This window comes from Nostoc sp. DedQUE04 (assembly GCF_034530995.1).
GTDB lineage: Bacteria > Cyanobacteriota > Cyanobacteriia > Cyanobacteriales > Nostocaceae > Nostoc.
In genome coordinates this window covers 154,480-212,150 of the sequence record NZ_JAVRCA010000007.1, presented here as the reverse complement: position 1 = coordinate 212,150, position 57,671 = coordinate 154,480, and the positions used below count along the sequence as shown (strand labels likewise).

The 57,671-nt window shown below is 40.8% G+C and carries 44 protein-coding genes and 2 pseudogenes (1 of these 46 running past the window's edge); 22 read left to right on the top strand and 24 right to left on the bottom strand.

Annotated elements, in window-relative coordinates; translation table 11 throughout:
- Positions 1-804 precede the first annotated feature (804 nt).
- The 7 genes and pseudogenes from RM049_RS07355 to RM049_RS07325 all read left to right on the top strand — a co-directional run bounded on the left by RM049_RS07355 (position 805) and on the right by RM049_RS07325 (position 18,771).
- A pseudogene (locus RM049_RS07355) lies at positions 805-1,083 on the top strand (hypothetical protein).
- A 224-nt stretch (positions 1,084-1,307) separates the two neighbouring features.
- Entirely contained in the window at positions 1,308-6,731 is a 5,424-nt protein-coding gene (locus tag RM049_RS07350) for a polyketide synthase (protein ID WP_322703689.1), read from the top strand.
- Positions 6,732-7,054: 323 nt separating this feature from the next.
- Positions 7,055-8,782, top strand: a complete 1,728-nt coding sequence (locus RM049_RS07345; RefSeq protein ID WP_322703688.1) for an SDR family NAD(P)-dependent oxidoreductase — start codon at positions 7,055-7,057, stop codon at positions 8,780-8,782.
- A 306-nt stretch (positions 8,783-9,088) separates the two neighbouring features.
- Positions 9,089-13,864 (top strand): PfaB family protein, encoded by a 4,776-nt coding sequence (locus RM049_RS07340; RefSeq protein ID WP_322703687.1) that lies wholly within the window; start codon positions 9,089-9,091, stop codon positions 13,862-13,864.
- A gap of 135 nt (positions 13,865-13,999) precedes the next feature.
- Positions 14,000-15,676, top strand: a complete 1,677-nt coding sequence (locus tag RM049_RS07335) for a PfaD family polyunsaturated fatty acid/polyketide biosynthesis protein (protein ID WP_322703686.1) — start codon at positions 14,000-14,002, stop codon at positions 15,674-15,676.
- A 2-nt stretch (positions 15,677-15,678) separates the two neighbouring features.
- A complete protein-coding gene (locus RM049_RS07330) occupies positions 15,679-17,193 on the top strand; it encodes a thioester reductase domain-containing protein (RefSeq protein WP_322703685.1) in 1,515 nt (504 codons plus the stop codon).
- A gap of 774 nt (positions 17,194-17,967) precedes the next feature.
- Positions 17,968-18,771 carry an SDR family oxidoreductase gene (locus RM049_RS07325; protein WP_322670406.1) on the top strand — a complete coding sequence of 268 codons (804 nt, stop codon included), beginning with the start codon at positions 17,968-17,970 and terminating at the stop codon, positions 18,769-18,771.
- A gap of 58 nt (positions 18,772-18,829) precedes the next feature.
- On the opposite strand, the gene hetI is transcribed toward RM049_RS07325, so the two are convergent.
- Positions 18,830-19,549 (bottom strand): 4'-phosphopantetheinyl transferase HetI, encoded by a 720-nt coding sequence (hetI, locus tag RM049_RS07320; protein ID WP_322690781.1) that lies wholly within the window; start codon positions 19,547-19,549, stop codon positions 18,830-18,832.
- 300 nt (positions 19,550-19,849) lie between these two features.
- Between hetI and RM049_RS07315 the strand changes: the two genes are divergently transcribed.
- Positions 19,850-19,999 (top strand): hypothetical protein, encoded by a 150-nt coding sequence (locus RM049_RS07315; protein ID WP_322690782.1) that lies wholly within the window; start codon positions 19,850-19,852, stop codon positions 19,997-19,999.
- A gap of 43 nt (positions 20,000-20,042) precedes the next feature.
- Positions 20,043-20,210: a hypothetical protein gene (locus RM049_RS07310; protein ID WP_190893192.1), complete on the top strand. Its 168-nt coding sequence runs from the start codon at positions 20,043-20,045 to the stop codon at positions 20,208-20,210.
- 65 nt (positions 20,211-20,275) lie between these two features.
- On the opposite strand, the gene RM049_RS07305 is transcribed toward RM049_RS07310, so the two are convergent.
- Complete coding sequence (locus tag RM049_RS07305; RefSeq protein ID WP_322684579.1) at positions 20,276-21,349, bottom strand: YheT family hydrolase; 1,074 nt, start codon at positions 21,347-21,349, stop codon at positions 20,276-20,278.
- Between the two features lie 157 nt (positions 21,350-21,506).
- Between RM049_RS07305 and RM049_RS07300 the strand changes: the two genes are divergently transcribed.
- Positions 21,507-22,250 carry a response regulator transcription factor gene (locus RM049_RS07300; RefSeq protein ID WP_322670411.1) on the top strand — a complete coding sequence of 248 codons (744 nt, stop codon included), beginning with the start codon at positions 21,507-21,509 and terminating at the stop codon, positions 22,248-22,250.
- Between the two features lie 274 nt (positions 22,251-22,524).
- Here the strand turns inward: RM049_RS07300 and RM049_RS07295 are convergent, their stop codons facing one another.
- A complete protein-coding gene (locus RM049_RS07295; RefSeq protein WP_322703684.1) occupies positions 22,525-23,367 on the bottom strand; it encodes a methyltransferase domain-containing protein in 843 nt (280 codons plus the stop codon).
- A gap of 322 nt (positions 23,368-23,689) precedes the next feature.
- Here RM049_RS07295 and RM049_RS07290 point away from each other — a divergent pair, with 322 nt between their 5' ends.
- Positions 23,690-25,024, top strand: coding sequence for a TrkH family potassium uptake protein (locus RM049_RS07290; protein ID WP_322703683.1), 1,335 nt, complete (start codon positions 23,690-23,692; stop codon positions 25,022-25,024).
- Between the two features lie 192 nt (positions 25,025-25,216).
- On the top strand, positions 25,217-25,912 hold the full coding sequence (locus RM049_RS07285; protein ID WP_289797626.1) for a potassium channel family protein: 696 nt from the start codon (positions 25,217-25,219) through the stop codon (positions 25,910-25,912).
- Between the two features lie 181 nt (positions 25,913-26,093).
- Here RM049_RS07285 and RM049_RS07280 read toward each other — a convergent pair whose 3' ends face one another.
- Together RM049_RS07280 and queA are read right to left on the bottom strand one after the other, a co-directional pair.
- Positions 26,094-27,194 (bottom strand): tetratricopeptide repeat protein, encoded by a 1,101-nt coding sequence (locus RM049_RS07280; RefSeq protein WP_322703682.1) that lies wholly within the window; start codon positions 27,192-27,194, stop codon positions 26,094-26,096.
- A gap of 141 nt (positions 27,195-27,335) precedes the next feature.
- Entirely contained in the window at positions 27,336-28,532 is a 1,197-nt protein-coding gene (queA, locus tag RM049_RS07275; protein WP_416212619.1) for a tRNA preQ1(34) S-adenosylmethionine ribosyltransferase-isomerase QueA, read from the bottom strand.
- 272 nt (positions 28,533-28,804) lie between these two features.
- Here queA and RM049_RS07270 point away from each other — a divergent pair, with 272 nt between their 5' ends.
- Positions 28,805-29,194, top strand: coding sequence for a hypothetical protein (locus tag RM049_RS07270; RefSeq protein ID WP_012412259.1), 390 nt, complete (start codon positions 28,805-28,807; stop codon positions 29,192-29,194).
- Between the two features lie 70 nt (positions 29,195-29,264).
- On the opposite strand, the pseudogene RM049_RS39230 reads toward RM049_RS07270, so the two are convergent.
- Together RM049_RS39230 and RM049_RS07255 are read right to left on the bottom strand one after the other, a co-directional pair.
- Positions 29,265-29,806, bottom strand: a pseudogene (locus RM049_RS39230) (YraN family protein).
- 86 nt (positions 29,807-29,892) lie between these two features.
- Positions 29,893-30,408, bottom strand: a complete 516-nt coding sequence (locus RM049_RS07255; protein WP_322703679.1) for a hypothetical protein — start codon at positions 30,406-30,408, stop codon at positions 29,893-29,895.
- 87 nt (positions 30,409-30,495) lie between these two features.
- Between RM049_RS07255 and RM049_RS07250 the strand changes: the two genes are divergently transcribed.
- On the top strand, positions 30,496-31,005 hold the full coding sequence (locus tag RM049_RS07250; protein ID WP_322703678.1) for a pentapeptide repeat-containing protein: 510 nt from the start codon (positions 30,496-30,498) through the stop codon (positions 31,003-31,005).
- A gap of 78 nt (positions 31,006-31,083) precedes the next feature.
- Here the strand turns inward: RM049_RS07250 and RM049_RS07245 are convergent, their stop codons facing one another.
- Positions 31,084-31,485: a hypothetical protein gene (locus RM049_RS07245; RefSeq protein ID WP_322701820.1), complete on the bottom strand. Its 402-nt coding sequence runs from the start codon at positions 31,483-31,485 to the stop codon at positions 31,084-31,086.
- Between the two features lie 473 nt (positions 31,486-31,958).
- On the opposite strand from RM049_RS07245, the gene RM049_RS07240 reads away from it, so the two are divergent.
- On the top strand, positions 31,959-32,201 hold the full coding sequence (locus RM049_RS07240) for a DUF1902 domain-containing protein (RefSeq protein ID WP_322670417.1): 243 nt from the start codon (positions 31,959-31,961) through the stop codon (positions 32,199-32,201).
- Complete coding sequence (locus RM049_RS07235) at positions 32,201-32,398, top strand: type II toxin-antitoxin system HicA family toxin (protein WP_229456128.1); 198 nt, start codon at positions 32,201-32,203, stop codon at positions 32,396-32,398. The genes RM049_RS07240 and RM049_RS07235 overlap by 1 nt, the downstream gene beginning before the upstream one ends.
- Positions 32,399-32,446: 48 nt before the next feature.
- Here the strand turns inward: RM049_RS07235 and RM049_RS07230 are convergent, their stop codons facing one another.
- The 3 genes from RM049_RS07230 to RM049_RS07220 all read right to left on the bottom strand — a co-directional run bounded on the left by RM049_RS07230 (position 32,447) and on the right by RM049_RS07220 (position 35,105).
- Positions 32,447-32,764 carry a DNA-binding transcriptional regulator gene (locus RM049_RS07230; protein WP_322703677.1) on the bottom strand — a complete coding sequence of 106 codons (318 nt, stop codon included), beginning with the start codon at positions 32,762-32,764 and terminating at the stop codon, positions 32,447-32,449.
- On the bottom strand, positions 32,736-33,131 hold the full coding sequence (locus RM049_RS07225; RefSeq protein WP_300423961.1) for a type II toxin-antitoxin system RelE/ParE family toxin: 396 nt from the start codon (positions 33,129-33,131) through the stop codon (positions 32,736-32,738). Before RM049_RS07225 ends, RM049_RS07230 begins: the two co-directional genes overlap by 29 nt.
- 198 nt (positions 33,132-33,329) lie before the next feature.
- On the bottom strand, positions 33,330-35,105 hold the full coding sequence (locus RM049_RS07220; RefSeq protein ID WP_322703676.1) for an N-acetylmuramoyl-L-alanine amidase: 1,776 nt from the start codon (positions 35,103-35,105) through the stop codon (positions 33,330-33,332).
- Positions 35,106-35,189: 84 nt separating this feature from the next.
- Here RM049_RS07220 and RM049_RS07215 point away from each other — a divergent pair, with 84 nt between their 5' ends.
- A complete protein-coding gene (locus tag RM049_RS07215; RefSeq protein ID WP_322703675.1) occupies positions 35,190-36,827 on the top strand; it encodes a CTP synthase in 1,638 nt (545 codons plus the stop codon).
- A 115-nt stretch (positions 36,828-36,942) separates the two neighbouring features.
- Positions 36,943-37,365 (top strand): hypothetical protein, encoded by a 423-nt coding sequence (locus RM049_RS07210; RefSeq protein WP_322670423.1) that lies wholly within the window; start codon positions 36,943-36,945, stop codon positions 37,363-37,365.
- Positions 37,366-37,486: 121 nt separating this feature from the next.
- Here RM049_RS07210 and RM049_RS07205 read toward each other — a convergent pair whose 3' ends face one another.
- The 4 genes from RM049_RS07205 to RM049_RS07190 all read right to left on the bottom strand — a co-directional run bounded on the left by RM049_RS07205 (position 37,487) and on the right by RM049_RS07190 (position 41,430).
- A complete protein-coding gene (locus tag RM049_RS07205; RefSeq protein WP_322703674.1) occupies positions 37,487-38,962 on the bottom strand; it encodes an ABC transporter substrate-binding protein in 1,476 nt (491 codons plus the stop codon).
- Between the two features lie 247 nt (positions 38,963-39,209).
- Complete coding sequence (locus RM049_RS07200) at positions 39,210-40,112, bottom strand: ROK family protein (RefSeq protein WP_322703673.1); 903 nt, start codon at positions 40,110-40,112, stop codon at positions 39,210-39,212.
- Between the two features lie 117 nt (positions 40,113-40,229).
- Positions 40,230-40,424, bottom strand: a complete 195-nt coding sequence (locus RM049_RS07195) for a hypothetical protein (RefSeq protein WP_322670426.1) — start codon at positions 40,422-40,424, stop codon at positions 40,230-40,232.
- A gap of 109 nt (positions 40,425-40,533) precedes the next feature.
- Positions 40,534-41,430, bottom strand: coding sequence for an ABC transporter permease (locus tag RM049_RS07190; protein WP_322703703.1), 897 nt, complete (start codon positions 41,428-41,430; stop codon positions 40,534-40,536).
- 330 nt (positions 41,431-41,760) lie between these two features.
- On the opposite strand from RM049_RS07190, the gene RM049_RS07185 reads away from it, so the two are divergent.
- The gene (locus RM049_RS07185; protein ID WP_322670427.1) at positions 41,761-42,048 is read left to right on the top strand and encodes a hypothetical protein; all 288 of its coding nucleotides are present in this window, start codon (positions 41,761-41,763) and stop codon (positions 42,046-42,048) included.
- Positions 42,049-42,299: 251 nt separating this feature from the next.
- Here the strand turns inward: RM049_RS07185 and trxB are convergent, their stop codons facing one another.
- A complete protein-coding gene (gene trxB / locus RM049_RS07180) occupies positions 42,300-43,670 on the bottom strand; it encodes a thioredoxin-disulfide reductase (RefSeq protein WP_322703672.1) in 1,371 nt (456 codons plus the stop codon).
- Between the two features lie 180 nt (positions 43,671-43,850).
- Here trxB and RM049_RS07175 point away from each other — a divergent pair, with 180 nt between their 5' ends.
- The 3 genes from RM049_RS07175 (at position 43,851) to RM049_RS07165 (ending at position 47,586) form a co-directional block, all read left to right on the top strand.
- Positions 43,851-44,417, top strand: a complete 567-nt coding sequence (locus RM049_RS07175; RefSeq protein WP_322670429.1) for a Uma2 family endonuclease — start codon at positions 43,851-43,853, stop codon at positions 44,415-44,417.
- Positions 44,418-44,621: 204 nt separating this feature from the next.
- Positions 44,622-45,179, top strand: a complete 558-nt coding sequence (locus tag RM049_RS07170) for a type IV pilin-like G/H family protein (RefSeq protein ID WP_322670430.1) — start codon at positions 44,622-44,624, stop codon at positions 45,177-45,179.
- 187 nt (positions 45,180-45,366) lie between these two features.
- The gene (locus tag RM049_RS07165) at positions 45,367-47,586 is read left to right on the top strand and encodes a tetratricopeptide repeat protein (protein ID WP_322703671.1); all 2,220 of its coding nucleotides are present in this window, start codon (positions 45,367-45,369) and stop codon (positions 47,584-47,586) included.
- 109 nt (positions 47,587-47,695) lie between these two features.
- Here the strand turns inward: RM049_RS07165 and RM049_RS07160 are convergent, their stop codons facing one another.
- The 8 genes from RM049_RS07160 to pseI all read right to left on the bottom strand — a co-directional run.
- Positions 47,696-51,148, bottom strand: coding sequence for a hypothetical protein (locus tag RM049_RS07160; RefSeq protein WP_322703670.1), 3,453 nt, complete (start codon positions 51,146-51,148; stop codon positions 47,696-47,698).
- Between the two features lie 69 nt (positions 51,149-51,217).
- Positions 51,218-52,198 (bottom strand): hypothetical protein, encoded by a 981-nt coding sequence (locus tag RM049_RS07155; RefSeq protein ID WP_322703669.1) that lies wholly within the window; start codon positions 52,196-52,198, stop codon positions 51,218-51,220.
- Positions 52,195-53,463, bottom strand: coding sequence for a DegT/DnrJ/EryC1/StrS family aminotransferase (locus RM049_RS07150; RefSeq protein ID WP_322703668.1), 1,269 nt, complete (start codon positions 53,461-53,463; stop codon positions 52,195-52,197). Before RM049_RS07150 ends, RM049_RS07155 begins: the two co-directional genes overlap by 4 nt.
- Before the next feature lie 102 nt (positions 53,464-53,565).
- Positions 53,566-54,564 carry a Gfo/Idh/MocA family oxidoreductase gene (locus RM049_RS07145; protein ID WP_322703667.1) on the bottom strand — a complete coding sequence of 333 codons (999 nt, stop codon included), beginning with the start codon at positions 54,562-54,564 and terminating at the stop codon, positions 53,566-53,568.
- A 14-nt stretch (positions 54,565-54,578) separates the two neighbouring features.
- Positions 54,579-55,289, bottom strand: a complete 711-nt coding sequence (locus RM049_RS07140) for a glycosyltransferase family protein (protein ID WP_322670436.1) — start codon at positions 55,287-55,289, stop codon at positions 54,579-54,581.
- Between the two features lie 33 nt (positions 55,290-55,322).
- Positions 55,323-56,309: a GNAT family N-acetyltransferase gene (locus tag RM049_RS07135; RefSeq protein ID WP_322703666.1), complete on the bottom strand. Its 987-nt coding sequence runs from the start codon at positions 56,307-56,309 to the stop codon at positions 55,323-55,325.
- The gene (locus RM049_RS07130; protein WP_322670438.1) at positions 56,310-56,918 is read right to left on the bottom strand and encodes a class I SAM-dependent methyltransferase; all 609 of its coding nucleotides are present in this window, start codon (positions 56,916-56,918) and stop codon (positions 56,310-56,312) included. It abuts the gene before it with no gap.
- 80 nt (positions 56,919-56,998) lie between these two features.
- Positions 56,999-57,671, bottom strand: the 3' portion of a protein-coding gene (gene pseI / locus RM049_RS07125) for a pseudaminic acid synthase (protein ID WP_322703665.1). The gene runs 404 nt beyond the window's last position; 673 of the gene's 1,077 nt are visible here — the last part of the coding sequence; its start codon lies beyond the right edge, outside the window — the gene reads right to left on this strand; its stop codon occupies positions 56,999-57,001.

Genomic DNA, 57,671 nt, shown 5'->3' with positions numbered 1-57,671 from the left:
AACAGATTATTATTATCGAGGTTGTGTAATATAAGACATTCTTATAGCGATTTGTAGCAGGGGTAATTGATGAATTGCCCTTACTTAAGCTATTAGCTCTGTTATTGATTGCAGATCATGTCAGTAGTAGATAAGATGCAAAACCTGAGCTTTGTTTAAGTTTACTGTTTACTAAAAATTCATTTAACTCATATTATGTTTATCTAGCAACATACTTAAAATTAATATTTGCTTTATAAATAACCACTTTGCTTCTTAACTTGACTTATATTAAAAAATAACCAAAAACTTTGACTCAATTATGATGCTTTTCTGAGAAACAATACTTGTAGTTATTGCATTTATATATGTATTCATTGAATTGTTACTTACTAGACAACAGATTTGTAGTGTTAACTTAACCAAGAGAATATTTATGTTTAACCCGTAGGTAACAAAATTTTTCACATATTTATTTAGTTATAAATTATACTTTTAGGCTAAATTTATTCAAAAATTCTATCAGTAAGAGTATATGGTTATTTATAAAATAAGTTTAAAGGAATGATTTAGTTTTTGTAAAGTATGCTAGTATTTTTATTAATTCAATGCTTTAAAGTGGTTAAACAAACTAGTTATTTAATTAATATTTTGAAATTAAAAAATAACTAAAAATAACTGCGTTGTCATTATCTAGCGATCGTTTAATTACTTTTCCAACTTGCATAAACTCGGATTAAAGGCGGTGTCTTTTCTGTAACGAAATTGTCAACTTTACTAGGTCATATACCATAAAATATATTATCCTGGACGTTAAAACTAGCTATGACCTTGATTGAGATACAGAACGTTTTTATTAACACCAGCTATATTGCTGTGTTTAGGCTAGATAATCAAACGGTTTCGAGTGAAAAAAACGTTTCTGTTTCCTTAGCTACTCCTCAGTTTTTCTCGCTCCAGTAGGATACCATTGCTCCAAATCTCTACTATTACAAATGGATTGAATTCACTGGTCAAGCAGCTATTACACTCCAAGACTATTTTACCAGTTTTAACAACGTCATCGACCGATTGCCACAATATCAAGAGTCTAGCGTTGGATAACATTTTTTCGCGATGTCTACGACGGGCTACGCCTATGCAGTGTGCCAAAATCGCCTATAAATCTAAGGCTTTGTCAGGGCAGTATGTGTCGTGTGGTGTCGATTTGGAGAAAAGCATTTAGCACAGATAGGATAGCTAGCTGCTTACAAGACGAGAGATTTTCATTATTTAGTAGGCAACAGAAATTACTGTAACTACACAATCCACAGTACTAACTATGTCCTATGTCTGCTTATTCAATTAATACTGCCTTAGCGGAGTTAGAGAGCCTTATCAATAATTGTGAAAAGGCTGTGATGAGGTCTATAGAGGAAAAAAACATGAAGTCAGATAAATCAGATAAATCAGTGTCAATCAACAGAATTAACAGACAATTACAACATAATCCTATTGCCATCGTTGGGATGGCTTCTCTATTGCCTCAAGCTAGAAATTTACGGGAGTACTGGCAAAATATAGTAAACAAAATTGACTGTATTACTGATGTTCCTTCGACTCACTGGAGCGTCGAAGATTATTACGATCCGAATCCTAGAACTACTGAAGATAAAACCTATTGTAAAAGAGGTGGATTTCTTCCAGAAGTAGATTTTAACCCGATGGAATTCGGCATACCACCTAGCATTTTAGAAGTCACAGATGTATCGCAACTATTAAGTTTATTGGTTGCGAAAGAGGCGATGGAAGATGCAGGTTATGGCGAAAAACGCGAATTTAACCGCGAGATGGTTGGTGTCATCTTAGGCGTGGCTATGGCCAAGCAATTAGGAATGCCACTTTCTGCCAGGTTGGAATATCCGATTTGGGAAAAAGCGCTTAAAAGCAGTGGTTTATCTGACGAAGATACCCAAAAAATTGTTGATAAAATCAAAAGCGCTTATGTGAAATGGGATGAGAACGCTTTCCCTGGAATGTTAGCTAACGTAGTCGCGGGTAGAATTGCCAATCGCCTAAATTTTGGCGGGATGAATTGTGTTGTTGATGCGGCTTGCGCTAGTTCCTTTGGTGCTTTGAAAATGGCAATCAGCGAACTAGTTGAGCATCGTTCTGACATGATGCTGACTGGTGGTGTTGATACCGACAACACTATCATGGCTTACATCTCATTCAGCAAAACACCGGCGGTTTCTCCTAGTGAAAATGTCAAACCATTTGATGCTAAATCTGATGGGATGATGCTGGGTGAAGGTATCGGGATGATTGTCCTGAAACGTTTGGAAGATGCTGAACGGGACAACGATAAAATCTATGCCGTAATTAAAGGTATTGGTACTTCCAGCGATGGGCGTTACAAGAGCATTTATGCTCCTCGCAAAGAAGGTCAAGTTAAAGCTTTAGAACGCGCTTATGAAGATGCCGGCTTCTCTCCCGCTACTGTTGGTTTGATGGAAGCACATGGTACTGGTACAATGGCTGGAGATCCGACAGAATTCGGTTCTTTAAAAGACTTCTTTGATGTCCATGATGATAAAAAGCAGCACATCGCTTTGGGTAGTGTGAAATCGCAAATCGGACACACAAAAGCGGCTGCGGGTGCGGCAAGTTTGATTAAAACTGCTTTGGCTTTACATCACAAAGTATTACCGCCCACAATTAACATCACTGAGCCGAATCCCAAACTCAACATTAAAAATTCATCCTTTTATTTGAATACTGAAACCAGACCTTGGATTCGTCCAGAAGGGGAAGCACCAAGACGCGCAGGTGTAAGTTCCTTTGGCTTTGGCGGAACCAACTATCACGTTGTTTTGGAAGAATATGAAGCTGACCAAAACGCCGCTTACCGCTTACATAGTGATGCTAGTGAAGTGCTGTTGTTTGCTCCTACAGTAGACCAATTGTTGAGCAAATCGGAAGAGATTTTAGGTAAGTTGCGATCGCCTGAAGCACCTACACATTACGCACAATTAGTCAATGAGTGCAAATCACAACAAATTCCCCTTTCTGCTGCCAGATTTGGGTTTGTAGCTGAGAATCTGGAAGAAGCTTGTAAGTTGCTGCAAACTAGCATTGACTGGCTGAAACTCAAAGGGTCAGCAGCATCTTGGGAGCATCCCCAAGGGATTTATTACCGTTCCTCTGGTATGGAATTGGGCGGAAAAGTTGTCTCTCTATTTTCTGGTCAAGGTTCGCAATACTTGGAGATGGGACGCGAACTGGTGATGAATTTTCCTTTGATGCGCCGTCTTCATGGTTATATGGATAGCCTGTTGCTCAAAGATAATTTGCAACCGTTGTCAGAAATCGTTTTTCCTCATCCTGTGTTTGGAGAGGCAGAAAAAAATGTCCAAATTGCTGCCTTACAACGCACAGAATATGCTCAACCAGCTATCGGGGTGTTGAGTGCAGGGATGTACAGCATCCTGCAACAAGCTGGGTTTAAATCAGATTTTGTGGCGGGACATAGCTTTGGTGAATTAACCGCACTATGGGCTGCGGGGGTTTTGAGTACAGAAGATTACTTGTTCTTAGTGAAAGCTAGGGGTCAAGCAATGGCTGCACCGGAAGATCCAGATCATGATGCGGGTAGTATGCTGGCTGTCAAGGAAGACATCAGCAAAGTAGAAGCAGTGCTGAGACATTTTCCGCAAGTTGCGATCGCTAATCAAAATTCTCCGACTCAATTTGTCTTGGCTGGGCCTACCGCAGAAATAGCGAGAATCAAAGAGGCTTTACACGAGAAAGGATATACAGCTGTATTGCTACCTGTTTCAGCAGCATTCCATACACCCCTAATCGCCTTTGCTCAGAAATCATTTGCGATCGCCACCAAGTCTGTCAAATTCCAAAGTCCCAAAATCCCTGTTTACAGCAACGTTACCAGTAAGCAGTATCCTAAAGAAGCCCAAGGTATTCAAAAAATCCTCGAAAGCCATCTTTCCAATTCAGTGCTGTTTAAGCAGGAAATTGAAAATATCTATGCGGCGGGTGGTACTTGTTTTGTGGAATTTGGGCCGAGGAGAATTCTTAGTAACTTAGTCAAAGAGATTCTTGGCGATCGCCCACACATCACCGTATCTTTGAACCCTAGCGTTCAGAAGAATAGCGATCGCTCTTTACGAGAAGCAGTTGTGCAGTTGCGGGTGATAGGTATGGCTTTGAATAACCTCGATCCTTACCAACTTCCCCAAACCATCCCCCCAATTGAGACGAAGAAGACATTAAATGTCCGTTTAAACGGGATAAACTACAGATCCGAAAAAACGAAAAATGCCTTCGCTCAAGCTTTGCAGGATGGGCACAAAGTCACATTACCTACACCCGAATATTCTGATGCGGCTCCTTTGTTTAGCAGCCCAGGTGTAACTCCACCTGTAGCAGTGATAGAAACTAACGGACATAAAAAACTTACCCCAGCAATGAACGGTGTGACTGCTAGTATCATCACCCAGCCAGAGCAACAGATGAATCCTGTTACCCTGTCACAACCAGTCCAGGAATCTAAGATGCAACCAACGCCAGAAAAACTTACAAATTACGAACAACTTTTAGCAAGTTTAGAATACCTCCTGACACAGTTCCAGGAAAATCAAGCTGAGAATTTACAAGTTCACGGTACTTATCTCAACCATCAAATGGAATACGCCAAAGCGTTTTTCCAACTGATGCAGCAGCAGAATTCCTTGTTGAGTGAAAGTAAATCAACAGCCGAAACTGCCAAAATGAAGCTAGTTGTCATGGAAAGCCTAGAGCGTAGCATGATGCAGTTTCATTCCCAACAAGGTGAAACCCTACGCATCCATGAGCAATATCTTCAAGAGCAGTTGGAATATACTAAGAGCTTTTTCCAACTCATCCAGCAAGAGTATTCTCTAGTCATCTCAGGTGAGGGAGCAACCCAATTAACAGAGATAAGCAATTTCATCCCATTCACAACAGAAACAACTGTTAGTGATGCACCAGTACCTCCTACTGCCAAGATAGTAGAAAGCCAGCCTTTGCCTGTAACTGAGCCTGTAGCTAAAAACGGCTTAAATGTTACTCAAGAACCTCTGCCGCCTGCTGTAGAGCCTGTAGTTGAAACTCCTGTATCTCCAGAGACACGAGCGATCGCGTCTCTACTACCCACACCGCATTTCGCAACTGTCGAGACAGTAGAGCCACCTGTCCCAGTAGTAGAACCCCAACCTGAAGTTGTAGTCAAAATTAGCTCACCTCCAGCCAACGACGTTGTTGCATTCACCCCAGAGCCAGCACCCACAACTGCTGCACCTGTATCTGGCGCAACCATCGATATTGTTGACTTGGATAAAAACCTGTTAGCCATCACCAGCGATAAGACCGGCTACCCAGTCGAGATGCTGGAAATGGACATGGATATGGAGGCTGATTTAGGAATTGACTCCATCAAACGGGTGGAAATCTTGGGGGCGCTACAAGAAATGTACCCCAACCTACCCAAGCCCAATTTAGAAGAACTGTCAGAAAAACGCACCATCGGTCAAGTTGTAGAGTATCTGCAATCCCACGCTTCCAAAAGTATTACTGTAGAAATTGCAGTTCACGAAGTACAACAAGCAACCGAGATTGCAGTAGAGGCTGCACCAGTAGTTGAGGTAGTCGTTGCACCCGAACCAAGCGTGGTTGTTGCATTCACCCCAGAACCAGAAGCCGCTCCCGCTACAAGTGATGAATTTGCAAACTTAGGTGAAACCCTGTTAGCTATCACCAGCGATAAAACCGGCTATCCAGTCGAGATGCTGGAACTGGAAATGGACATGGAAGCCGACTTAGGGATTGACTCTATCAAACGGGTAGAAATTTTAGGGGCGATGCAAGAAATGTACCCCAACTTACCCAAACCGAATATCGAAGAACTCGGCGATCTCCGCACCATCGGTCAAATAGTCGATTACCTACAGCAGTTGGCTGGAGGTGAAAAAAAAAAATCTGAGCCTGAGTTTGTCCAACAACCACCGGAATTAGAGCATACTATCCAGCGCCATCCGGTCAAACTCAGAAGCTTACCACAGCCCGATTATTTGGATTTCACGTTACCAGAGGGACACATCGGTTTAATCACCGATGATGGTTCCCTCACCACCTACAAATTAACTGAATCCCTAATCGAGAAAGGCTGGAAAGTAGTAGTTATCAGCTTCCCCCAATCGCTCATCGCCCAACAAGCGCCCTTACCCGCAGGAGTAACCCGCGTCACCTTAGCAAACTTGAGTGAAGAACATCTTCAACAACAATTGCAAGCGATCGCATCTCACTGCGGAGCGATTGGGGCCTTTATCCATCTCCATCCGATGTTTGTAGGAAATCACACCGGGAGTATTTCTTATAACGAATCAGAAAAGGCGATCGTCAAGCACGTATTTTTGATGGCGAAACACCTCAAACCCTCCCTCAATGAAGCTGCAAAGCATGGACGTAGTTGTTTCTGCACAGTAGCTCACCTTGATGGAGCCTTCGGTTTAGAGTACAAAGTCAACTTCGGTGCGATCGGCGCTGGTTTATTCGGATTAACCAAAACTCTGAGATGGGAATGGCCAAAAGTATTTACTCGTGCGATCGATTTAAGTCCCAGACTTGATGCTAAACAATCAGTACAAAACATCATCGCCGAACTTCACGACCCCAACCTTTATATAAGTGAAGTTGGCTACGGCTCACAAGGACGAGTCACCATTATCGCCGATTAAAAAGTTGATTAATGTTGTGTGCAACTTTATCTCGAACCTAACCCCCAACCCCTTCCCTACTAGCGTTAGGGAGTAAGAATCAAAGCCTCGGTGTACACACAAGTCGAATTACCCCCCTTAATCCCCCCTTATAAAGGGGGGAAACAGGAAATCTAGTTCCCTCCCCTTTACAAGGGGAGGGTTAGGGTGGGGTAAAACCCTGGTTAATCAGCTACTTCAGACTTGCATATACACCGTAGCCCTGTGGGGGAGAGGAATGGAAGTGGGGTTTCAAAAATAAGTTACACATCAAATCCAATTTACGCAGGTATTCACGAGGATTTATGACACAAACAGCCCAGCTTAGTCCATCATCTGTCTTTGTCGTGAGCGGCGGTGCAAAAGGGATTACGGCTGAGTGTACTATCAGATTAGCCCAACAGCAACCCTGTAAATTTATCCTCCTCGGTCGCTCCGAACTATTAGAAACCGAGCCAGATTATGCTCAAAATTCTGATGAATCCGCATTGAAAAAATGCATCATGGAAAATCTTCTTTCTCAAGGAGAGAAGCCCACACCCATGAATGTGCAAAAAATATATAACAAAATTACCTCTAGCCGCGAAATTAAAAAGACTCTAGCAGCAATTGAAAAAACTGGAGCTAAAGCAGAATATATTAGTGTCGATGTTACAGATACGCAAGCTTTACAAGAAAAACTTGCCACTGCTGTGCAAAATATCGGCCCAATTACCGGAATCATCCACGGCGCTGGAAACTTAGCTGATAAGTTAATTGAAAAGAAAACAGAAGATGATTTTGAAAAAGTTTACACCGCTAAAGTTCAAGGTTTAGAAAACCTCCTGGCTTGCGTTAATCCAAATCAACTTCAGCATTTAGTTTTGTTTTCTTCCGTAACAGGCTTTTACGGAAATCCCGGACAATCTGATTATGCGATCGCAAATGAAATTCTGAACAAATCAGCCCATATATTTAAGCAAAGCTATCCTTCATGTCACGTAGTCGCTATCAACTGGGGCGCTTGGGATAGTGGCATGGTGACAGCAGAATTAAAGAAGATTTTTCAAGAGCGGAAAATCGAAATAATTCCTATTGCAGTTGGGGCACAAATGCTCGTGAAAGAAATGGATCATACCAATCATGCAACCTCACAAGTTGTTATTGGTAGTCCACTAGTTCCACTTGCGGCGGAGTTAGATTCAGAACTACGAACCTATCGTATTCGTCGCCAAATGACATTGGAGGCTAATCCATTTTTACACGATCATACTATTGCTGGTTCTCCAGTTTTACCAGCAACTTGTGCAATGACCTGGATTATCAATGCTTGTGAACAATTATATCCCGGTTATCGGTTGTTTAATTACAAAGACTTTAAAGTTTTGAAGGGGATTACTTTCAATGAGACATTAGCGAAGGAACATATTTTAGAAATAGAAGAGATTTCTAAAGTTAATCTTGAAAGAATCGAACTTAAAGCCAAAATTTCGAGTAAAAATCCGGAAGGCAGAATCCATTTTCATTTTAGCGCTCAACTCAATCTCCAGCGAGAAATGCCAGATGTACCCACTTATGAATCTCTCAATCTCGAAGAAGATAATATCATCACCGCTACAGGAAAAGATTTTTACCAAAATGGTGGAGCCACATTATTTCACGGCCCGGCTTTTCAAGAAATCAAAAGAGTTTTAAACATCAGCCCTGAAAAAATTACTACAGAATGTTTGTGGCCAGAACTCAGCCCCCAACAACAAGGACAATTCCCTGTGCAATGGGTAAATCCTTACACAACAGACTTGAGTATGCACGCCTTATGGGTTTGGACACAACACTTTCATGAAGAAGGTTGTTTACCTGGGAAAGTAGAAAAATTTGAACAATTTGCGATGATACCACATAACGAAACATTTTACGTTTCTTGTGAAGTACTAGCTAAGACACCAAGTAGTGCGATCGCAAACTTTATCATACACGACCGCCAAGGTAAAATCTATTCACGAATGCTCGGCGCTCATGCCATTATTTGGTCAATGAAAATGCTTAGAAGCTAGTAATCTGTGAAATTCAAAGTTTGTAGTAAGGACTTTAATGGTTATTTTACAAGTACAGCTTTGCGTAAATTCGTGGCGAATTTAGGGTTTAAATTTAAACGCAAAGGTTCGCAAAGGGAAACGCAAAGGAGCGCAGAGAATCTGCTAGAAATCTTGTATTAAGCAATAAAGTCTTTACTGCAAACTATCAAAGCTAGCTTAATCTTAGGATTGCTATAACTTGCCTCGTTTAAAGTTTGGGGAACAGCGTAAATCCTGCCTTTTAATTATCTCTTGCTAAATACCCAAACTCGGAGCATATAAATCGTGGAAAAAATAGCCATCATCGCATTATCATGCCTATTCCCCGATGCAAATAATCCTGAAGAATACTGGCAAAATATCGTTAATCAAAAAGATTCGACATCCTCTGCAACCGTCGAAGAAATTGGAGTAGATCCGACAATCTTTCATAATCCAGTTAAAGGTACACCAGACAAAACCTATTCTCTCAAAGGCGGTTATATCCGCAACTTCCAGTTTAATCCATCTGAATACAATCTACCATCAGAATTTGTTGCTGGTTTAGATAACACCTTCAAATGGTCATTGTATGCCGCTAAACAAGCAATTGAACAAAGTGGTTATTGGGGTAATCAAACTGTTCTGGCAAAATGTGGCGTAATTTTAGGTAATTTGTCATTCCCGACAAAATTATCTAATCAATTATTCTCATCCATTTACCAGAAAGCTATTACTCCTGCTGTCAAAGAACTTTTGCAGTATGAAGACTTTGATTTAGCCGCTTTACCAAGTGCAACCAAAGCATCTTTATACAATGCCATGATATCTGGTTTACCAGCATCTATCGTAGCTCAAGCTTTATCTCTATCTCAGATTAATTTATGTCTGGATGCTGCTTGTTCATCATCATTTTATGCGATTAAACTAGCATCTCATTACTTGTGGTCACACAAAGCTGATGTAATGTTAGCTGGAGCTATCAGTTGTGCAGATTCGCTATTTGTGCGGATGTTATTTTCTGGTGTTCAAGGGTATGCAGAAAACGGTATTAGTCGCCCCTTAGATAAATCCTCTAGAGGGCTAATTCCCGCCGATGGTGTTGGGATGGTAATGCTGAAAAGATATTCTGATGCTGTTAGAGATGGTGACAATATTCTTGCTACCATTTGCGGTAATGGACTATCAAATGATGGCAAAGGTAAACATTTACTGAGTCCAAATCCTAAAGGGCAAGTTTTAGCTTTTGAACGAGCCTATAACGAGGCAAAAGTTAGTCCCAAAACCATCGATTATCTAGAGTGTCACGCCACCGGCACATTACTAGGAGATACAACCGAATTTAACTCCATAGAAACATTCTTTGGTCAAAATCAAGCTGCGCCTCTGGTAGGTTCTGCTAAGGCAAATACTGGTCACTTGTTAACTGCTGCCGGCATGGTTGGCTTGACTAAGGTTATTTTGAGTATGTTTCATGGTGTAATTCCAGCAACCATGAACGTTTCGGAACCTTTAACATCAGAAAATGGTACAATTTGCGCCGACAAGATTGTTAGAACAGCTACAGTATGGCCCAATAATAACGCATCAATAAAACGGGCAGCTATTAGCGCTTTTGGTTTTGGTGGCACTAATTCTCATCTGATTTTAGAACAAGGAACTACAGCAGAATTAGTTGAATCAACTCCATCTGTTCCACCTACCAAAGTTGCCATTGTTGGCATGGATGCCTTTTTTGGTAACTGCAATGGCTTAGATGCTTTTGAACGGAGTATTTATGATGGAACACAACATTTTACTTCCCTACCGCCTCAAAGATGGCATGGTATAGAAAATCAAGAAAGTGTTCTGAAAGAGTACGGTTTAGCAGACGGAAAAGCACCATTAGGGGCATATATCAAGGATTTTGAAATCGATACTTTATCGTGCAAAATCCCACCGAATGAAATTGAGAAGTTAAATCCACAACAATTGTTGCTTCTGAAAGTTAGCGATCGCGCCGTCAAAGATGCGAAACTACAGGAAGGTGGCAATGTGGCAGTGATTGTCGCCGCCGAGACAGAATTCTCTGTGCATCAGCTACAGCAAAGATGGAATCTCTCTTGGCAAGTTAAGGATGGTTTACTCAACCAAGGAATTTCTCTACCTGCTGAACAGCTTTCCCAACTGGAAACCATTGTCAAAGATAGCATTCACCAACCAGTAGAAATCGGCGAATATGTCAGTCACATCGCCAACATCATGGCGAGTCGGATTTCTGCTTTGTGGAATTTCACTGGCCCTGCATTCACTGTCAGCGCTGGCGAAAATTCTGCCCTCAAGGCGTTGGAAGTTGCCCAAATGCTACTCGCTACCGGAGAAGTAGACGCGGTGGTTGTTGGTGCAGTAGATTTAGCAGGTGGTGTGGAAAATGTCTTGTTCCGCAGCCAATTTGCACCAATTAATACGGGTGTAAATACGTTGGGTTATGACCAGCAAGCTAATGGCTGGACGGTTGGGGAAGGTGCGGGTGCTGTCGTCCTCAAGCGCTACGAAGCTGCTAAAGAAGATAATGAACGCATCTATGCAGTAATTGATGCCATGAGTTTCGCACAAGGTAATTCTACTTTGAGTGACGCTTTGGTAAAATCTGATGCCTCAGCTATCAGCAATGTCTGCAAACAAGCTTTTGAGATGGCAGAGATTCAACCCACAGAAGTTAACTATGTGGAAGTCTTCGGTAGTGGCGTTCCCCAGCAGGATGAAGCCGAAATCACAGGTTTACTGCAAGCTTATCCGAAAGTGGGTAATGGTTTGCATTGTGCATTGGGTAGTGTCAAAGCCAATATCGGCCACACCTATACAGCATCGGGAATTGCTAGCTTAATCAAAACTGCTCTCTGTCTTTATTACAGGTATATTCCCGCCACACCCAAATGGTCTGGTGTCAAAACACCGCAAGTATGGGAAGGTAGTCCTTTCTATGTGGCGATGGAATCAAGACCCTGGTTTGTCGATAAAGGCGGTACACGCAGAATAGCAGCAATTAATAGCATGGGTATAGATGGCAGTTACGCCCATTTAATCTTATCGGAGGAACCTAGCCAAGAGGAGCGGGACAACAGATATTTGCAACAAATGCCTTTTCATCTGTTTCCCATCGCAATTAGCGATCGCTCCACTATACCCGATATCCTAAACCATCTTCAAAAATCCATTGAAGCTAGTTCTTCTTTATCAGCTACCGCTAGCCAAACATTCGCTACCTTTCAACAGCAATCTGATGCAAAATACGTCTTATCAATCACAGGACGTAATACAAAAGAACTACTTAAAGAAATTGAATCTGCTCGGAAAGGTGTAAATAATGCTTTTGAAAACGGTACAGATTGGCAAACACCAATAGGTAGTTATTTCACTGCGAAACCATTGGGTAAAACTGGAGCCGTTGCTTATGTTTATCCCGCAGCAGTCAATTCTTATATTGGCATTGGTCGTACCGTCTTCCGGTTATTTCCGAAAGTTTTCGAGGACTTAAAAAGTAACAATCTCTACAACCGGGCTGCCGATGTTGAAAAGTTGGTTTATCCCAGAAGCTTACCTAAATTGACAACCAGGCAATTAGAAACACTCGAAAAGCAATTGTTAGATGATTCACTGGCAATGTTTGAAAGTGAAATCGCCTTTGCTAGATACATGACAGCAATTTTCCGAGATGATTTTAAAGTCAAGCCGCAATGCGTTTTTGGGTATAGCTTGGGTGAAACTAGCATGATGGTTGCCCAAGGGGTTTGGAGTGATTTTGAAGGTGGAAGTAATACCTTAAACTCATCACCTTTATTTGGCGATAAGTTATCTGGGCCTAAAAATGCTGTGCGTGAATATTGGGGATTAACAGATTCACCAAACAACAATTTTTGGAATACCTATGTTCTCATGGCTACTCCATCTCAAGTTAGAGAATGCCTGAAACATGAAAATCACGTCTACTTAACTCAAATCAACACACCAGAAGAAGTATTAATTGCTGGTGAAGATGCCGCCTGTAAGCGAGTGATTGCGACTTTAGGTTGCAATTCTTTCCCCGCTCCCTTCGACCATGTGATACATTGTGAAGCGATGCGATCGCAGTTCGAGGAAATCAAGAAGGTAAACAGCTTACCATCACAAAATCTTCCTGGGATTGTGTTTTATTCTGCCGCCGATTATCAACCAGTTGCACTCGAAAGAGATGCGATCGCGCATAACATCGCTAAAGGATTGTGCCAAGAGCTTGATTTTCCCCGATTGGTAAATCGTGTCCACGATGATGGTGTGAAAATATTTCTAGAAGCAGGCGCAGGTAGTGTTTGTTCGCGATGGATTGATAAAATTCTTGGCAACAAAGAACACATTACAGTCTCTCTAAATCGTAGAGGGATGGATGACCATGCTTCGATGGTCAAAGCATTAGCAAAACTACTCAGTCATCAGGTGAACGTAGATTTATCACCACTGTATAGTAAAGCCCAAGAAACGGCTAATTCAAGTAAAGCAACATTGAGAACAGTTACCTTGGGCGGTAAAGCGATCGCTGCTACAATTTTGAGCGAAGAAAATCGCAAACTTTTTGAAGATTTTACTGGGGATCTTAGGAGCGATGGCTGCGCCAACGCCAAGGGCGAACGCTTCAAAATACAGCATCCAAACATACCTAATCCCCAACAATCTGAAATCACAGATTTTCTTAACACTTCCAACCATATAACCCAAGAAGAAAGTCATTCCTCTAACATCTTGCCTCTGTCAGAAGAAGTAAAACCGAAAAATATCATTGATAACGTTTTTGAACCGAAAGAACAATTACAATCTTCTGAGTCAAGCGCAATTAGACAGCCAATTTCTCTTTCCTCCTCACCCGTCAGAACTCAAAAAATTAGTAGCATCATCAGCATGTTCGATTTAAATAAGACTCAGTATCAAAAGCTCAATGCTAATAATTCAAAGATAACTAAAGCACATACTGCTTTTTTACAAGCTAGACAAGATTACAGTCAGCAAATGAGCGAAATCATTCAACTGCAACTAGCTTGCGCCCAAAATTTGCTTAACGACGAATCTTGACATAAGTCTACATACTTCAACCGTCAATAACCTTGGGTAAGGGGAAAGGTGAACTGATAAAAGGAAAATATTTCTTCCCTATTCCCCACTCCCCACTCCCCTTATTTAATAATTGTAATCCGAGGGATAACTGCCGTGACAACCGTAGATACGGTACTAAGTAAACACGATAATGGCCTTAATTTCTCTTCTTGGTCTTATAACAAAAACCAGGTTTGGAAAGGTTCTTTAGAAACTGTATCTTTTGAGAAACAAACCATCAAAGATAAATTGATGGTGTTAAATAAACCCTGCTACATCGTGAAAGTTGCCGGAAAAATCGGTGTCACGAATGAGGGATATTTATCCCCTGGTGATAATGGCACAACAGCACAAGTAGAATTGCTAACATTTGCAGCCCCAATCCGCATTCAACAATTTGGAGATCCGAATTTTCTCTCCTCTCATGGAGTGAAATATGCCTACGTTACCGGCGCAATGGCTGGCGGAATTGCTTCCGAAGAAATGGTCATTGCACTAGGAAAAGAGCAAATTTTGAGTTCCTTTGGTGCAGGTGGTTTAACTCCAGAACGTTTGGAAGCAGCCATAAATCGCATTCAAGAAGCTTTACCTCAAGGGCCTTATGCATTTAATTTAATTCACAGTCCTAACGAACCTGCGATTGAACGCCGGGCTGTGGATTTATACCTCAAATATCAAGTGAGAACAGTAGAAGCCTCTGCATTTCTCGACTTGACACCCAACATTGTTTATTATCGTCTTGCTGGATTGGGATTAAATAACGCCAATCAAATTGAAATCAAAAATAAAATCATTGCCAAAATTTCTCGCCGAGAAGTTGCAACTAAATTTCTGCAACCAGCACCAGCCAGAATAATTAAAGAACTGCTAGAACAAGGGTTAATTACTGAGTTACAAGCAACCCTTGCAGCCAAAGTTCCAATGGCTGATGATATTACCGTCGAGGCTGATTCTGGAGGTCATACAGATAACCGTCCCCTGGTTTGTGTGTTACCTTCTATTATTGCCTTGCGAGATGAAATTCAAGCACAATATCATTACCAAACACCCATTAGAATCGGTGTTGCAGGGGGAATTGGAACACCACAATCAGCATTAGCAGCCTTTATAATGGGTGCTGCTTATATAATGACTGGTTCCATTAATCAATCATGTGTTGAATCTGGGGCTTGTGAACATACCAAAAAATTATTAGCCCAAGCAGAAATGGCTGATATGATTATGGCCCCAGCAGCAGATATGTTTGAAATGGGAGTCAAATTGCAAGTTCTCAAACGGGGTACAATGTTCCCCATGCGAGCGCAGAAATTATTTGAACTTTACCGCGCTTATGATTCCATTGAAGAGATTCCTTTGGCAGAAAGAGAGAAATTAGAAAAACAAGTTTTTCGCAAAACTATTGCTGAAGTATGGGAAGGAACTGCGGCTTATTTGTCCCAAAAGAATCCTGAGAAACTTGGGAAAGCAGTCAATAATCCTAAACTAAAAATGGCGTTGATTTTCCGTTGGTATCTAGGATTATCTTCCCGTTGGTCTAGTTCTGGTGAAAAAGGTAGAGAAGTCGATTATCAAATTTGGTGTGGCCCGGCAATGGGCGGTTTCAATGACTGGGTACGCGGTTCTTACCTGTCTGAACCAAATAATCGTGGTGTAGTTGATGTTGCTAATCAAATTATGACTGGTGCAGCCTTTTTGTACCGTGTCCAAAATTTGAAAATTCAAGGGCTACAAACTTCTGATTATTACAGTCAGTATCACCCTGTTCGTTCTACATCATTGTTGGAGATTTAAAAATGACTATAAAACAGTCTTTCACCGCAGACGATATTCAAATATTTTTGGTATCTAACTTAGCTAAATTGCTAGGAGTTGCAACTGATGAAATAGATGTCAAAGAACATTTAGAAAACTATGGCTTGGATTCAGCCCAAGCAATGATTCTAGTAAGTAACTTAGAAAAGTTGCTCGGATTTCAACCATCTCCATTGTTGCTGTGGCATTACCCAAATATTGAAGCTCTTTCACAGCGTTTAGCTGAAGAAGTGCAAGAAGGTTCACCAGTTCAAGATACAAAGGTAACACCTTCTAATGCCAACGCTGCACCCTCTGTTCTAGATTTAGGTGCTGAGGCTGTTCTTGACCCTACCATCCATCCTGGTGCTGCATCTAATGTACTTGTGGGTGAACCCAAGAACATCTTTATAACTGGAGGAACAGGCTTTTTAGGAGCTTTTCTTATCCGGGAACTGCTACAGGAAACTAAGGCGGATATCTATTGCCTAGTGCGTGCTGCTAATGCCGAAGAAGGCAAAAGCAAACTCCAAAAGAATCTGGAACAGTATGCAATTTGGCAGGAAGAATTTAAGTCCAGAATTATTCCGATTGTCGGCGATTTATCTCTGCCATTGTTAGGTGTTGGCTCTGAACAGTTTCAAATTTTAGCTACCAATATTGATACTATCTATCATAGCGGTGCTTTGTTGAATTATGTTTTTCCATACTCAGCACTGAAAGCAGCCAATGTTTTAGGAACCCAAGAAGTTTTGAGATTGGCTTGTCAAATTAAAGTCAAGCCTGTACATTACGTTTCTAGTGTTGCTGTTTTTGAATCCACTGCTTATGCTGGCAAGGTTGTTAAAGAGCAGGATGAATTCAATCATTGGGAGGGCATTTATCTTGGTTACTCTCAAACAAAATGGGTAGCTGAAAAGTTAGTTAAAATTGCTTGTGACCGTGGGCTTCCTGTAACTATTCACAGACCGCCACTGATTTCAGGTGATAGCAAAACAGGCATTTGTAACACACATGACTTTATCAATTTGATGACCAAGGGCTGTCTACAAATGGGATATTTCCCTGATGTAGATTATATGTTGGATATGTCACCTGTGGACTATGTAAGTAAAGCGATCGTTTATCTGTCACGGCAAAAAGAATCTATAGGTAAGGCTTTCAATTTACAACATCCCCAACCTGCTGCTTTGAAAATGCTAGTTGAGTGGATACGCTCTTTCGGTTATTCAGTTGAAATGATTCCTTACGAAAAATGGCAATCTGAGTTAATCAATAATGTGACTTCTGCGGACAATCCTTTGTACACTCTGCGGCCATTTTTGTTGGAACGTTGGTCTGATGAACAACTGACTATTCCTGATTTGTATTTACAAGCTAGAAGACCTCATATTAGCTGCCAAGATACTCTTCATGCACTAGCAGGTAGTTCTATTGCTTGCCCTCCAATTGACTCTCAATTGTTTATGACTTATACTGCCTACTTGATTCAAAGCGGCTTCTTGAATCTCGCTTAGTAATTCATAAATTGCGTAGGATGTGTCAAGGCTAAATTGTTGCAAAAAAAAATTGTAGTAGCGCGGTAAGCTGAATTTATTGGGTTGAATTATTCTGTTAATGATTAGAGTTTGGTTTTGTGAGTTTTTTAAACCCAACATTTTAAGCATGTCACGCTAGTAGGTTGGACTGAGGAAGGAAACCCAACATTTTCAGAGATTGGTTGGGTTGAACAAAGTGAAACTACAAATCATCAAAACCTACGCAGTATTGCACTGCCATCTACATTTAATGCACTATTTTAGCCTTGACACGCTACTACAAAATAATTTTCTTTAGTCCATGTTTTTTAAAACTCAGTACTACTGAATAACCAATATTTCAGATGCCAGCAATAACTTATACACTAACAGCGGCAATATAATTGCCCTGTTTTTTTATGCTCAATCATGTAAATTTTTAGTATTCACCTCTTGACAGAAGCAATCGAGGATAGAATGGTTAGTGTCTGGCATAAAAGTTTAATTTTACCCGCTTGCTTTTGTGAGTAATCAAAAGTGACAGCTAGCAGTCTTAAATAACCGAGCTTCTTTAATGCCTAGCTTTTTCGATGCATAAGTCCTAAATTTACGTTTGGACTGCTACATCTATCTAATGAACCACACAAGCATTTGAAAGGGTAATAACTCAAGATATTTCTCGTTGGGTCAGATATTACGCGTACTTAATTGTAGAACGAGAACCACTGTAAATGCAACGCAGCTTCATCAAGTTGAATTCACTAACATTCTTACATGAACACAAAACATCAAGGTCAGAGCAAGAAAACTGCTCTTATTACTGGAGCAGCTGGTGGAATTGGCTACGAATTAGCATGTATTTTTGCTGCTCATGATTACAATTTGGTCTTAGTAGACAGAAATGGGCCAAAGCTAGTAGAAATTGCAGTTAAGTTCCAAGAAAAATTTGGGATTTTTGTCAAAACTATTGTTAAGGATTTATCTATATCAACTGCTCCTGAAGAAATTTTCACGGAGTTGCAACTTGCCGATATTAATGTTGATGTGCTGGTAAATAATGCCGGATTTGGTATCTATGGATTATTTCACGAAACAGACCTAGCTACTGAACTAGAAATGCTACAGGTAAATTTGGTGTGTCTCACCCATTTAACTAAGCTATTCGTGAAGCACATGGTCAAGCAAGGTGAAGGTAAGATATTAAACGTCGCTTCGGCTGCTGCTTTTCAACCTGGGCCTTTGATGGCAGTTTATTTTGCTACTAAAGCTTATATCTTATCTTTTTCAGAAGCGATCGCTAATGAATTAGAAGGTACAGGTGTCACTGTGACAGTTCTTTGCCCAGGCTCAACAGAATCTGGCTTTCATGAAAGAACGGGGATGGCAGACTCTAAATTGCTTAAGGGTAAGAAGATGATGGATGCACGAACAGTAGCAGAAATTGGTTTTCACGCTTTAATGAAGGGCAAAACCATTGTTATTCCTGGTTTTATGAATAAACTACTTGCAAAAAGCGTCAGATTTGTACCTAGAAAGGTGGTGACAAGAATTGTGAGAAATATGCAGGAAGATAAATAGGGGGCATGGGGCATTGGGCATTGGGAATTGGAGAATAATTAATGACTAATCACTACTATTAATATTGCCAGCATTTTAAATTCCAGCCAAAATTCGCCACAGCAACAGCAGCAACATAATTGTTAGCAGGTACTAGTTCAAAAAGACTCCAGTCTTCGGATATCTGTAATTTGGCTGGTTCTGTGGGAGTGAGCGATACTTCAATTTGCTCTAGCTGAGATAGTCCGTCTCCAGTTGCTTTTAAATAAGCTTCCTTACAAGTCCAGTAACGGAAAAATACTTCTTGCTGTTGGTTGGGAGATAGCGATCGCAACATCTCATATTCTCTCGGTAAAAAGAACCGTTTGGCAAGACTTTCCAAATCAGACATCGGGCGAATATATTCTAGGTCTACACCAATTGGGCGAGTACAATTCACTGCACATAAACCCAACCCTTGGGAATGAGACAAGTTAAACGCCAGTCCACTATCGGCAAATTTATCTGCTAGTACTGGTTTGCCACGCTGTTGATAATTAAACTCCACTTGTAACGGTTGGATACCCAAGTAGCGCCCTAATATAGTTCGCAGGATACCACGACCTGCGATGAAACGCTGCCGATGTTCCTGAAAATAGAACCGTTCAGCACGAGATGTTTCGTCACTGGAAAGAGTCGCTGCTAAATTTTGCAGCTGTACTTCTGGTTGGTCAAGTTCTATGCGCCAGACATGAATCTCATCCGGTAGCAAAGTTAAATTCGTCGGTGCAGGTAGCCAAATATTATTAGAAGCGGTCATTGAGTCAAAAATTCAAGAGAGTTGTACTTTAATAGTTTGTTTAATTACGACGATATTATGGGTGAATCTGGTTTGACGCTTTAGCATTACTATATACAACTGCGCCTGTTTTTCCTAGAATATGCCATAGGTATTGTTAGATATTAAGTCTAGCTGTAAACATAAATACAGATAGCCGCGATTGCTTTTGCCAGCTAAATATTATAATTTATTACTCTAGATGTACGCTCCTCAACTACACGTTAAATCTCCTGAGAGAAAATACTTTAAAACTTTTAATAGAGAATCGCAAATTTTATTTTGGCTACAACATTAGCTATTACAGCATTACTCAAAGGAACTACGACCAATGTCTGCAAGTGTTCTGAAGTAGATATATCTTCAGTAAGAAATAATTTTTCTCAGAAAGTGTTAAATCTGGAACAAAAAACCCTTGCCAAAGCTTGTTAAAAACCTATTACAACTACTTTTTTCTAGAACATAGTGAGGATGAATGATTCTTAATTTGGAGTACTTTGCCTTTTTTATACTGCTACTAGCAGCGCTACTATTGGCAATTAGGCAAATGAGCGTTGCTTTGGATGAATTAGATATTGCGCGTTTTACTCTCTGGACGGGTATTGCTTCTGTTATTGCTGGTTTACCAATGATATTGTGGTAGCTTCTGGGTCAATGCCATCCTCTCTATTTTGGGCTTCCAAAATACGACTCCATCTGTCGAACATCTTAGCAACTAGAATCTGTTCGTTGTTGCTCTAACCATTGTAAAACCCGATTCCATGCCCACCAAAGATCGGGGTCTTGTACTTGACGCTGGCACTCTTTGCTACTGAGATAGCCAACATGACCGCCATACTGAGTAAGTAACAAATCTATTGCAAAATTGCGATCGCACGCTTCTTCTAATTCCGGTATGATAGCTGGGTCAAAAAGTGGGTCATCGGCAGCATATAGAATCAAAGTCGGTTTCGAGATTTGCGGCAATATTTGCAAAGCACTACTAGCTTGGTAATATGCTTCCACAGAAGGAAAACCAAGTCGCTTAATTACCAATTCATTATCAAAACCCCAAATGCTATTTGCTCGTTCAATCGCTTCTGGGTCAAGGCTTCCAGGATGAGCATCATGAATCCGCCACGCCAGTTTTTTTAAATTTTGGGCAATCCCTGCTTCTAAATATCTACCAAAGGGCTTTGTAACTAGATAAGATAGCGATCGCTGTGAATCTAAACTCGGACAAATCACCATACCACCGCCAATATCGCTATCTTCTAATCCTAAATCTTCATCCTCCTTAATCACCTCACCAGCCACCTTCACCGCCCATAACGCCAATTGCCCTCCTAAAGAATACCCTGTAAACCAAAATTTCCCCGGACATCCCATTGCCTTTGCAGCAGCAGCGATGCGAACAAAATCTTCCCCCTCATACAAACCATCAGAAGTTAGAGTCGGGGACAATTCGGCTGTTTTTCCGTGGGCCCGCCAATCAAATAACACTACAGCGTATCCTTGGGCATAAGCTTTACGCCCTAGCACCCTCAAAAACCATTCTGTCTCTAACTCTCCGGTAATGCCATAAGTACCGATAATCGTGCTATGAGCATTTTCCGGGATGGCAACCAAGCCAAAAATTGGCACACCTTGGCCACCAATAAAGATTTTTTCGTGATAAGACGGTTCTTGTAAGAAAACAGTACTTTCCCAGTTACGTTTTCCCCACAAAGCGGTGTATACAGTCATCATCACACCGTTTTGTAAAAACCAAGACGGATTGTAGGGGGGAGTATAACACATCATAGACTATAAGATTTCGTGTAATTGAGTCTTGATTTCACAGTCATTTAATCTTAATATTTATGTAAGATTTAAAAACTTTTTTAGAATCGATTCAAAAATCTTTGTATCTATCAAAGGTTGTTAATTATCCTTAATAAGTAGTAATAATTTTTTAAGAATGCCGAGGATTCTTGTCATAGACGATGACCCAGCGATTTCAGAACTAGTTGCCGTCAACTTGGAAATGGCTGGCTACGATGTTAGTCAAGCTGAAGACGGCATCAAAGGTCAAGCGCTGGCTCTCCAGCTACAACCAGACTTGATCATGCTCGATTTAATGTTGCCCAGGGTAGATGGGTTTACCGTTTGTCAACGCCTGCGCCGCGACGATCGCACCTCTGAGATTCCCGTGTTAATGCTGACAGCTTTGAGCCAAACTCAGGACAAGGTGGAAGGCTTCAATGCTGGCGCAGATGACTACCTCACCAAGCCTTTTGAAGTTGAAGAACTGCTGGCGCGGGTGCGGGCACTTTTACGGCGGACTGACCGGATTCCTCAAGCCGCAAAGCATAGTGAAATTCTCAACTATGGCTCATTAACCCTCGTTCCCGAAAGATTTGAGGCAATATGGTTCAATGAGACGGTGAAATTGACTCACTTGGAATTTGAGCTACTTCACTGCTTGCTGCAACGTCACGGTCAAACAGTTTCTCCTAGCGAAATCCTCAGAGAAGTTTGGGGCTACGATCCTGATGATGACATAGAAACCATTCGAGTGCATATTCGCCACTTGAGAACCAAGCTAGAACCAGATCCTCGCCATCCCCGCTATATCAAGACAGTGTATGGTGCTGGATACTGTCTGGAATTACCCGCTATACCTCCATCCAATGAAGGGGCTTCAGTAACAGTCGTTGAATGAAACACGCTAAATTCCCTTATCTAAGCTATTACTTAGGCAAGAACTCTCTGTAACTCTTATTCCTTACCGCTTAGTTAAGGTTATTGGTGGGATTTAGTAGTATGTAGAGATGTTGCAATACAACGTCTCTACAAGCATACCCGTAAGAAGTTAAGACAAAGTACCTTTTGTCAATAAGTTAAAATACTCAAAATAAGCTCTGTAAAATTAGCCGTCATTGAATTTCTTAAATTGTAGTGCGATCGCGCTGTTTCACCACAGCGCGGTCTTGTTTCTACTTATTACCGCATAACAACCCAAACCGAACTAACCCGCGTTCATAACCGCGACGCATCAACCCCAGCGATAACGCCCCTTGAATGGTAGTCCAACCGGCATTGAGTAAGCCCCAAAGTGCTTGGGGAGTGAACGCCGAATCAATGACTACATTCCAAAAGGGGGCGACGGCGGTTGACCAATCGGCGGTGCGAATATTGTTTAATGGAAGTTGACGTGCGATCGCTTCATACTCTGGTAAAGAAATTACATAAGGCAAACAATACACCCGATAAATATCCTGCAAATGCTTTTCTTCATCTGCCGTCAGTGGTAACTTATCAGTCGGTCGATGACACCAAGTCACCATAATTAACTGTCCGCCAGGTTTCAATACCCGATAGCACTCCTGGAGAAACTTAGTTTTATCTGGCATGTGTTCGCCGCTTTCCAGCGACCAAACCAAATCAAAAGAATTATCAGCAAAGGGCATTTCTTGAGCATTGGCGACCTGAAACTGAGTTTTCAGACTCAAATTCGCTTCCGTTGCGCGTTCTGTTGCTCTGGCAGCTTGCACAGGACTCAAAGTAATCCCTGTAGCCTTAGCATTAAACTTTTCTGCCAAGTATAAAGAACTACCACCAATACCACAGCCGACATCGAGAATATTTTCTGCTGATTGTACCCCCGCCCAATTAAGCAGTTCCTCGATTAAATCAATTTGAGCTTGACGGCGGTCTTTTTTCTGGCTGCCATCGACACCATAGTAGCCGTGGTGCATGTGTTCGCCCCAAATCTGTTCCCACAGACCAGAGGAAGCATCGTAGAACTGCTGAATTTGCTGGTAAAGTGTTGCACTCATGAAAAAAGTAGTATTGAGACGAATTAGAATTCAAAAAAAACATACAGGTAGGCTACCATGTATGTTTTTAATTAAATAAGGGTATTTTTACTCCGGGGAAGGTAAACCGAGATTTATCCTCCTGGAAAAAATTTCTCAGTTTTACCTTAATAAACTTTTCTTCGTCAAATTTATACCAATTATTCCAAACAACATACATATACAAGAAATGAAAACCTAGATTTACTCTAACTTTCTTAATTACGAATTACGAACTTGTACTGAGCTTGTCCTGAGCGTATTCGAAGGGCGTAGCCGAAGTATTACGAACTACGAATTAATTATGACCGTTTCTCGCACAGTTTGCCTGGGATTTTTGGCTGTCATCACTATAGGAACAATCTTGTTGATGATGCCTTTCTCAACTAGCGATGGTACATGGAACGACCCTATTGTGGCGCTGTTCACCTCAACATCTGCGGTTTGTGTTACTGGCTTATCAGTGGTCGATCCTGGTACTTATTTTTCTTTTTGGGGTCAGCTGTTTATGACACTGTTGGTTCAGATTGGCGGTTTGGGCTATATGACAAGCACTACCTTTCTGATTCTGCTAATTGGACGCAAGTTTGACCTGCGACAAAAGGTAGCTATTCAACAAGCTTTAGACCGACCAGGAATGAGCGGGAGTGCCCAAGTCATCCGTTCAATTATTGCTACAACTTTAATTTTTGAAATTACAGGAATATTCTTACTTATACCAGCTTTCGTTCCAAAATATGGTTGGGATCGAGGACTTTGGTTGGCAATTTTTCATAGTATCAATGCTTGGAATAATGCTGGTTTTAGTTTGTTTAAAGATAACTTAATTGGCTATCAATCATCCTTTTTAGTAGTCTTTACCATTAGCATGTTGATTATATTTGGGGGAATTGGCTATCAAGTAATTTTGGAAATGTATCTTTGGTTGCGCGATCGCATTCACAAAAAAACTCAAAACCAAGTCTTCACCCTAGATTTCAAAGTTGCAATCAGTACAACTCTGATATTATTATTAGTGGGGATAATAGCCTTTTTCTGTATAGAAATCAGAAACCCTGAAACATTTGGTTATCTAAATTTACGTGACCAGATATTAGTAGCTTGGTTTCAATCAGTTACTCCCAGAACTGCTGGTTTTAATACCATCGATATTGGCAAAATGACTACTGCTGGTCTATTTATTACAATTGCGCTGATGTTTATTGGTGCAAGTCCAGGTGGCACAGGAGGAGGCATTAAAACAACAACCTTGAGAGTTTTGACCAGTTGTACCAAAGCGATTCTTCAGGGTAAAGAAGAAGTTTTGTTGTACGATCGCAAGATAGCAATAACTTTAATTTTGAAAGCTGTAGGTGTGTTAGTAGGATCGGTAGCAACCGTAATTTTCGCCACGATTTTAATTAGCCTCACAGATCCAACATTAGATTTTATTCAAATTTTGTTTGAAGTAGTATCAGCCTTCGCTACTGTGGGACTTTCTACAGGCATTACAGCAACTATCTCTACAGGAGCAAAGCTCATCTTAATTGTCACTATGTATGTTGGAAGAGTCGGTGTTTTACTGCTGATGTCTGCCGTACTAGGAGATCCCCGCCCTACCAGAATTCACTATCCTGAAGAAAATTTACTCGTGGGATAGTTAGGGAGAGAGAGTAGGAAGTAGAAGATGAGGGAGTAGGAGAAACAGGGGGAAAATAACAAATAACAAATGACAAATAACAAATGACTAAACTGATAAAATATACATTGGAAGGCAAAAATAAAATTTTAATTCAAGCGGTATAACCGTTTTTTGCCCTAAATACAGGGAGCCATCATAAGGATAAAAAGGGTGAATCTGTCATCATTAAGTTTTTTTCGCAGTTTACGCAAAGACAACCACCAATTTGCTGTAATTGGGTTAGGTCGTTTTGGTCGCTCTGTCTGTTCCACACTGCACAATTTTGGTTATCAAGTGCTGGCAACAGATATTGATGAAAAACGAGTTTCAGAAGCATTAACTGAGGGAATAGTTGGTCATGCTTTGCAACTAGACTCTACAGAACCAGCTGCACTCAAAGAAGCTGGAATTTTTGAATTTGATACTGTAATTGTCGCAATTGGTAACTACGTTCAAGAAAGTATCATAACCACTCTCAATGTGAAAGAGGCTGGCGTGCCTCATGTAGTTGCTAAAGCTTCTAGTGAAGTTCATCGTAAACTGTTGCGGCGAGTAGGCGCAGATCATGTTGTTTTTCCTGAGTATGAAGCGGGTTGTGCCCTAGCGCGTACTCTTACTAAACCAGCAATTCTAGATCGGTTTGACCTCGACCCCGATAACAGTATTGTAGAGTTGATTGTGCCTGATGAATTTCACGGCAAAACCATCACTGAACTGCAACTTCGTAACCGCTACGGTTTAAATTTGCTAGCAGTAAGCCAGGATGGGAAATTTCAAATTAATCCTGACGCTACCAAGCGTTTAGAGCGTGGTTCAGCAATGGTTGTTATTGGTTGCAATAAAGATATTAATCGTTTGCCGATTTAAAAAAGTTAGGAGTTAGGAATTAAAAGTTAGGAGTTATGCCGTGTGCAACTTTTACTCAAAACTAACTTCGAGTAGAGAATAGACTTATTGGATGAATCAAAAGCCCTGACCCTAAATCCCTCTCCCAAGTTTGGGAGAAGGGGTTGGGGGATGAGGGCAAATAGCCTTAACTCTGAGTTTTTTATTGTCCGGGACTTGTTGAAGTGGATTGTGGTTCGACTGAGACAGGTACATCGCCAGGGTTTGCGGGCGTTTCTGGTTGATTTGCCGTTTGTGGCTCAGATGTTTGTACTGTAGAATCTGAACTCTGAGAAGGAGTAGCTGTTTGACTGGCTTGAGGTTGCTGTTGCCCATTTTTCTGAGCAATTTGCTGCATTAGCTGCTCAATTTTTTGGGCTTGTTCAATGTTACCTTGCTCGCGATATTCATTGTGAGCGCGTTTCAAGACTCCACTGGCTTTTTTGAATTCGCCCTGATTATATAAAGTTACTCCCAAGTTATAGTAAGCTGAAGCACTTTTTGGATTTAGGCGAATCGCTTGCCGATAAACAGAAATAGCCTCAGAAGCTTGACCATGCATTGCTAGCAAATTTGCCATGTTGCTGTAGGCTGCGGCATTTTTAGGATCTAGCTTCAAAGCTTGGCGATAATTGGCGATCGCAGGCTCGATTTGACCTTGTTGTTGCAAGGCGATCGCTAAGTTAAGATAAGCATTGGCATTGCTGCTATCTAGATTAATTGCTTTTTGGTATGCAGCGATCGCTTCCTCTGACTTTCCTTGTTCGTACAGCAACAAACCCAGATTATACAGCCCTGCCACTCTTGTGGAATCGATCGCCAAGCTCTGGCGATAAGCGGTAATTGCTGCATCTTTTTCTCCTTGTCGGTGCAACACTAACCCTAAGTTGTAATAAGCTTCGCTAGAATTGGGATTAACTTTTATCGCCTCTGTAAATTCATGTAAAGCTTCATCCAGGCGATTTTGCTCTATCAATATATTACCCAGATAATTCCGTGCTGCCCCAAGGTTAGGATCTCGCTGTAACGCTTGACGAAAGGCATATTCTGCACCTTGTAAGTCTTGGCGGTTATAGCGCGTAACTCCTTGCTGGAAAAAGCTAGCTGCTTCCAGATTCTGAGAAATTGCAGTTTCTGCCAGCAGCTTGCTAACTGGAAAATTAGTAATTGTCGGTGCAGCCAAGAGCAAAAATGCAGAACAGCCACCGAGTGTTACCTGACAAAATAAATTTAACCAATGAGAAAATAGGTATTTTTCAGACATTAATAGCAGACCTGTACTTATTTTTAACCCCTTATAAGTCAGAGTACCCACCACGAAAGAAAAAATTCCCAATTTCCAACTTTTAACTTCTAACTCTTGTACAGACGCGATTAATCGCGTCTCTTTCTTGTACAGACGCGATTAATCGCGTCTCTTCTCACTCCCCGCTCCCACAGCTGACGGCAAAATTAGCATGGCATCACCGAATGAATAAAAGCGATATCCAAAAGCGATCGCTTCGTTGTATATATTCAATAATCGTTGTCTGCCAATTAGGGCACTTACCAACATCAACAAACTAGAACGCGGTAAGTGAAAATTCGTAATCAAACCATCTACCACCCGCCATTGGTAGCCGGGATAAATAAACAAGTCTGTTTTTCCGCAAAATGGCTGTAAATTACCAGATTGAGCCGCCCCTTCTAAAGCCCGTACTGCCGTTGTTCCCACAGCAATAATTCGACCGCCAGCAGCTTTAGTGGCGCGGATTTGCTCTACTGTAGCGGCAGGAACTTCAATCCATTCTTCATGCATCTGATGGGTAGTTACGTCCTCTACTTCCACAGGGCGAAATGTGCCGACACCAACGTGTAGCGTCACAAAAGCTCGATCGATTTGGCGATCGCCCAACTTTTGTAATAATTCTGGGGTAAAGTGTAATCCTGCCGTCGGAGCTGCGATCGCTCCTGGTTGTTTAGCATAAACTGTCTGATACTGCTCATCAGCTGCTTCTGAGGTAGTGATATATGGTGGTAACGGTACTTCACCAAATACCTCTAACAGTTCCACCAAAGTCTTACCCTCTGGTACATCAAATTGCAACAAACGCCCCCCAGTAGCTGCATCTGTTTCTAGAACCGTAGCCGTGAGTTGGTGACACTTCGACAAGCTCAGTGCATCGCTGGGTACTAAAGAAGAATCTTTACAATCCTTAATTCCTAATTGCCTTCCTGTAAAAACAATCTTCGCTCCCCGTTTGAAGCTTTTTCCTGGCTTAACTAAAGCTAACCAACAGTTATGCTGCCGTTCTTCCAACAGCAACACCTGGATTTTCGCACCAGTGGATTTATGACCATAAAGCCGCGCTGGAATGACTCTTGTATTGTTCATAACCAACAAATCACCAGAGCGCAGCAGTGCAGGCAAATCATGGAAAATATGGTGTAGAGGTGCTGTTTCGATGCCTGTAGTCGGAGAATCAACTACCAGTAACCGCGAACTATCTCTAGGAACTGCTGGGTTTTGGGCAATGAGTTCTGGAGGTAGTTCGTAGTCATAGCCAGCTACCGAGCAATCTAATTCAAAATTTTTTTCTTGTGGGCTAGATGTATCTTTCAAATTGACTTGTACTAGTTTTTGGTTTATTTAGTATTTATACTCTCTTAAAAAGGCTGAGTTAAGTTTTACCTTATATTGGAACTTTAAGGCATCTTCGCTCAGTTTTGCCGCTAGGCTATAAGATTGTTACTATTAAGTAACACGGAAAAATTAATATAAAAATTGGGTAAACCTCCCCATCTAAAAACGGGGGCTTTTACCCTACCGGGAACAGGCACTGATTGACGAATATAGATATGTAGGATTGGCTTTGATCCCAAGCACCAACAAACATGGAATACTTGTACTATCTGGCAAATGCCAGTCTAACCCTGAGGGTCGTTCAACACCTCCACGCTAGACCCCAGACACCAGTTTCGTTCGTCACCGTAATTCATCAAATTGATGGCTGGGTGGTTAGGATCAAACTCAAAGGTCAAGTCTCGCCCCAAGAAGATGGCGACTTTCGGGCTTTTCTAAATGAATTAGGAATTAGCTATGAGCCGCCAATGAGGGTGCAAATGGCACTTTGGAGTTTGGAAGCTGGACAGTGCCCTGTGGATGTGATGCGTCGTTATCAGGTAGCGATCGTTTCTCACGGTAGCCCAGAAAGAGACGAAATTGAAGCGTTCCGGCAGCAGTTTGTCCGGGGCTTAGGTTACTGTCCAGAAACTTTAGCGTAAGCCTATTTGGTTCTAACGCTACTACAAAATTATTGGTCATTGGTAATTAAGATATTTTATCGATTACCAATTAACCATTATCAATTGAAAAGTCAAAAGCTGCCAGAATGTATTCTTGCAGCTTAAACTTATATCCGGGTACTGATGAAGTAGCTAGAGCTTCCTGATTTGCTGTAACCCCAGTCAGATTTTTTGATATCCTTTGACAGTAGACAATAGCAACATCAAATCGACAAGAATAATCTGCCTTCTCAGGATACTGGGCTAAGAATATTTCAGCTGTACGACAGATTTTTGCTTGCTTTTGTGGAGTGATTGCGCTTCTTCCCCCGGCATCCCAACTACCTGAACTACGGGTTTTGACTTCAACAAATGCCAACATAGAGTGGGGAGTGGAGAGTGAGGAGTTAGGAGTGAGGAGTTAGAAGTGAGGAATTTTTCCCCTGCTTCCTGGCTTCCCTGCTCTTTCCCACTTTCTTCATCATATTCAGCAATAATATCGATTTCCCCCCAGCGGCTAGAAAAGCGACGATGGAGAATTATCCAACCTGTAGATTGCAACCATTGAGCTACTAAGTCTTCTCCTAATTCACCACTATTTGGACAATGCATATAAACTTTAGTATTCTCGGTTATTTAATTCAACAGAAAAATAAGAGTTTCTAGTAGTTACCCAAAATCATCCTCCCATGATGTGCTTATTCTTCACTTGCTGGCGTGGCATTCCCAACAGTCAAATTGAAGTAAACATAATTGGGGTAAATATCCATAATTTGACCATGTTCGACATATATGCCACCACCGCATTCCAAAAAGGTGATGAACGGCTCATAAGGGTCAGGAAGACCATTCGCTGGGACTGCATCAAATTCCCGTAGACGACACCAAAATAAGTAATTACATACCCCTTGCACAACATAGACACTACCACGCCTAGTTGGTATCCGGTTGCTGTTGTATAATTTATCCAGCCATTGCATTAGGGGAGACGGAAGTTCAATGTCAGGGCGAATCTGGAGAGCAAGATTTTGAAAAATATGCTTCTGTTCGCTCTGCAAAAAATTTGCCCATTGCCTTACCCGCGACAGAAATTCTAACATCTGTTCTGTAAGTCTTTCGTCTTTCTCCCCCATTCCTAACGTATCCCATTGGATAGCCTCAAGTCGTGCGAAGGCAATGTTTAAATCGTCGTATGAACTTGAATTAGTATTCATAAAAATATTTTTAAAGGATTTTTGCGCTAACATCTCTGACTCAAGGATAATGAGATGGAGGAGGGTTCGCCATTGGCTAAAAATAGTATGAATTCTAAGTTAAGCGCCGGAATTTGGGCAAGCATACTCAGCTTATTCTTGTGGGGAATAATTGCCATCACCGCAACGGTTGGTTTTGCTCCAACAGCTTTGGCACTTGAATATAACAAAGAAATTTTGGTTGAAGCTGATTTTTCAGGACGTGATTTAACAGACTCTAGCTTTACCAAAGCTAATCTTCGCCAGAGCAACTTCAGCCGAGCTAATTTGAACGGTGTCAGCTTCTTTGCAGCAAATTTAGAGTCTGCGAATTTGGAGGGTTCTGATTTGAGAAATGCGACTTTAGACTCGGCTCGTTTAGTCAGAGCAAATTTGACAAATGCACTGTTGGAGGGTGCGTTTGCTGCTAACGCCAGATTTGATGGTGCAGTCATTGACGGGGCAGATTTTACCGATACGCTGCTGCGTCCCGATGAGCAAAAAAAATTGTGCAAACTTGCCAAGGGAACTAATCCGATTACAGGACGAGATACGCGTGACACGTTGTTTTGTCCTTAGTATTTTCTACCTGGGAATTGGGAATTGGGCATTGGGCATTGCTTATTCCCCATTCCCCACTTATAAAATATTGAGCAACTACCAACCACTTGCACCAATCTTTTGACATACAATTTTCATACCTTTGCCTGGTGAAGAACTTGCTACAAAAGGGATTTCTCCTTTTTCTTTATCCTCTTCAAGTAGCTGTCCTTCTGGCCCGTAAATCGCAATGCGATTGCGAAACAGCCGCGATTCTTTGCACGATGCATCAAAGGTAGTCTCGAAGATGCCATCTCCATAGATCCCGTAAAGCTTGTATATCGTGCCCTTAATCGTTTCCGTGTCCAGAGCTACGCTGTTTCCCAATTTATCATGCCCTACAGTGATATATCTTTCTGCATCTTGAGCGATGGCTACGCCAACACCTCCGGTGAACGCACTGCCATTACTCAATAAAATAGCGATCGCACCTACTATGCCGCCTAACTTAAAATACATACAGTTTCAAAATATCAGATTTCATATATTTCTACCCGCGATCAAAGCGGTTCTGGCAGGGTAAAAGCACTGAAATCAAGACAGAACAAGCTTTTATACTAGTTAGTAACACCTTATGGGAAGCGTCAAGCACTAAATAAATAGCTGCAATACTTTTCAAAGTATGAGTGAAACACTTGGTGATATTGCCATACCACCTCAGTTTCCCGATCGCACTCAACTACCAGAGTCTGATGGTGCGTTTGTGTTCGCAAAGCTGGCAAGCCGAAAAACTTAGTAATCACAGGCAAAAGCTTACTACAGGCTTCAACTAGTTTCACCGTAGTAGGCAAATCAGCGATGTCTACGACGGGCTACGCCTACGCACTTAATAACAAGTCAAGATTGTATCTGATTTTGTAAGTTACTTGCAAAATTTTCAAAGTTCTGAATTAAAATTGTTTACATACGTGCGATAGCTAAAAAAGCGAATTATGAATACTTTTATTGTCAAAGTAAGCGCTTTTTGGGATTCTGAGGTCGATGTGTGGGTAGCTAGCAGTGATAATCTACCTGGGTTGGTTACAGAAGCTTCTACTATTGAGATGTTAACAGCAAAACTCAAAGCTATGATTCCAGAACTTATTGAATTAAATAAAGTTGAATCTGGCAACAAAGATTACATTGATTTATACTTAACAACGCATCGTCATGAATCAATCAAAGTGGCTGGCTAATGAGTGTTTCCTTTACTCCTGAAGTTAAAAAGCTTTTAACAGAAGCCGGATGTTATTTTAAAAGGCAAGGGAAAGGAGATCATGAAATTTGGTATAGCCCAATTACAGATAATAACTTTGTAGTTGATAGTAAAATAAAATCACGTCATACTGCAAATGGAGTATTGAAACAAGCTGGTTTAGATAAGCATTTTTGAGTTTATTAAGAGAGCGATCGCATCCAGCAAGCATGCAGGGTTGACCCCTTAATCAATCAGGGTATTCAATCCCCGTTTCTTAACTAGGTGCAACAGTTTAAGAGCAGTGCCACTGGGACGCTTCTGACCGATTTCCCACTTTTGAACCGTTGATAGACTTGTATTTAAAATCGCAGCAAATACTGCCTGACTGACATGAGATGATTCGCGTATTTGCTTAATTTGTTCAGGTTCTAGCGGTTCAATCACAGACAAGCACAGACTGTCGAATTCACGCAATGTAGTCTGATCCATCAGTCCAGCCTTGTGCAGCCCCGTAGCCGTTTCGTGAACGGCTTCAAGAATCGCTGATTTCTTCTTCGGCATTGCAAATTACCTCCATCAATTCATCTTCCAGCTTGGCTTTTTCGAGATCCTCTAGCGTGTAAGAGAACAGTACTGATGCCAGCTTTTTTAATGCTTTTTCTTCTTTTTTGTTAATGTTACTGCGCTCGTTTTTCGGGAAGCCGAAAACAAAAAACCAGCAATCTCCCTTGTTGGTTGCAACCAATGTACGAAAGCCACCACGTTTACCTTGTCCAGAGTGGGCAATCCGCTTTTTGAACAGCCCGCCTCCTAGATCGGCTTCGTAAAGTCCTGCTGTCATTTCGTTTACAGCCGCGCAGAGGCTGAGGTCGTTTAAACCCTCTTTGCGTGCCCAACGGTCAAACCATCGGGTTTTGTAAATTATCATGCTATGGTCATTATCTTCGCTTATTATATAGCACCAAGTGCTATGCTTGGCAATACACTATAAAACTCAAAAAGCTTGAACAAAGACCGATCGCAACATTGAGCAGGAACTAGTTAAAAAAGAGCGATGGGCTACGCCCCGCCGGAGGCGATCGCACTCCAATAAATACAATGAGGAACTACTGTTGTACCTCAAAATTTATCTCACACTCCTAACCCACTCAGTAATTCCCTGAGCGATCGCTTTTGCCATTTTCTTCTGTTCTTCTGGGTTCACTACCTGCTCAAATTCATCGGGATTACTCATAAAACCCAATTCCAGCAACACCGATGGTGCAGCTGTCGGACGTGTCAGCGCCAAATTATCCCAAAATACACCATAAGAAGGTTTGCCGAGTTTTTTAACAACATAGGTCTGTAAAAATATGGCGAGGTTATGGGCTTGGGGTTGATACCAAAATGCGCCGAATCCCTTAATTTTTTCGGCATCACCATCATCGGGTAGAGAGTTGTGATGTATGGAAATAGCGATCGCAGGTTCTTCTTGACTGATAATTGCCTGACGTTCTACTAGCGAAACTTCCTTGTCGTCCTCCCGTGTCATTACTACCGTTGCTCCTTCCTTCACCAACTCATCGCGCAGCAACTTAGATACCACCAAATTCACATCTTTTTCTAAATATCCAGTTGGGCCACTGGCACCAGATTCTTTACCGCCATGCCCTGGATCTAGTACAATCTTGAAATTAGCTAAAAGCTTGCGTCTTGTGTTCCCGATTTTAGGCGGATGACGCAAAGCCAAAACCAGGGTTGTACCGTCGTATCTCAGCTTATATCCCCACTGTTGAGCTTTTTTGAGGTTAAAGGTGTATTTTACTTGTCCTGGGGCTTCCTGTTGCCAGTCTAGGCGATAAATTAGGGGGTCATCATCCAGGCGAATTATGTCCGTTTGGGCAGTGGTATTGTAGAGAGTGAGAGCGAAAGCACCCTCACTTTGTTGCACGCTCACAGGTACGGGAACTTGCAAGGGGAAAACTATTTCTGTCGCACTAGGGAGTTGACGGTATCCGACACTGCGAATTATTGTTTGTGGCGGAACTGCACCAGGTAGAATGCGGGTTTCTTTACTATTAATCCAAGCGCCATAATCTAGGCGCAACCATTCACCTTCCCTACCTGTAACTGTTGCGCGCGTGCCTTTGGGCAGTGGTGTGAGTCGGGAATAATCGGTGCTAGGGCCAGTACGAGCAACGCCTGACTCTACTGTAACCTCAAAAACTGGCAATTGCGCTCTTGAGAGGATTTCAATCTTACCAGATCCTGGTTGAGTTATCGTCTTGCCGTCAAGTGTCAGTTGAAATTGAGGTTTTCCCAGATCGGCGGCTGTTGCCACCGTAGTGCAACCTTGATAGTTGCCTAGGCTAGACTGGGCATGAGGCTGATTTTGACCTGTCAAAGCTGCCAAATTACTTGGTAGTTGTGCTTGTTGAGGTTGGGGTAAAAGGGCAATAGTTTGATTAGCCAGGGTTACAGAGACATTAGCGTTAGGGGGTGCGATCCCTTCGGGGAGCTTCGCTAACGCACTAAAACAAATTACTTCTCCCGGTAATCTGGCAATGTCAACTGCGGGAGTCAGGGAATCTTTCGCAAAAGCTACCCCCTGTGGTAGTTCAGGGCTAGCGTTAACCCCGATCACCTTAATTTTAAGTTCTTGATTGTGGTAACGCACAGTAAAAAGATTCTCCCCCAACTGCAAGGGGAAACTAGGCGAAAAATGACCAGCTTTGCTGCGGGTAATTGGCTTACTATTGATCAAAACCTGACCATCTGGTGGTGCAGTGCCCAGAAAAAAGATTTTTTGGGCACTTGTCTGGTAGTTTGTCTGGGGAAAAACGACTATAAGAGATGGCTCTGCCAATGCTACCGAGGAGGTGAGAATACAGCCTAATATTACTAATCCTAAGAGGTTTTTCACAGCAAATCACAGAAGATGACACCACAACAACTGTGGCACAATGACGGGATGTATTTTTAGAAGTTGTTAGAAATTCAAACTACTATGACTAAGTTTATCTTTGTTACTGGAGGCGTAGTTTCCAGTATTGGTAAGGGCATTGTAGCAGCAAGTCTAGGGCGTTTGCTCAAGTCGCGCGAATATTCGGTGTCGATTCTCAAACTCGACCCTTATATCAATATCGATCCTGGCACGATGAGTCCCTTTCAGCATGGGGAAGTATTCGTTACCCAAGATGGTGCGGAGACAGATTTAGATTTGGGGCATTACGAACGCTTTACCGATACCTCAATGTCGCGCTTAAATTGTGTGACTACTGGCTCAATTTACCAGGCAGTCATCAATAAAGAACGGCGCGGAGATTACAATGGCGGTACTGTACAGGTAATTCCTCATATTACCAATGAAATTAAAGACCGGATTCTGCGAGTTGCTAAAAGTACAAATCCTTCTGTAGTAATTACAGAAATCGGCGGGACGGTAGGAGATATTGAATCGCTGCCGTTTTTGGAAGCAATTCGCCAGTTCCGTAAAGAGGTGGGGCGGCAGAATGTGCTGTATATGCACGTAACTTTGGTGCCGTGGATTGCCTCTGCGGGTGAAATGAAAACTAAGCCGACACAGCATTCAGTTAAAGAACTCAGATCCATTGGCATTCAACCAGATATTTTAGTTTGTCGCAGCGATCGCCCTTTACCCAAGGGATTAAAGCAGAAATTGTCGGGATTTTGCGATGTACCGGAAGAATGCGTTATCACTTCTCAAGATGCCAAAAGTATCTATGAAGTACCGCTAAATCTAGAACGGGAAGGAATGGCAGAACAAGTGCTGAACTTGCTGCAAATGGAACAACGTAAACCAGATTTGACGCAGTGGCAAACCCTGGTACAACGTTTACATAGTCCCAAGCACGAAGTAGAAATTGCCATTGTTGGTAAATATGTGCAGTTAAGTGATGCCTATCTATCTGTAGTGGAAGCGCTGAACCATGCGGCAATCTCCACTTATGGCAAACTGCGCCTGCGTTGGATAAATTCAGAAGAATTGGAAACTGAACCAGCCGAAAATTATCTTAAAGGTGTCGATGGCATAGTTGTACCAGGAGGTTTCGGGGTTCGCGGAGTCGATGGCAAAATTGCCGCCATTAAATACGCCCGCGATCGCCAAATTCCCTTTTTGGGTTTATGCCTGGGAATGCAATGCTCTGTAATTGAGTGGGCCAGAAACGTAGGGGGATTAACAGATGCTAACAGTGCTGAATTTGACCCTTACACAACCGATCCGGTAATTAATTTATTGCCAGAACAGCAGGAAGTTGTGGATTTAGGGGGTACAATGCGCTTAGGATTATATCCTTGTCGTGTTCTCCCTGATACTTTAGCTTTTAAGCTTTATCAAGAAGATGTGATTTATGAACGACATCGACATCGCTATGAGTTCAACAATGCTTACCGCGATTTGTTGTTAAAGTCTGGCTATGTAATTAGTGGTACTTCTCCTGATGGACGTTTAGTTGAAATTGTGGAATTACCCAAGCATCCATTCTTTCTTGCTTGCCAATTTCATCCAGAATTTCAATCACGCCCCAGTACACCTCATCCTTTATTTAAAGGATTCATTCAAACAGCGATCGCTCTTTCTCTTTCGACATCTAGCACACCAACACCATTGGAGGTGTCATAACAATTCAAAATTCAAAATTCAAAATTCAAAATTAATTGCAACATTAACTTAAGACTTCAGTAGATTTGGATATCCAGGGTGCATCATTCGTAAATTTCGGACTTGAGGAGATGTTGTGGCGTACTGGGTGAAAATCCTTTACGAGAGGAAAGAATATGTAGTAAATTTTGAACGTGTCCATGCTTTTTGTTATGAACTGAATGGCAGAGTTACTTTTTGGCTACCCGATAGTGCCATTCCCATAATAATTAACCCACAAAATAACCTGGAAGATTATCAAAAAATTCTCGATTATTTAGAATGTGTGACAGGATTAGAATTAGAGCGTGCCCACTGGGTGAAAATAATTTACGAAAAAAATGAATATGTCATTAATCTCAACTGCATCAGTTCCTTTTGTCACGAACCGAACGGCAGGATAACTTTTTGGTTGCCAGATGGCACTATTCCTATTATCATCAACCCTGTGAGTAATCCTGAATCTTATGAAAAAGTTGTGAAATACGTTCAAAAAGCAACAGGATATTCTTTGTCTTGAAATTTCTGTATAGCAGAACAAGGTAAAATTAACAATTCAAAATTCACGCATTCAAATATTTTAAAACTTCTGCCTCCTGCCTCATCCCAACTACAAATATTTACGCGATTCTACTTATCGCTTACTGCCATTCATCAAAAATTTGTTTTATCCGCTCAATTGCCGTGTCTGCTGCTTCTTCTGGAGATATTCTATTGACAACTATTCCATTGAGAGCTTTACCCCAAACATTCTCTTCTAAAACTAGGCTGTAAGCAGGGTTTTGGACAATATAAAATGGACGAGTATCTTTAGTTAATGTTTGAGTTGCAGTGGAAAGATGAGGATCTGCTGGATTTGTCCAAAAAGGATCTTTCCAAACAGGCTTCATTACTGGTAGATACCGACCTCCGGTAGCTTTGAGATAGTTTCCTATAATCTCAGGTTTAATTAAATATGCGAGAAAGTCTTTGGCTACCTTTTGGTTTTTAGACTCGGCAAACAAAACTATTTCATTAATCGAGACTAAGAAGCGCATCGGTTTACCATTAGGTTTATTCGGAAATTCTAAGATACCAAGCTTGTGACGATAGGTGTCAGAATCTTGGCGGACAGCAGCAGAAATCGAGAGCGAACTGTTAGGCGTCATAACCACGCCACGATTGAGTAAGCTGCGATTATTGTCTGGATTTAACCAGTTTACTGCGTCTGGTGGTACGTAGCCTTGCTGGAAAAATTTCGCATACCACTCTAAGCTTTTAACAATACCTTGATACACCTTGGGATCGTTGAGCAGAAGTTGACCCTTGGAGTCTAAAATTTGGACATTGTATGCCTCTAAAATCTGTTCAAATAAGTAGTAGGTATCCGTAGAACCAGTGGAGAAAGGAAAGCCTAACCCGTAAATATTCTGTTTTTGCTGTGCGCGCAAATCATCCTGCACTTGTTTCCAAAACTCCCAGAAAGCATCCCAATCTTTAGGGATATCGCTTTGAGTTCGACCTACTTTCTCTAGTAAGTCTCGCCAGTAAAAGATGTGAATTGTTAATTGATTAATTGGGACTGCATAGTAACTCGGTTTTTTATCAACGTTGTTATATAAACGAACTGCTTTCAACACACCTTCAGAATAAATACTTTTGACTGGCTCAATTACATCAGAGACATCTGCCAATTTACCTTCCCAGGCAAGACGTGGATACAGCTCCCTCTCAGCACTGCTATTTATGACGAGATCGGGTGAATTACCTGCCTGAAGTGCCCTTTGAGTCTTTTGTGGCAATTCATCGTTAGTATAGAAAGTAAGTTTAATTTTGTTGCCGCTTTGTTGTTCCCAGTTACTAATGATCTTCTGGAGCGCTTCATCCTCTTCCAAGGTATAACTTTTATCTGACCAAATCTTCAGGACTTTACTGTTAAGAGGAGACTCGGTGACTGAAGATTGGTTAGATTTTAAGATGTTAATGCAGGCAAGAATTATCAAGCTGAGTATTAATGCCACTAGTACGTAGCGATGGCTAGCTCTTATTACCATTATGGTAAAAGTTTGCTTGACTCTTTGCTGATTCTTCAAGCCTTTAGCCATTGGACTGGCTTTGGTTCTGAATAACATGCTCATTTTATGATTTTTGCCAGAAAAACATCTTTACTGCATCTTCTGACATTACATAGCGTTTATTCAAGCTTAAATAGTTGCTTTTCACTCACTTTTCAACATCAGTTAGAATTGCTAAGTAAGTGGGCAAGAATAAATTAAACTATGTTACGTAATGTAAAATTAATTAAATTACCTCGTAGTTAGAGCTTAATTTTTCTTCTAATTTGTAAAGACAGATGTCTCTAGCTGGGGTTGTTTGAACCATAATTTAAAATCTTGAATAGTTTTGCCATGCCAACTTTGCTGCACCTACTATCCCAGCAAAATTGCCTAACTCCGCTGGCAATATCTGTAAACCCTCTCGTGATAAAGGCTGCACTCGCTTCTCAATTTCTGCCTTCACACTTGGTAAGAAAAACTCAAAGCTACCACTGATACCGCCACCAATCACGATCGCTTGTGGTGTGAGTACATAAATCAAACTCGTCAAACCAATTCCCAAATTAGCACCATATTCTTGCCAAAAAGTTAATGCTGCGGCATCTCCTTGTTGGGCAAGAAAACCCAATTCGATGGGTTCCTTGAGAGTGCGGCGGCGAATTGCAGTAGCACAGGCATATTGTTCCAAAGAGCCTCGATTGCCACTATTACAAATTGGGCCATCAGGATTTAAGGAAATTAAACCCAATTCCCCGGCGGCTCCTTGATGTCCAATAAATAGTTTGCCATCAAGGATAATTGCGCCACCAACCCCAGTACCTAAAGTTAGCAGAATCAGATTTTGAAAGTGGCGACCAGCTCCCAGCCAAGCTTCTCCCAAAAGAGCGCAATTAGCATCATTAGCGATCGCAGTTGGTTTGCCAGTTTTAGCTTCTAACCAGTCTGCTAAAGGCACATCGATCCATCCAGGTAAGTTAATAGCGATTTTGGCAATGCGTCCTGTGGCATCGGATGGGCCAGGAGTACCAACACCAATCGCAACAGCTTGATTACCTGGATCGATTTGAGCGATCGCATCTACCAGAACCGCCAACACCGCTTCCGGCGTTGTTGGTTGAGGAGATACCACAGTCAAAGATTGCAGACAAGTACCATCATCTGCAAAACGCCCCAGCTTAATTGCTGTTCCCCCAACATCAATGCCAATTACTTGAATTTTGTCATTTGTCATTTGTCATTTGTCATTTGTAATTGGGTATGAGGCATTGGGCATTGGTAATTGGTGAACAGTTATCACCCATTCCCTATTCCCTATCATCGAGTTCAAAATCAACAATTCGTCAGGGTTTTAGGATTTGGCACGAAAATATTCTAAATTTTCTGTCCTATTGGGTGCGACTCGTAAATTAGCAACAGTCATAGTACGAACACTAGATTGCTCTTGCCAAGCTGTAATTGGCGCACCTCTTAAGATACCAGCAAGAGCAACGGAAAGGATAAACCCGCCAGTAGCGGCAGCAATTAACGTTAGATTATCTTTCATACAAATCTCTGTATTGTTTATTTGTCATTTGTCATTTGTCCTTTGTCATTTGTCTAAAATTAATGACCATTGTACAGACGCGATTAATCGCGTCTCTACTGACCAATGACTATTGTCGGATTCTATTTTCTCTCCGTAATCGGGGATTGACAAATTCATTTAACCCCTCACCAAGTAGTGATAACCCTACCACCATAAATGTCATCGTTAAACCAGGGAAAAGTGTAGTCCACCAAATGCCAGTAGGTAGAGCTTCTAAAGCTTGTTTTAGATCGTGTCCCCATTCTGCCACTTCTTCGGGAAGTCCTAGCCCCAAAAAGCCTAAACCGCCCAACACCAAAATCGCATCAGCGGCGTTGAGCGTGAATAGGACGGGTACGCTTTGAATGACGTTGAAAAACAAATAACGAGAAAGCACAACCCAAGTGGAAGCGCCCATTGCTTGAGCAGCTTCGATGAACACTTCGGTTTTCACGCTAACGGTGTGGTTACGAACAACGCGGTAATATTGGGGGATGTAAGCAATGCTAATAGCGATCGCTGCATTCAATATCCCACGCCCCACCACAAAGGCCAGTGTTACAGACAGCAGTAGCCCCGGTAAGGTGTAGATGCTATCCATAATAAATAGCAGCACTTTATCCAATTTACCGCCGAGATAACCACTCAGCATCCCCAAAGGCACACCGATAATCATACTCAGTGCCGTTGCCAAAATTACCACCTGCAAAGCAGCTTGAGCGCCGAACAATGTCCGGGAGAACACATCATAGCCCAGACGACTAGTACCAAACCAATGTTTAGCTGAGGGTGGCTCGTGAATTGGATTAGAGAGAAAATCTTTGGGGTTTTGCAGCCATCCCCAAGCCTGCAATACGGGAGCGAAAAATGCCAGGAAGATGAAAAATAGGGTAATGGCTAACCCGATGAGCATGAGTCTTTGCGAAAGATTGAGACTTTTGCCAAACTGTAAAAATGTTGGTAGTCGCCGTTTTGTAATGGCCATAAAGCGATCGCCTGGAGCAAAGCTTGATACGCTGACCATTTTACATATTTAGATAGGGGATTGCGTAAACATCTTTAAATAAAAGTCCGACTACTTCACGTGGATACAGATATAGACTGAGTTAGAGGTGAAATTATGCCTGATTTTTGCCAAAGCTTTTAACTACGATTCAGAGTCCTACAATATTCGCGATAATCTTTATCAACGAATCAGTCCTCTTGATGATGCAGCCTTTGATTTTTTTGACACACTTTCAGTATTTTAACTGTGGTCTTAGCTGTTAATACTTAATTAATATGTAGCACAATATTTTTTATTATCTTAGTCATTGTGAAACCTCTTCTACAGACTTACTTAGAACAAGAAATCTGGATACTAGTGAGAGATAAGTGGTATTTCGCCACAATTATCGGAGTTTGGGATGATTTATTGTCCTTTAAACATAGAACTTACAACAAAGATACAGAGGAGGATACTTTCTGGGAAATGGTTGTAAAAATCAGTGAAGTAATTGCTATTGATAAAGTTAGGTCTATTATTAGTAGAAAACCAGAGATGCTTATTTCACGGCTCCTAGAAACCGATCAAAGTACAAGCGATCCTCATCAAGATAATTAATATTAATTAGCTCAATTTAGGAGATAGACTCATTCTTTGCACCTGTATCAAGATGCAAAAAATGAGCAGTAAAGTTGTCGGCTATGACGCAATACAGTTCAAAATGATTCAAAATGAGCAACAAAACCCTGATGTAGAGACGCGATTTATTGCGTCTTAAAATACCAATTATCTACACCAATAACCTATAATCCAAACGTATTGGGCTATGGCAGGTGTTGGATATTGGGAACTGCCCAATACCTACTATCTCAAAGATTACTTTCAATCAACTGGCGATATTCGCTCTTTTGCTTCACGCCTTTGACTTCTTTCACCAGTTCCTTATTTTTGAACAATTGAACTGTTGGCGTTCCTGTCACACCAGCATTTTCAGCAATATCTCGGTCTTTGTCAATGTCAATTTCCACAAAGTGAATTTTGCTGTCAAATTCATCCACCACTTTATTTAAAATTGGCTTCAGGGTATGACAAGGGCCGCAACCAGGAGAGACGTATTTAACAAGGAGTAAGCGATCGCTTTCATGGAACAATTTGCGTAAAGCATAGCCTCCTTCATGGCGTGTCCCATCCAAATTAAATCCAGCTTCTTCCTCAGCTTCAGTCTTTTTGGCTGGCTGATGTTCTAATTCATTATCTTTTGTTTCTGGTTGTTGATGGAATTCTTGAATCAAGCCACTGGATGACAACCAACGTTCTGCCAACATTGCCGCCATACAGCCAGTACCCGCAGCCGTGATTGCTTGCCGAAACTCATGATCTTGTACGTCGCCAGCAGCAAAAACGCCTTCTACACTGGTTTCTACAGAACCAGGCTTAGTGACAACGTAACCTATCTCATCCAGTTCTAATTGTCCTTTAAATAGAGAGGTATTGGGACTGTGACCAACGGCGTAAAATAAACCCTTAGCGTGCAGTTGGCTCTCTTCACCAGTTTTAGTATTGCGGACTTTCACCCCTTCCATGTGACCGTTACCGAAGATATCTACGGCTTCTGTGTTCCAATGCACTTGGATTTTCGGGTTGTTCAAAACGCGGTCTTGCATAGCTTTAGAAGCCCGCATTTTATCGGTGCGTACCAACATATTTACCTTAGAACCGTATTTAGTGAGGTAAATTGACTCTTCTGCCGCCGAGTCGCCAGCACCAATCACAGCCAATTCTGCGCCGTGGAAAATTGGTGTTGCACCATCGCAAATTGCACAAGCGGAAATACCCCGACTCCAAAATTCGTGTTCGTTGGGTAAACCCAAACGCTTTGCTGTTGCACCTGTAGCAATAACGATGCTGTTGGTTTTAATTTCCCTTTCTTGCGATCGCACTGTAAATGGACGCTGACTCAAGTCAACTGAGATAACATCTTCAGTATATAGTTCAGCCCCCCACCGCTCCGCTTGCGCCTTCATTTGATCCATCAGTTCCGGCCCGGTAATTCCTTTAGGAAATCCAGGAAAATTTTCAACTTCCGTCGTTGTCATTAGTTGCCCACCAGGTAAACCCCCAGCTTGGAAACCCTCAAATACAACGGGTTTCAAGTTAGCGCGTCCAGCATAGATGGCGGCTGTGTACCCTGCTGGGCCAGAACCGATAATTACCAAGTTTTCTACAGTTGTGTTAGTCATGAAAATATACGAACTCATAACGACTACGCTTAATATAGCATAATAAACTGTGATTGGCTACGTCAGATGGGAAGCGATCGCAAGTTAGAAAAATCGGGAATACAGAGACAGCGCTTATATGTTGCCGCTTGATGTGTGAGGAGTATTTATGATAGCTATAAGAGTATTTGCTGTCGTGTTATGTCTTTTACTATTACAGACTTAGAGCAGCTACAAACCGAGCATCCAGAATGGCAGATGGAGCTGGTAGAGGGGAAAATCATAGTTATGGGGCCATCAGATTACGAGTCAGAGGAAATTGGCGCTCGTCTAATTACCTTTTTGAATAACTGGGTAATGTCGCGCAAGCTAGGACGTATAACTGGTTCTAGCGCAGGATTTATTCTACCGAATATAGAAGAGGACGACTCGGAAAAAAGAAACTTGCGTGCCCCTGATGTGTCTTTTGTTAAAGCTGAACGATTGAAGAAGACCAAGCGCGACTTTGTAGAGTTGGTTCCAGACTTGATGGTTGAGATTAAATCTAAAAGTGACAGAATCAAACCACTTGAAGAGAAGATTCAGCTATTCTTGCAACTTGGGTCTACAGTCGGTATATTGATTGACCCTGACAAATTGACAGTAACGGTTTATCGAATAAATCAAGATCCAGTGGTGATGCACAATGGCGACATCCTCACACTACCAGACTTGCTGCCAGGTTGGGAACTGGCAATATCAGAACTGTGGCCACCTGAGTTTGAATAAGATACTCTCACAATCGAAGTTGAGAATCTCACCCTTGGTCAACAGCAGAGATTTAGTGATGTTTGTGTCATTTCGGATGCAAGGATTCTGGATCGTGTAATTGTATCTCCTCAAACTTTTTTTCTGGAGGTGATAGGAAAGTGATCGCAGTTGGGTAAGTTACATCTAGAACACCCAAGCACTTCCTACCCCAGGAAAACACTTATGAAAACCGAATTAAAAGCTAAGTTTCTCCAACACATCCTCAACAAAAAGAATGAAAATGAGGGTTTTACACTTATTGAATTACTAGTAGTAATTATCATCATCGGTATTTTGTCTGCGATCGCTCTGCCTTCTTTCTTAAACCAAGCTAACAAAGCCAAGCAGTCAGAAGCTAAAACCTACGTAGGTTCCATGAACCGCGCTCAACAGGCTTTCTACCTAGAACAAAACACATTTGCACAGGCTGGTGAAATTGGGAAATTAGGTCTTGGTATTGCAACAAAAACATCAAATTACCAGTACACAATTGACGGCAGGCCTAGTCAAGTAACTAACCAAGGAGGAGTAATACTTGCGACTGCACCTCTTAAAACTTATATTGGTGCTGTGGGTGTAGCAACGCAAGCTGCTACCAGTGAAGCTACTACTATAGCTATTGTATGTGAAGCTGATAAAGCTAGAGTTAATGGTGGTTCAGATATAGTTACACTCGCAGCAACCGACTTTCCCAGTGGAACACCGACTTGCCCCACTGGCTTTACCAGTTTATCTAAGTAGATATGTGAGTTAGTAGATCAAAATTACTCACCGATAACACTTGATATAGAACTTTAATTGTCATCACGACTTTTATTCAGCTAAATTACGCATTTTCTGAAGTGGGTAGATTCTTCTATCCACTCTATTTCAATTTTGTGATTTATTCACAATTGGATTGCCCATACCTTTTTCTATAAGAATCAAAATGATTACTGATATATATAATTGGCAAGTTCAGGCTAAAGAATACTTCATTCAAGAGAACTATTTGCAAGCAGCCAAATTATACGAGCAAGCAATAGCGATAGAACCAAATACTATCTCCTATTATTGGGATTTAGGACTATTAATGCTACTACAAGGGCAAGAAGCGGAAGCTCAAATGACTTGGATGCTGCCAATGACAGAGGCAGATGAAGAACAGTTACCTATTTGGACAAATCAACTATTTCAAATTTTGCAAATAGAAGCTGAAAGGCGTGAAACACTGGCAGAATATTCTCTAGCTTGGTTAATTCGCCAGCATATGCGGGAAATTAATCCTAGTTATATAAATAATTTGCTTCAAATCCTTATACTTTCTCTCAAGTTAGAAAAAATTGAAGAAATTGATGATTTGAATAAATGGGGATTAATTGAGAGCTTAAAAGTAAAAGAAGATATAGAAATTGATATCGAACTATTGATACAAGTTTTAAAAGAGTTTTTAACTATTATACCCTTAAATCCAGTCAATCTAAATTTGATAGAAGCTAGTCTTCCTTATTTTCATGATACTCATCAATGCTTCTCTATATTGCTTCCCACTGCTATGCGAATTGGTCATACTTTGCGGCAGCCTATGCTAGCAGCATCTATTCTTAGCTTGCATTTACGATTGGAACCAGATAATGTAGAAATTTTGCGGCATTTAGCAACTTTTTATCAAGATGCTCGTAATTATTCTCAAGGGATAGAGATAGCTAGATTGTGTTATTCCTTATCAGAAGGTTTGGCTGACAAAATTTTTGCACTTCATTTGCTGTTAAGAGGTCTAATGTCAGCAGGGGGGTATTGGCAAGAGATATGTACAACTTCTCAAGAATTAGAAACTGTGTTTCAACAGTTTATTAAAGCTGAACGAATTCCTTTAGAAGAAGGAAGAATATTACGGTTGCTTACGCCATCTTTTGCGATACCTCACATTAAAGATGCTCCTGCAGATTTCCGAGCTATTCATAATCAGGTAGCTGAAGTTTTTAACTTTTATATTAAAGCTCTTGCCCAATCAGAAGGAAAAATTTATTGTCATAACAATACCAATAACAAAAAAATATACGGAGCTACGAAAAAATTAAAAATTGGTTATGTATCTTACGCTTTAAGGAATCATTCTGTTGGTTGGCTAGCTCGCTGGTTATTTCAGCATCATGATCGAGATAAATTTGATATTCATACTTACTTTGTTAACTACACATTAGTAAATGACTATCTCCAAGAGTGGTATCTAGGTCAGGCAGGAAAACCTCGTCAATTAGGTATGAATGGTCTAGAGATTGCTGACCAGATATATCAAGACGAAATTGATATTTTAATTGACCTTGATAGCATCACTCTCGATATTACCAGTGAAGTGATGGCACTCAAGCCAGCCCCAATTCAAGTAACTTGGCTGGGATGGGATGCATCAGGTATACCTGCAATTGATTACTTTATCGCAGATCCTTATGTACTGCCAGATGATGCACAAAATTACTATACAGAGAAAATCTGGCGATTACCTCAAACTTACATAGCAGTAGATGGTTTTGAAGTTGGTGTACCAACTCTCCGCCGCGATGACTTGGATATTCCTATGGATGCTGTTGTCTATCTCAGCGCCCAAAGAGGATATAAACGCCATCCAGAAACGACAAAGTGGCAAATGCAAATTATTAAACAAGTAGCTAACAGCTACTTTCTGATTAAGGGACTTGCTGAAGAGGAAACAATTAAACGCTTCTTTTACCAAATTGCCGAAGAAGAAGGTGTAGATTGTTCTCGGTTACGATTTTTACCACAAGTTCATTTAGAGTCGGTTCATCGTGCTAATTTAGGCATTGCTGATATTGTATTAGATACATTTCCCTACAACGGAGCGACAACAACCTTAGAAACATTGTGGATGGGTATCCCTTTAGTGACAAGAGTTGGTGAACAATTTGCAGCGCGTAATAGCTATACCATGATGATGAATGCAGGTATCACAGAAGGTATTGCCTGGACTAATGAAGAGTATATAGAGTGGGGTGTGCGTTTGGGCAATGATGCAGCCTTAAGAGAGCAAATCTCTTGGAAACTTCGCCAATCAAGACAAATAGCACCCTTGTGGAATGGTAAACAATTCACTCGTGAGATGGAAAAAGCTTACGAACAGATGTGGCAAAGGTACATAGAAGCAAAATGACCTTAATAGCAATCCTAATTTAGTTTGTGAGACAAGTAAAACCAAATAACCCTGACTTGTTAAAGAAGTCAGGGTTCTTATGTCTCAGGAATGATTTAGCCTGCTTTAGTTAAATAGATGTAATTTCACAATTTGATGTAATAAAACTATCCAAATCATAGGATAAAAGGTTTTCTACTTTGATCTGTGTCAGTGCTTGTTGATTTTCATGTTCCAAAACAATTCGAGCTTTCAAACGCGGAAGCAAAGCTTGGCACTGAATATCATTCCAATTCTCTACCAACGAAATTTCTAGTTTATCAGGAACATCTATATCATCATTTATCAAAATACTTATGAGCACACTGGATAGAAAAATTTCCGCATCTTCCAGAGAAATATTAGTAATAGCAATTAAGAGAGTGGTGTTTTGGCTAGCCGGATAACTAGTAAGAGCTTTAATTACTCGTTCTAAGTCAAAACCTATTAAGTCTTCTGATTGATGCCAATCTGGGAGAATAATTAAATTAATATCCCTTAAGCGAAAAGTTTCGCTTAGGCTATCTGCAAGATAGTCAATGAAAAGTTTTTGAAATAAGTTTCCTATTTTAGCTGAAAAAGAGCGACTATCCAAAAAACTGGGATTACCCAGCATTTTCTCTTTAATTGCGACGCTTTTTTGTTTACATAATTCTCGGCTATTTCCTAAAGCAACAGCTACTTCAATATAAGCCTCTTCATTGTTGGTAATTAAATCAAATATCTCAAGTTCTCGCAAAAGTGACGCTCCTTTGCGAGAACGAGAAGGTTCTGCTTCCATTACCACGGTTGGTAAGCCCACTTCCAAAGGATCAATGAGTGAAGTCATACCGGAGTAAGGATAAGAATCTAAGTATATATCAGCAATTTTCAAACGTTCTTTAACATCAGCACGATTCGGTGCTGCCTCAAGAATAATCAACCTATCTTCGCTAAGACCATATTTAGCAAAAGTAGTAACTATACGCTTACGGAAAGCAATAGAAGGATAAGAAGATGACCAGTTTGGATTAAATGGATAAAGTAATAGTACAGAATTAGTTACGTTAGCAATTATCTTTGTCCAAGTTTCTTCTTGCTCTGGAATTATCTTGTAGTAATTAGCACCTGAAACATAAACTACAGCAGTTGTAGCAATACCTAAACTGTTTCTGCTAATAGAAGTTGTAGCAAGTATTTTCTCTTCTGTTGCAAAATCGAAACATTGAGGAGGACTATCTAATGTAATTAACTTTTCTGTATAATGTTGTTGAGGATTATCTTCAATTTCAGAAAGTTTACTTGAAAGGTAATAATCTGTATGACGCATTCCTGTTGTTACTGGCGAATTTGCGTCAACTATCTGTATTCGTGCTAGCCGATGTAAAGCAATTAAAGTAATTGCATGTGTAACTGCGGTCACATTAGTAGAAATGAACAAGATATCCAGTTCCGCATCCCGAATGCTTTGCACTTGGTTAGGCAGATCATTTGGTAGCCGAACGAAAGTATCTGCATGACCAGCACAATATCGTTCTAAGCGATGATTACTAGTTTGTAAGGTAAAAATAATAATCTCAAATGAATCTCTATTTAAATTCTTGTACAGTGACAAGCTAGCAAAAGTTTCTGTTTGTGGGCTAAAATGACTTGCAAGTATTCCAAGGCGAATTTTCTGCCGTTCTGGGGAGCGTTCTGGGAAATTATAGTCGATTTGAAAATCAGATTTTTTTAAATAGAATTCTATAATATTAGCGCGTTTTTCGTATATATCCTTTAAATTAAATTTATTAAAATACAATGGAATAAAGTTAGCCTCAATTGTAAACTTATGTCCTACGCTCTGCCAGAACTTAGAATCTGGATTATTAAGAGTATTATTATGTATGTAATCTACAATAATACTTAGATATTCATAATAAATATTTGCTTCTCCTATATCCTGGAAATAAAGAGGAGGTTGTAAGAGAAATTGAAAGTAGTCATTAAGTAGCCAATTAGGAATAAGAGTCAGGTTGTAAGTTAAAGGTAATTGGTAAGGGCGGCAGTACAGCATTACTGCTAGCAAATATTGAATAGCTTTTGGTTGATCAAATCCTTTAGCAAGATGATCTAATATTTCAACCACAAAGTTTTGTTCAGTAATAGTGAATGGTTCATTTTTAATGCCACTATTTAATAGTGCTTGATAAGCTTTACCTAATTTGTTAGAGTATAATCTTTCAAGTAAATTTACTTCTATTGTTAACAAAAATTCGGACAGATGGTTTCTAAAATCAAGCAACTCTTGCAATACAGATATATCTGGATGCTCTATTTTAGATTTTTCAAAGCTAAGTACCCTATCAATAAAATCATTTTTTTCGGTCAATTCCTCAACATATCTTTGAGTAGAATTATCGTCAGATAGATTAATATATATTTGCTGTTGATAATATTGTTTTAAGTTATCTTTAAGTTCTAAATACTTGATTGGTTCACAATTTTGCTTACATGAATATTTCGCTTCTAATGCTCGTTGGTACTGCCCAATCAATATGGTTTCCTGGCATTTAGGAAATATATATTTACTTATTAAGTTTTCACCAAATCCTATAACCAATTCAGAAGCTCCCAAGTATCCCAATGTTATAGAAGCTGAAGACATAGGGGCAATTACCTTTTTTATTGGAAGAAAAGGAATAAATAACTCAATAGGAACTTGGGTAAATTCTGAAACAACAAAGGCTCTGCGTTCTAATTCGCACAGCTTGTTTGTCAGTAATTCCGACTGGTTGTATATTTGCCTGGGATGTCCTTTGACAACTATAGCTTCATCTTCCTGAGTATATGGTAAGACGCAAGACAAATAACATTCTATTTCATCTTGGTAACTCTTAATAAATCCTGCCTCTGTATCATATGATGTTAGGACAAAGGTGATGGAACTACCAAGTTGTTCTACAATTAACGCACAGTAATTGCTAAGTCCTTGGATCTGTTTAGCACTGTCGTATATAACAGACTTAAAAAAATCACCTCCAACAACCTTAATGGGACATTGTTCAAAAGCATGGTCTGCATCCACAGGTACTAACACAGGATATGCCTCATCTATTTGAATAAACTTACCCGATGGATTAATAGGTGGACTGCCATAAAAATTACTCCATAAAGTACTACTAAAATCTAACCAGCCTAATTCTCCGTAACATATTTTACGAGCGCTAGGGTAAGCGTATAAAAATACTTCGTTAATAAATTGCCAATTGCGGAGTACAAATATAACATCAACAGATTGAAGATTGATAACTCTTTTTAATAATTCTGATGCTGATACAAAATCTAAAGAATTATCTTGGCATAAATAATCAAAACCATGTAAAATTATTTTTGATTTAAAATTCCAAACTTTAGATATTTGTAAGCAAACTTCTGTAAGTTTTGGGTCGGCTCTATATCCACCTAATATTAATATATCTTCACAGTCTTTATATTCTCCAGTTGCTTCGAGATAACGAAGGACAGAAAGAGAATATAACATTTGATTGGGACCTTGAACTATAACTAATCTAACTGTTGACATATCTGTTAACACCAAATGTATAAAGAACAAATTTGATTGAAGCCGTATTTATTAGGAAATACAAAGCAACTAAATTATGGCTTTACATAACTGTGCTACTTGATAATCTGCATTGCATTGTTGTTCAAAGAACTGCTTATCTATTTCCCTATGTTCGGTAAAATACAAAAACTCTTGCAGCTTTTCTGGGGTGTTTAAGGGAAGTGTAAACCCCCATTTGTTGGTTATTAACGTGTCATTCACACCCATAACCAAGCTACCTGTTGGTATCCCCATCAAGGCTGCTTCAATTAGAAGAATGGAAGTAATTCCCAAAACAATATCCTGTTGTAACAGTGTGTCTAGTATATTAGAGCTTTCGTCAATCGCAAATGGTAAGCTTGATTTTGCTAGCAAATCAAGTGAACCAGGACACTTACCTTGACGGGGATGAAACCGGATGAGCAATTTTTTTAAATCTTTATAGTCAGTTAATACCTTAATTAAGATACGGAGCATCTCAATTTCATTGGCATTTGGTTGAGAAGCAAAGAGAATATTTTCTGGAAGTTTTAAAATACTTTTTCTGGATTTTTGCCTAGCAATCAGCCAAGCAAAATAGGGCTGTCCCATAATGCGTATTCGTTTTTCTGGTATTCCATCAGCAAGCATTTCTGCGGCACATACTTCATCTATAGCTGTGATGATATCGGGAAAAGTTGGTTCCGTATTAGGATTGTTGAGCGCTTGAAAACGCTGCCGATAATTTGCCCAATAATCTATGACCGCAATACTAGGAATATGCTTTTGCCTCGCCCATAAAATAGCATCACGTTCAAACTCATCATATTGAGATGTTCCTGTTAGCAGAATATCTCCTGTTAATCTGCTAAAAAGAGTTTGGTGTTCCTCAGAAATTGGCGTGCAAGCAACTTCAAGGCGTTGAAATTGACGGATGGCCGGGCCTTTGGCATACGCTTCAACCTGTGTACCCGCTACCCGCAAGGCTGCAACTGTTGCGGCGACAGCATTTGCACCACCTGGGTCGTGAGCGATCGCAATAATCTTCATTCATCTTGCCCTTGGCTTAACTCTTCGGCATGAGCCAGGACTTTAGCCACGGAAGCTATGAAACCATCAACTAAGTCAATACCCCCAGGTATTTGCATAAGAGTTGTAGATAAAAGCGTCTCGCTATATGTCTTTTCAGCTATGGGACAGACACCTGTAGGATGACTGACAATTGTCTTGCCTTCTTGTTGCAGCCTTTGGAAAAGAGGTAGTCTGTATAAGGGACGCACGTAACGCCCCGTCACAGGACATCCTTCTGCTTGAAGTGCTTCCACAAATCTGTCCCGCGACAATCCAGCTTGTTGTGGATCGATCCAGATGGGATATGTATAGTAAACATGGCGATCGCCAGAGTCAACTTTAGTCGTCCGCAATGCTTTAAACTCAGACAACCCTTGGTCTAAAGCTTCAGCAATTTTCAGCCGTGGCTGTGTCAATTCTTCTAAACGTTGGAGTTGAACCTGAGCGATCGCTGCCTGAAGTTCAGTTAAACGGTAATTGTAACCAACAATATCAGTATCTTCATACCAGTTTTCCGCTTCAATTGCATTCTCCCCGTGATTGCGTACCAGTGCCACTCGCCGGGCCAAGCGATCGTCATTAGTGGCTACGATTCCCCCTTCACCACACTGAATCGTTTTGTGACAATTGAGGCTGAAAACCCCCAAATGCCCAATTGTTCCCAACCAACGCCCCTGATGCTGGCCCCCTGGTGCTTGAGCATTGTCCTCAATTAGAATCAAACCGTGTCGATCTGCTAACTTACGTAAGCGCAACAGTTTGGCTGGACCCCCAAACAAATTGACTGCGATAATTGCTTTTGTACGCGGTCCAATAGCAGCTTCAACAGCTTCTGGATCGATGCAGCAAGTGGCCTCCTCTTGATCGACAAAAACAGGAGTACCATTTGCCATAACCACAGCTGTTGCTGTTGCTGACATGGTTTGTGGCGGCACAATTACCTCATCGCCAAACTTCACACCTGCTGCAATCACAGCGGCATGTAAACCACTAGTAGCAGAGTTAACACTCAAAGCGTGACGAACATTAAAGTAGTTAGCCCATTGTTCTTCTAAGGTGCGAACTTGTTTGCCACCCATAAAGTACAGCCCAGCAGCACCGATATAGTCAGATAAAATACCGCTTTTCAATATTTGAATCGCGGCCTCAGTTTCCTGGAAATTAGTACTGATATACCTTGGGAATGGCTCTGGAAAAACTTTGGAACCTCCAAGCAAAGCCGGTTTTTCTCTAGTAATAACCATCAAATTACCTACTTAATTAGAATAGGACTTACGCACTGAAGCCTGAAACCTAGATCCCCCCTAGCCCCCCTTAAAAAGGGGGGAACTTCTAAAGCCCCCTTTTTAAGGGGGTTGGGGGATCTGAGTGCGTAAGTCCTGTAGAAATTTGTTGTTTCTTGCCATTTCAACAACTTGTAAAGCAAGCACACCATCAGAGCCAGAACAGGTTGGTTGTCCGCCCATTTGTGCTAATTGCACAGCTTCGGTGACAGCCCCCAAAATGTGGCCTTTTAAACCAGCTTCACAGATCATCTTTGCTTGACTTAACTCTTGAAAGCCTGACCATTGACTAGGTTGAACTGTCTGCCAAGTGACTTGCTGTCCCCCGGCGCTATACCGCAGCATACCGCCCGTTCCCCAGAGTTCGCCTTCGCCGATTGAATACCCAGTTCCACGTACTGCAATCAAATATGCAGTTAATCCGCTGTTCCAGGATAGTGCAATTGACTCGCCAGCGTCATCTTGAGCAACAGATAATTTTTCCAGACGATATGTACAAGCAACCGATCCGAATAAAGCCAATAACATATCGATCCAATGGGTTCCATTGTGCAATAAACCACCGTTGTAGCGTAAGCAAGCACCAATTGGGGTTCCTAAGCCATCATCTTGGTTCGTTAGATTTTTCAAGGCTTGCAGCATTGGTGTCCAACGACGCGAATAGTTAGTTATCAAAATACAGCCCTGTGCAGAGCAAGCAGCTAGCATCATTTCTGCTTCTGCTGCATTAATTGCAAGGGGTTTTTCGCACAGGATGACACGCGATCGCCAAGCGAGTGCAGCAATAACTCCCTGAGCGTGTAGGTGAGTAGGACTACATACTGATACTACGTCGAGGTGAAGTCCATGTGGTACATCTTTCAGACTGGAGTATACCTGTGCTTCGGAAAAACGTTGCTGAAAATTTCTACAAGCCTCTGGATCTGGATCTACTCCTAATACAACTGTTACGTTAGGGATTTGGGCATACCCTTCGGAATGGCTGAGTGGATCGCCTTGTGGGGAAATACCAAAGCGATGCCCAATTTTTCCCAAACCAATAATACCGACACACACTTTCATGAGTTTAATCTCTCTTAGGAGTCAATCCATCCTTGTTGTTGGGCATAGTGAAGAATGTCTACTGTAGTAAATTGGGGATTCTGAGGATAAAGTGCTTCAAAAATGGCTTTGATGCGATCGTAGTCTTCTTGATAGTCAAGGGTAATACGGAAAAAAGGATTACTTAAACCTGGAGGAGCAATCATATCCAAGCGACGATATAGCTCTGGATGTCGTCGGATGTACCAACCAACATGTTCACGAAAGGGTTTGCTGGAGGCAAAATCAACTGTTTGAGCTAGTGTTTTCCAAGACAGCACCATGAGATCCAGCCCATGAGGATATGAACGTACTTCACAATTAGCAACGTAATCCACATGGGGGTAAGCTGCAAAAAAGGCACAAATGTGCTGGTCAATCACATAAGGGTCAATTAGCGGGCAATCTCCGGTTAAAAGGACACTAACTTCTGCTTGATAGTGTCGCCCAGTTTCCACAACTCGTTCTAATACATTTTCTTCTGAACCACGAAAGTAAGGAATATTGTTTTCACTGCATAAGGATGCGATCGCTTCGTCCTTTTCATTAGTGGTTGTGGCAACTACTACTTCGTCTATATAACGAGCGCGACGGATACGCTCAATCATTAACAACAGCATTGGTTTACCCACTGCTTCCTTGAGGACTTTACCAGGAAGGCGTGAAGAACCCATCCGAGCTTCTATTGTGGCAATGACACGATTCACAGTTTTAGTTACTTCTCCAGTCAAATTTTATATTTATTTATATAGATACAAATCTCTATTAAAATCTGTAACAAAATAAGGCTTAATCTCTGGATTAAAACTGAGTTTGTAATCTCCTCTATTTGGAGAATTAACTCCTACAAAATCAATTTCTTGCAAGTTGCGTTTAAAACACTCTTCAATTAAATCGAGTAGTAACAATGTTGAGCCACCACTTTCTCTGTATTCAGAATTATTCCCAGCAAACATATAATAACCACGCTTACGATCAAAGAGGAATAAAATTGCAGAAATAGGAATTGTATCCAAATAGCATACTTTCAGTATTCCAAATCCTTTGGCTAAAGATTTCTCTGTTATTGCTTTAAGTAAGTAAGATTCTTTTTCTATATGTTCTATTCCTTGTCTAGCCCAAACTTCTCTGTGTAGTTTGTCTAAAATATGAATATTGTCAGACACTTGAATAGATAATTTATTCTTGATAGCTTTCCGCATTTCCTGACGCCTGACAGCGCGGATGCAACTGAGATAAAAGTTAAAGCTATCAAATTTTGTTAATTTTAATATCCCCGTATATCTGAGTTTAACTTCAAACTTTCCTTTTTCAGGTGTATGGTAGTTATACCATTGAAATGGTCGTATATCTTGTAATTGCCATGAATGGGCTAGGGAAATTTTATCAAATTTCTCTATAAGTTTTTCTACGAACCAAGTGACAATAAAAAATTCTTCACAATTGCGTTTGTGATTTGTTTTAGCAAAATTGTCTGCTAGTAACAGTCCTTGATAAGGTGTGAAAGGGAAAGGAGCGGGTAATGGCTTGCAATCTTCAGAAAATAAGATAACAGTACCTGCAACTATTTTGTGTCTAAAATAAACTGTAATAATTTGAAAAGGAACTCCTAATGAATTGAGAAATTCAGTTTTGGCAAAAACAGTTCCTTGAGGAGAATCTTCAACAAAATCATCCCAAATATTTGCTATTTCCTGCCAATTAATTACAAATTCTTTAATATTCATTTACTTGTAAACATAAATACAAACATCACAATGATAGTAATGATGAATTATTGTGGCTTTTCTCGATAGCTGCTGAATACAGAAACTTAAAACTGTCTCTGGTTCATAATAAGCCATCGTTTCTTGTCGAAAATTCACATAAGAGGAAATAAAATTAAATGCTAGACCTTTCTCACATAAAGAGAATGCTTTTTTGATTAAAGTTTGTAGAAAAATATTACCGTTAGGTGTAAAATTATTGAAAACAGCAGAGACTAAAACATAATCATAGGTTTCTTCTAAACTTTCTTGAGTTATATCTAAGCACTCGAATTTCATATCTGGAAATTTTTTACGTGCAATTTGAATAGCTTCAGGGACAATATCGATGCCTGTGTATTGGCAAATAATATTGTGTTCTTGCAAATATTCTGCAAAATAACCGATACTACATCCTATATCTAAAATTCGACATCCATTAAGGTCTCCAATTTTCATAAGTTCTAAATATCTAACAAGAGATTCATCTATAGAACCCCACTGTCCAGAACCAGGTGAGTCACCTTTTGTCCTTACAAGATTCTGATAGTGTTTTCGTAATATCTGCACACTTGTGCTAACTTCACTCATTGACGATTCATCCTTAACTTTTTAATGTTAAACATAAACATATATATAGATAACAACTAAAATTAGCACTATTCTATCTATTAGTGAGCTTTATATTCCTCACTTGCTAATACTAGTTTCCAGGTAAAAGGCGTACCTTTTTTGATATTTTGATTAACTGCTTTACCGATAACAATGTCGAAAAAGCTGGGCGGTAATCCTAAACCTGGGCGTACTGCTTTTAGGTTTTCTGGAGTGAGAATCTCTCCGGCTTTCATATCTTTGGCAACGTAGAGCGATCGCCGATAAAGCAATGATTCTTTTTCAGCCTCAGTGGCTCCATATTTTATACTGCCCAAAGCTTGCCAAGCTCTTTGCGATTCTATTACTAATTGCTGCATCTCTGCTGGTTCCATTGAAAAGGCTGAATCGACTCCACCATCAGCGCGACACAGAGTAAAGTGCTTCTCAATTAATGTAGCTCCTAAAGCAACACTAGCAACAGCAACTCCAATACCCATTGTGTGATCGGATAACCCTACCTGCACATTAAACAACTCACGCATTTGAGGAATAGTTAACAGGTTAGTATTTTCTGGTGTGGCAGGATAGCTACTAGTACATTTGAGTAATATTAAATCTTGACATCCAGCTTCTTGTGCTGTCCGAACAGTTTCATCTAACTCAGAAATTGTTGCCATACCAGTAGAAATAATCATCGGTTTACCTGTGCTGGCAACTTTGCGAATTAGAGGTAAATCGGTATTTTCAAAA

Coding starts and splice junctions, on each gene's coding strand:
- RM049_RS07165 (WP_322703671.1), top strand. CDS start 45,367: ATGATTACTGATATATATAATTGGCAAGTTCAGGCTAAAGAATACTTC.
- RM049_RS07255 (WP_322703679.1), bottom strand. CDS start 30,408: ATGAATACTAATTCAAGTTCATACGACGATTTAAACATTGCCTTCGCA.
- RM049_RS07305 (WP_322684579.1), bottom strand. CDS start 21,349: ATGATGTGTTATACTCCCCCCTACAATCCGTCTTGGTTTTTACAAAAC.
- RM049_RS07295 (WP_322703684.1), bottom strand. CDS start 23,367: ATGAGTGCAACACTTTACCAGCAAATTCAGCAGTTCTACGATGCTTCC.
- RM049_RS07290 (WP_322703683.1), top strand. CDS start 23,690: ATGACCGTTTCTCGCACAGTTTGCCTGGGATTTTTGGCTGTCATCACT.
- RM049_RS07150 (WP_322703668.1), bottom strand. CDS start 53,463: ATGGTTATTACTAGAGAAAAACCGGCTTTGCTTGGAGGTTCCAAAGTT.
- RM049_RS07190 (WP_322703703.1), bottom strand. CDS start 41,430: ATGGCCATTACAAAACGGCGACTACCAACATTTTTACAGTTTGGCAAA.
- RM049_RS07350 (WP_322703689.1), top strand. CDS start 1,308: ATGTCTGCTTATTCAATTAATACTGCCTTAGCGGAGTTAGAGAGCCTT.
- RM049_RS07240 (WP_322670417.1), top strand. CDS start 31,959: ATGAATACTTTTATTGTCAAAGTAAGCGCTTTTTGGGATTCTGAGGTC.
- RM049_RS07330 (WP_322703685.1), top strand. CDS start 15,679: ATGACTATAAAACAGTCTTTCACCGCAGACGATATTCAAATATTTTTG.
- RM049_RS07205 (WP_322703674.1), bottom strand. CDS start 38,962: ATGAGCATGTTATTCAGAACCAAAGCCAGTCCAATGGCTAAAGGCTTG.
- trxB (WP_322703672.1), bottom strand. CDS start 43,670: ATGACTAACACAACTGTAGAAAACTTGGTAATTATCGGTTCTGGCCCA.
- RM049_RS07280 (WP_322703682.1), bottom strand. CDS start 27,194: ATGTCTGAAAAATACCTATTTTCTCATTGGTTAAATTTATTTTGTCAG.
- RM049_RS07145 (WP_322703667.1), bottom strand. CDS start 54,564: ATGAAAGTGTGTGTCGGTATTATTGGTTTGGGAAAAATTGGGCATCGC.
- RM049_RS07345 (WP_322703688.1), top strand. CDS start 7,055: ATGACACAAACAGCCCAGCTTAGTCCATCATCTGTCTTTGTCGTGAGC.
- RM049_RS07195 (WP_322670426.1), bottom strand. CDS start 40,424: ATGAAAGATAATCTAACGTTAATTGCTGCCGCTACTGGCGGGTTTATC.
- RM049_RS07250 (WP_322703678.1), top strand. CDS start 30,496: ATGAATTCTAAGTTAAGCGCCGGAATTTGGGCAAGCATACTCAGCTTA.
- RM049_RS07175 (WP_322670429.1), top strand. CDS start 43,851: ATGTCTTTTACTATTACAGACTTAGAGCAGCTACAAACCGAGCATCCA.
- RM049_RS07245 (WP_322701820.1), bottom strand. CDS start 31,485: ATGTATTTTAAGTTAGGCGGCATAGTAGGTGCGATCGCTATTTTATTG.
- RM049_RS07310 (WP_190893192.1), top strand. CDS start 20,043: ATGATTCTTAATTTGGAGTACTTTGCCTTTTTTATACTGCTACTAGCA.
- hetI (WP_322690781.1), bottom strand. CDS start 19,549: ATGACCGCTTCTAATAATATTTGGCTACCTGCACCGACGAATTTAACT.
- RM049_RS07155 (WP_322703669.1), bottom strand. CDS start 52,198: ATGAAGATTATTGCGATCGCTCACGACCCAGGTGGTGCAAATGCTGTC.
- RM049_RS07170 (WP_322670430.1), top strand. CDS start 44,622: ATGAAAACCGAATTAAAAGCTAAGTTTCTCCAACACATCCTCAACAAA.
- RM049_RS07135 (WP_322703666.1), bottom strand. CDS start 56,309: ATGAATATTAAAGAATTTGTAATTAATTGGCAGGAAATAGCAAATATT.
- RM049_RS07215 (WP_322703675.1), top strand. CDS start 35,190: ATGACTAAGTTTATCTTTGTTACTGGAGGCGTAGTTTCCAGTATTGGT.
- RM049_RS07225 (WP_300423961.1), bottom strand. CDS start 33,131: ATGATAATTTACAAAACCCGATGGTTTGACCGTTGGGCACGCAAAGAG.
- RM049_RS07230 (WP_322703677.1), bottom strand. CDS start 32,764: ATGCCGAAGAAGAAATCAGCGATTCTTGAAGCCGTTCACGAAACGGCT.
- RM049_RS07200 (WP_322703673.1), bottom strand. CDS start 40,112: ATGACAAATGACAAAATTCAAGTAATTGGCATTGATGTTGGGGGAACA.
- RM049_RS07160 (WP_322703670.1), bottom strand. CDS start 51,148: ATGTCAACAGTTAGATTAGTTATAGTTCAAGGTCCCAATCAAATGTTA.
- RM049_RS07270 (WP_012412259.1), top strand. CDS start 28,805: ATGGAATACTTGTACTATCTGGCAAATGCCAGTCTAACCCTGAGGGTC.
- RM049_RS07325 (WP_322670406.1), top strand. CDS start 17,968: ATGAACACAAAACATCAAGGTCAGAGCAAGAAAACTGCTCTTATTACT.
- RM049_RS07235 (WP_229456128.1), top strand. CDS start 32,201: ATGAGTGTTTCCTTTACTCCTGAAGTTAAAAAGCTTTTAACAGAAGCC.
- RM049_RS07300 (WP_322670411.1), top strand. CDS start 21,507: ATGCCGAGGATTCTTGTCATAGACGATGACCCAGCGATTTCAGAACTA.
- RM049_RS07130 (WP_322670438.1), bottom strand. CDS start 56,918: ATGAGTGAAGTTAGCACAAGTGTGCAGATATTACGAAAACACTATCAG.